Source organism: Allobosea sp., assembly GCF_035944895.1.
In the GTDB taxonomy this organism is placed as follows: domain Bacteria; phylum Pseudomonadota; class Alphaproteobacteria; order Rhizobiales; family Beijerinckiaceae; genus Allobosea.
Genome location: NZ_DASZAT010000010.1, coordinates 780,558 through 836,570 on the forward strand (window position 1 = coordinate 780,558; position 56,013 = coordinate 836,570).

The 56,013-nt window shown below is 67.5% G+C and carries 54 protein-coding genes (1 of these 54 cut by a window edge); 23 read left to right on the forward strand and 31 right to left on the reverse strand.

Features of this window, described 5'->3' with window-relative positions; all coding sequences use genetic code 11:
* Positions 1–317, reverse strand: the 5' portion of a protein-coding gene (locus VGV58_RS19370) for a cysteine dioxygenase (protein WP_326875660.1). It extends 205 nt beyond the left edge of the window; the window shows 317 of its 522 coding nt (coding positions 1–317); it begins with the start codon at positions 315–317; its stop codon lies beyond the left edge, outside the window.
* Between the two features lie 187 nt (positions 318–504).
* Between VGV58_RS19370 and VGV58_RS19375 the strand changes: the two genes are divergently transcribed.
* Positions 505–981 carry an Lrp/AsnC family transcriptional regulator gene (locus tag VGV58_RS19375; RefSeq protein ID WP_326875661.1) on the forward strand — a complete coding sequence of 159 codons (477 nt, stop codon included), beginning with the start codon at positions 505–507 and terminating at the stop codon, positions 979–981.
* Between the two features lie 9 nt (positions 982–990).
* Here VGV58_RS19375 and VGV58_RS19380 read toward each other — a convergent pair whose 3' ends face one another.
* Positions 991–3,051: a 3-hydroxyacyl-CoA dehydrogenase NAD-binding domain-containing protein gene (locus tag VGV58_RS19380; protein ID WP_326875662.1), complete on the reverse strand. Its 2,061-nt coding sequence runs from the start codon at positions 3,049–3,051 to the stop codon at positions 991–993.
* 175 nt (positions 3,052–3,226) lie between these two features.
* On the opposite strand from VGV58_RS19380, the gene VGV58_RS19385 reads away from it, so the two are divergent.
* Together VGV58_RS19385 and VGV58_RS19390 are read left to right on the forward strand one after the other, a co-directional pair.
* On the forward strand, positions 3,227–3,979 hold the full coding sequence (locus tag VGV58_RS19385) for an enoyl-CoA hydratase-related protein (RefSeq protein ID WP_326875663.1): 753 nt from the start codon (positions 3,227–3,229) through the stop codon (positions 3,977–3,979).
* Between the two features lie 106 nt (positions 3,980–4,085).
* The gene (locus tag VGV58_RS19390) at positions 4,086–4,892 is read left to right on the forward strand and encodes a transglutaminase-like domain-containing protein (RefSeq protein ID WP_326875664.1); all 807 of its coding nucleotides are present in this window, start codon (positions 4,086–4,088) and stop codon (positions 4,890–4,892) included.
* 33 nt (positions 4,893–4,925) lie between these two features.
* On the opposite strand, the gene VGV58_RS19395 is transcribed toward VGV58_RS19390, so the two are convergent.
* The 5 genes from VGV58_RS19395 to VGV58_RS19415 form a co-directional block, all read right to left on the reverse strand.
* Positions 4,926–5,180, reverse strand: a complete 255-nt coding sequence (locus VGV58_RS19395; RefSeq protein ID WP_326875665.1) for a hypothetical protein — start codon at positions 5,178–5,180, stop codon at positions 4,926–4,928.
* 118 nt (positions 5,181–5,298) lie between these two features.
* Entirely contained in the window at positions 5,299–6,147 is an 849-nt protein-coding gene (locus VGV58_RS19400; protein WP_326875666.1) for a metal ABC transporter permease, read from the reverse strand.
* A complete protein-coding gene (locus VGV58_RS19405; RefSeq protein WP_414644045.1) occupies positions 6,144–6,995 on the reverse strand; it encodes a metal ABC transporter permease in 852 nt (283 codons plus the stop codon). Before VGV58_RS19405 ends, VGV58_RS19400 begins: the two co-directional genes overlap by 4 nt.
* Positions 6,995–7,903: a manganese/iron ABC transporter ATP-binding protein gene (locus tag VGV58_RS19410; RefSeq protein WP_326875668.1), complete on the reverse strand. Its 909-nt coding sequence runs from the start codon at positions 7,901–7,903 to the stop codon at positions 6,995–6,997. The genes VGV58_RS19405 and VGV58_RS19410 overlap by 1 nt, the downstream gene beginning before the upstream one ends.
* The gene (locus VGV58_RS19415) at positions 7,900–8,820 is read right to left on the reverse strand and encodes a metal ABC transporter substrate-binding protein (RefSeq protein WP_326875669.1); all 921 of its coding nucleotides are present in this window, start codon (positions 8,818–8,820) and stop codon (positions 7,900–7,902) included. Before VGV58_RS19415 ends, VGV58_RS19410 begins: the two co-directional genes overlap by 4 nt.
* A gap of 131 nt (positions 8,821–8,951) precedes the next feature.
* Between VGV58_RS19415 and VGV58_RS19420 the strand changes: the two genes are divergently transcribed.
* Together VGV58_RS19420 and VGV58_RS19425 are read left to right on the forward strand one after the other, a co-directional pair.
* Positions 8,952–9,407, forward strand: a complete 456-nt coding sequence (locus tag VGV58_RS19420) for a Fur family transcriptional regulator (protein WP_326875670.1) — start codon at positions 8,952–8,954, stop codon at positions 9,405–9,407.
* A gap of 114 nt (positions 9,408–9,521) precedes the next feature.
* Positions 9,522–11,303, forward strand: a complete 1,782-nt coding sequence (locus tag VGV58_RS19425) for a GGDEF domain-containing protein (protein WP_326875671.1) — start codon at positions 9,522–9,524, stop codon at positions 11,301–11,303.
* 13 nt (positions 11,304–11,316) lie between these two features.
* Here the strand turns inward: VGV58_RS19425 and acs are convergent, their stop codons facing one another.
* The 5 genes from acs to tsaD all read right to left on the reverse strand — a co-directional run bounded on the left by acs (position 11,317) and on the right by tsaD (position 16,243).
* Positions 11,317–13,269: an acetate--CoA ligase gene (acs, locus tag VGV58_RS19430; RefSeq protein WP_326875672.1), complete on the reverse strand. Its 1,953-nt coding sequence runs from the start codon at positions 13,267–13,269 to the stop codon at positions 11,317–11,319.
* Positions 13,270–13,449: 180 nt separating this feature from the next.
* Positions 13,450–13,860, reverse strand: a complete 411-nt coding sequence (locus VGV58_RS19435; RefSeq protein WP_326875673.1) for an EVE domain-containing protein — start codon at positions 13,858–13,860, stop codon at positions 13,450–13,452.
* Positions 13,860–14,189, reverse strand: coding sequence for a hypothetical protein (locus tag VGV58_RS19440; RefSeq protein ID WP_326875674.1), 330 nt, complete (start codon positions 14,187–14,189; stop codon positions 13,860–13,862). Before VGV58_RS19440 ends, VGV58_RS19435 begins: the two co-directional genes overlap by 1 nt.
* Before the next feature lie 15 nt (positions 14,190–14,204).
* Positions 14,205–15,203 (reverse strand): NAD(P)H-dependent glycerol-3-phosphate dehydrogenase, encoded by a 999-nt coding sequence (locus tag VGV58_RS19445; protein ID WP_326875675.1) that lies wholly within the window; start codon positions 15,201–15,203, stop codon positions 14,205–14,207.
* On the reverse strand, positions 15,200–16,243 hold the full coding sequence (gene tsaD / locus VGV58_RS19450) for a tRNA (adenosine(37)-N6)-threonylcarbamoyltransferase complex transferase subunit TsaD (protein ID WP_326876173.1): 1,044 nt from the start codon (positions 16,241–16,243) through the stop codon (positions 15,200–15,202). Before tsaD ends, VGV58_RS19445 begins: the two co-directional genes overlap by 4 nt.
* A gap of 94 nt (positions 16,244–16,337) precedes the next feature.
* Between tsaD and VGV58_RS19455 the strand changes: the two genes are divergently transcribed.
* The 6 genes from VGV58_RS19455 (at position 16,338) to rpoH (ending at position 22,686) form a co-directional block, all read left to right on the forward strand.
* Positions 16,338–16,538, forward strand: a complete 201-nt coding sequence (locus VGV58_RS19455) for a hypothetical protein (protein ID WP_326875676.1) — start codon at positions 16,338–16,340, stop codon at positions 16,536–16,538.
* Positions 16,539–16,568: 30 nt separating this feature from the next.
* Positions 16,569–18,500 carry a uroporphyrinogen-III synthase gene (locus VGV58_RS19460; RefSeq protein ID WP_326875677.1) on the forward strand — a complete coding sequence of 644 codons (1,932 nt, stop codon included), beginning with the start codon at positions 16,569–16,571 and terminating at the stop codon, positions 18,498–18,500.
* A 14-nt stretch (positions 18,501–18,514) separates the two neighbouring features.
* Positions 18,515–20,170, forward strand: a complete 1,656-nt coding sequence (locus tag VGV58_RS19465) for a heme biosynthesis protein HemY (protein WP_326875678.1) — start codon at positions 18,515–18,517, stop codon at positions 20,168–20,170.
* 10 nt (positions 20,171–20,180) lie between these two features.
* Complete coding sequence (locus VGV58_RS19470; protein ID WP_326875679.1) at positions 20,181–20,381, forward strand: hypothetical protein; 201 nt, start codon at positions 20,181–20,183, stop codon at positions 20,379–20,381.
* A 164-nt stretch (positions 20,382–20,545) separates the two neighbouring features.
* Entirely contained in the window at positions 20,546–21,583 is a 1,038-nt protein-coding gene (locus VGV58_RS19475; protein ID WP_326875680.1) for an RluA family pseudouridine synthase, read from the forward strand.
* A gap of 206 nt (positions 21,584–21,789) precedes the next feature.
* A complete protein-coding gene (rpoH, locus tag VGV58_RS19480) occupies positions 21,790–22,686 on the forward strand; it encodes an RNA polymerase sigma factor RpoH (RefSeq protein ID WP_326875681.1) in 897 nt (298 codons plus the stop codon).
* Here the strand turns inward: rpoH and VGV58_RS19485 are convergent, their stop codons facing one another.
* Positions 22,687–23,745 carry a DUF2125 domain-containing protein gene (locus VGV58_RS19485; protein ID WP_326875682.1) on the reverse strand — a complete coding sequence of 353 codons (1,059 nt, stop codon included), beginning with the start codon at positions 23,743–23,745 and terminating at the stop codon, positions 22,687–22,689.
* A gap of 139 nt (positions 23,746–23,884) precedes the next feature.
* Between VGV58_RS19485 and VGV58_RS19490 the strand changes: the two genes are divergently transcribed.
* Positions 23,885–24,442 carry a gamma-glutamylcyclotransferase gene (locus tag VGV58_RS19490; RefSeq protein WP_326875683.1) on the forward strand — a complete coding sequence of 186 codons (558 nt, stop codon included), beginning with the start codon at positions 23,885–23,887 and terminating at the stop codon, positions 24,440–24,442.
* A 4-nt stretch (positions 24,443–24,446) separates the two neighbouring features.
* Here the strand turns inward: VGV58_RS19490 and VGV58_RS19495 are convergent, their stop codons facing one another.
* The 5 genes from VGV58_RS19495 to ftsE form a co-directional block, all read right to left on the reverse strand.
* Entirely contained in the window at positions 24,447–24,932 is a 486-nt protein-coding gene (locus VGV58_RS19495) for a hypothetical protein (RefSeq protein ID WP_326875684.1), read from the reverse strand.
* A 59-nt stretch (positions 24,933–24,991) separates the two neighbouring features.
* Complete coding sequence (locus VGV58_RS19500; protein WP_326875685.1) at positions 24,992–25,774, reverse strand: lysophospholipid acyltransferase family protein; 783 nt, start codon at positions 25,772–25,774, stop codon at positions 24,992–24,994.
* Between the two features lie 51 nt (positions 25,775–25,825).
* The gene (locus VGV58_RS19505; protein ID WP_326875686.1) at positions 25,826–26,560 is read right to left on the reverse strand and encodes a YdcF family protein; all 735 of its coding nucleotides are present in this window, start codon (positions 26,558–26,560) and stop codon (positions 25,826–25,828) included.
* 137 nt (positions 26,561–26,697) lie between these two features.
* Positions 26,698–27,675 (reverse strand): cell division protein FtsX, encoded by a 978-nt coding sequence (locus VGV58_RS19510; protein WP_326875687.1) that lies wholly within the window; start codon positions 27,673–27,675, stop codon positions 26,698–26,700.
* Complete coding sequence (gene ftsE, locus VGV58_RS19515; RefSeq protein WP_291678206.1) at positions 27,662–28,321, reverse strand: cell division ATP-binding protein FtsE; 660 nt, start codon at positions 28,319–28,321, stop codon at positions 27,662–27,664. The genes VGV58_RS19510 and ftsE overlap by 14 nt, the downstream gene beginning before the upstream one ends.
* Positions 28,322–28,592: 271 nt before the next feature.
* Between ftsE and VGV58_RS19520 the strand changes: the two genes are divergently transcribed.
* From VGV58_RS19520 to VGV58_RS19530, 3 genes are all read left to right on the forward strand, one after another.
* Positions 28,593–29,420 (forward strand): zinc finger domain-containing protein, encoded by an 828-nt coding sequence (locus VGV58_RS19520; protein WP_326875688.1) that lies wholly within the window; start codon positions 28,593–28,595, stop codon positions 29,418–29,420.
* Between the two features lie 141 nt (positions 29,421–29,561).
* Positions 29,562–30,122 (forward strand): hypoxanthine phosphoribosyltransferase, encoded by a 561-nt coding sequence (gene hpt / locus VGV58_RS19525; RefSeq protein WP_326875689.1) that lies wholly within the window; start codon positions 29,562–29,564, stop codon positions 30,120–30,122.
* 4 nt (positions 30,123–30,126) lie between these two features.
* Entirely contained in the window at positions 30,127–30,501 is a 375-nt protein-coding gene (locus VGV58_RS19530) for a response regulator (protein ID WP_326875690.1), read from the forward strand.
* A 12-nt stretch (positions 30,502–30,513) separates the two neighbouring features.
* Here VGV58_RS19530 and VGV58_RS19535 read toward each other — a convergent pair whose 3' ends face one another.
* Positions 30,514–30,984, reverse strand: a complete 471-nt coding sequence (locus tag VGV58_RS19535; protein ID WP_326875691.1) for a TspO/MBR family protein — start codon at positions 30,982–30,984, stop codon at positions 30,514–30,516.
* A 145-nt stretch (positions 30,985–31,129) separates the two neighbouring features.
* Here VGV58_RS19535 and VGV58_RS19540 point away from each other — a divergent pair, with 145 nt between their 5' ends.
* Positions 31,130–32,284: a trans-sulfuration enzyme family protein gene (locus VGV58_RS19540; protein ID WP_326875692.1), complete on the forward strand. Its 1,155-nt coding sequence runs from the start codon at positions 31,130–31,132 to the stop codon at positions 32,282–32,284.
* 127 nt (positions 32,285–32,411) lie between these two features.
* On the opposite strand, the gene VGV58_RS19545 is transcribed toward VGV58_RS19540, so the two are convergent.
* Entirely contained in the window at positions 32,412–33,629 is a 1,218-nt protein-coding gene (locus tag VGV58_RS19545) for a GGDEF domain-containing protein (RefSeq protein WP_326875693.1), read from the reverse strand.
* Positions 33,630–33,773: 144 nt separating this feature from the next.
* Positions 33,774–34,376, reverse strand: a complete 603-nt coding sequence (locus VGV58_RS19550) for a glycoside hydrolase family 19 protein (RefSeq protein WP_326875694.1) — start codon at positions 34,374–34,376, stop codon at positions 33,774–33,776.
* Between the two features lie 134 nt (positions 34,377–34,510).
* Between VGV58_RS19550 and VGV58_RS19555 the strand changes: the two genes are divergently transcribed.
* Positions 34,511–35,815, forward strand: a complete 1,305-nt coding sequence (locus VGV58_RS19555) for an aminotransferase class V-fold PLP-dependent enzyme (RefSeq protein ID WP_326875695.1) — start codon at positions 34,511–34,513, stop codon at positions 35,813–35,815.
* A gap of 131 nt (positions 35,816–35,946) precedes the next feature.
* On the opposite strand, the gene VGV58_RS19560 is transcribed toward VGV58_RS19555, so the two are convergent.
* From VGV58_RS19560 to argH, 4 genes are all read right to left on the reverse strand, one after another.
* A complete protein-coding gene (locus tag VGV58_RS19560; protein WP_326875696.1) occupies positions 35,947–38,640 on the reverse strand; it encodes a TIGR02302 family protein in 2,694 nt (897 codons plus the stop codon).
* Positions 38,641–38,774: 134 nt separating this feature from the next.
* A complete protein-coding gene (gene lysA / locus VGV58_RS19565; RefSeq protein ID WP_326875697.1) occupies positions 38,775–40,064 on the reverse strand; it encodes a diaminopimelate decarboxylase in 1,290 nt (429 codons plus the stop codon).
* 18 nt (positions 40,065–40,082) lie between these two features.
* Positions 40,083–40,343: an LPS translocon maturation chaperone LptM gene (gene lptM / locus VGV58_RS19570; RefSeq protein ID WP_326875698.1), complete on the reverse strand. Its 261-nt coding sequence runs from the start codon at positions 40,341–40,343 to the stop codon at positions 40,083–40,085.
* Between the two features lie 76 nt (positions 40,344–40,419).
* Positions 40,420–41,820 (reverse strand): argininosuccinate lyase, encoded by a 1,401-nt coding sequence (gene argH, locus VGV58_RS19575; protein ID WP_326875699.1) that lies wholly within the window; start codon positions 41,818–41,820, stop codon positions 40,420–40,422.
* A 31-nt stretch (positions 41,821–41,851) separates the two neighbouring features.
* On the opposite strand from argH, the gene tlpA reads away from it, so the two are divergent.
* The 4 genes from tlpA to VGV58_RS19595 all read left to right on the forward strand — a co-directional run bounded on the left by tlpA (position 41,852) and on the right by VGV58_RS19595 (position 45,965).
* Positions 41,852–42,481 carry a thiol:disulfide interchange protein TlpA gene (gene tlpA / locus VGV58_RS19580; RefSeq protein WP_326875700.1) on the forward strand — a complete coding sequence of 210 codons (630 nt, stop codon included), beginning with the start codon at positions 41,852–41,854 and terminating at the stop codon, positions 42,479–42,481.
* Positions 42,482–42,650: 169 nt separating this feature from the next.
* Positions 42,651–43,643, forward strand: coding sequence for a hypothetical protein (locus tag VGV58_RS19585; RefSeq protein WP_326875701.1), 993 nt, complete (start codon positions 42,651–42,653; stop codon positions 43,641–43,643).
* Between the two features lie 78 nt (positions 43,644–43,721).
* Complete coding sequence (locus tag VGV58_RS19590; protein WP_326876174.1) at positions 43,722–45,452, forward strand: carbamoyltransferase family protein; 1,731 nt, start codon at positions 43,722–43,724, stop codon at positions 45,450–45,452.
* A 39-nt stretch (positions 45,453–45,491) separates the two neighbouring features.
* Positions 45,492–45,965 carry a nucleoside deaminase gene (locus VGV58_RS19595; protein WP_326875702.1) on the forward strand — a complete coding sequence of 158 codons (474 nt, stop codon included), beginning with the start codon at positions 45,492–45,494 and terminating at the stop codon, positions 45,963–45,965.
* A gap of 142 nt (positions 45,966–46,107) precedes the next feature.
* Here VGV58_RS19595 and grxD read toward each other — a convergent pair whose 3' ends face one another.
* The 6 genes from grxD to VGV58_RS19625 form a co-directional block, all read right to left on the reverse strand.
* On the reverse strand, positions 46,108–46,443 hold the full coding sequence (gene grxD / locus VGV58_RS19600) for a Grx4 family monothiol glutaredoxin (RefSeq protein WP_091836387.1): 336 nt from the start codon (positions 46,441–46,443) through the stop codon (positions 46,108–46,110).
* A gap of 47 nt (positions 46,444–46,490) precedes the next feature.
* Complete coding sequence (locus tag VGV58_RS19605) at positions 46,491–46,727, reverse strand: BolA family transcriptional regulator (RefSeq protein ID WP_326875703.1); 237 nt, start codon at positions 46,725–46,727, stop codon at positions 46,491–46,493.
* An 11-nt stretch (positions 46,728–46,738) separates the two neighbouring features.
* The gene (gene purL / locus VGV58_RS19610; protein ID WP_326875704.1) at positions 46,739–48,949 is read right to left on the reverse strand and encodes a phosphoribosylformylglycinamidine synthase subunit PurL; all 2,211 of its coding nucleotides are present in this window, start codon (positions 48,947–48,949) and stop codon (positions 46,739–46,741) included.
* A 95-nt stretch (positions 48,950–49,044) separates the two neighbouring features.
* Positions 49,045–49,485: an acyl-CoA thioesterase gene (locus VGV58_RS19615; RefSeq protein WP_326875705.1), complete on the reverse strand. Its 441-nt coding sequence runs from the start codon at positions 49,483–49,485 to the stop codon at positions 49,045–49,047.
* Entirely contained in the window at positions 49,482–50,366 is an 885-nt protein-coding gene (locus tag VGV58_RS19620; RefSeq protein ID WP_326875706.1) for a methyltransferase domain-containing protein, read from the reverse strand. Before VGV58_RS19620 ends, VGV58_RS19615 begins: the two co-directional genes overlap by 4 nt.
* Positions 50,367–50,379: 13 nt before the next feature.
* Positions 50,380–52,221, reverse strand: coding sequence for a M3 family oligoendopeptidase (locus tag VGV58_RS19625; RefSeq protein ID WP_326875707.1), 1,842 nt, complete (start codon positions 52,219–52,221; stop codon positions 50,380–50,382).
* A gap of 202 nt (positions 52,222–52,423) precedes the next feature.
* Between VGV58_RS19625 and VGV58_RS19630 the strand changes: the two genes are divergently transcribed.
* On the forward strand, positions 52,424–53,914 hold the full coding sequence (locus VGV58_RS19630) for a sigma-54-dependent transcriptional regulator (protein ID WP_326875708.1): 1,491 nt from the start codon (positions 52,424–52,426) through the stop codon (positions 53,912–53,914).
* A gap of 149 nt (positions 53,915–54,063) precedes the next feature.
* Complete coding sequence (locus tag VGV58_RS19635; RefSeq protein WP_326875709.1) at positions 54,064–55,947, forward strand: L,D-transpeptidase family protein; 1,884 nt, start codon at positions 54,064–54,066, stop codon at positions 55,945–55,947.
* Positions 55,948–56,013: the final 66 nt, after the last annotated feature.

Sequence of the window (56,013 nt, forward strand, 5' to 3'; positions counted from 1 at the left end):
CGATACCAGGTTTCCGTCAGGGCGCCCGTGACCATGCCGAAGCAGCACGAGCAGTGATGATCATGGATGCAGGTCGTGGAACCTTCGCCCCAGACCATCGCCCAGACGCTGACGGCCTCGTTGCCGGCAAGCAGGTTGCGGGCATAGCTGCCTTGCTTGCGCAGCAGCGGGAGGGCCTGGATCAGGTCGGGAACAGCGACCAGCTCGTTGAGGACGGCGCGGGCCGCGGCGAGATAATCGCGCGAGCAGGTGCCCTCATGGGTCCGCAGGGCATTCAGCACCGTGCCGCTCCGCTCCTCGCCGAGAAAGCCCTGCATGTCCCTGATCTCCCGCCGCATCGAATGACAAGGGAATGATAGGCCGGGTCCGGTGGGAATGGTTTGCGATCCGTCGCTGCAAATGGCATAAAATTAGAAACTGATACCAATTTTTATCGATATATGAGAAATAGATTTCTATTCGCGTATAGCGAGTGATATTTCATTCCGAATGAGGCCCGCAGCCATGGCCAAGCTCGACGCCTTCGATCTGCGCATTCTCGCGCTGTTGCAGCAGGATGCCAGCAAGCCGCTGGCGGAGATCGCCGAGGCGGTCGGGCTGTCGCCGACGCCGTGCTGGCGGCGCATCCAGAAGCTGGAAGAGGCAGGCCATATCAGGCGGCGCGTCGCCTTGCTCGATCGCACCAAGCTGAAGGCCGGCGTCACCGTCTTCATCGCGGTCAAGACGGCGCATCATTCGATGGACTGGCTGGAGCGCTTCCACGCCGCCGTGCAGGACCTGCCCGAGATCGTCGACTTCTACCGGATGAGCGGCGAGATCGACTACCTACTCAAGGCCTATGTCTCCGACATCACCGCCTATGACGCGCTCTACAAGAAGCTGATCTCGCGCATCGAGCTCAACGACGTCACCTCCATGTTCGCCATGGAGGAGCTCAAATCGACCACGGCGATCCCGCTCGGCTTCGCCGCCGAAGGATAATGGCGCGGCTCAGCTGAAGCCTTTGCCCTCGGCCGCGAGCTTGCGCAGCAGCGGCGCCGGTTCCAGCGAGGCGTCGCCGCTCTCGGCCGCCTGCTGCTCCAGCCGCTTGACGATCATCCCCAGTCCGACGCTCTCGGCCCAGTGCATCGGCCCGCCGCGCCAGGCCGGCCAGTTGTAGCCGTTGAGCCAGACCGTATCGATATCGCTCGCGCGCGTGGCGATGCCCTCGTCGAGGATGCGTGCGCCCTCGTTGACCATCGGGTCGAGCAGACGCGCCAGGATCTCCTCAGCCGTGAAGCTGCGCCGCGTCACACCCTTGCTGGCGGAGACCTCGGCGATCAGCGCCTCGACCTCGGGATCGCGCTCACCGGCCCGGGCGCCTTCCGGATAGCGGTAATAGCCGCGCCCGGTCTTCTGGCCGAACCAGCCGCGCTCGCAGATCGCATCCGCCACTGCCGCGCTCTTGCCGCGCGCCTTGCGGCTGCGCCAGCTGATGTCGTTGCCGGCGAGATCAGACATGGCGAAGGGCCCCATCTTGAAGCCGAAGCCGGTCAGCGCCGCATCGACCTCATGCGGCAGCGCGCCGGCGACGAGCAGGCGTTCGGCGGCGCGGGTGCGCGCTTCCAGCAGGCGGTTGCCGACGAAGCCGAAGCAATTGCCGACCACGACCGGCACCTTGCCGAGTTTACGGCCAAGGCTGATCGCGGTGGCGATCACATCGTTCGCGACGCCGGCCGGCCGGACGATCTCCAGCAGCTTCATCACATTGGCCGGGCTGAAGAAGTGCATGCCGAGCACATCGGCCGGCCGGCTCGTCACGGCCGCGATCTCGGCGAGGTCGAGATAGGAGGTGTTGCTGGCGAGGATCGCGCCGGGCTTGGCGATTGTGTCGAGTGCTCCGAAGATCTCGCGCTTGACGCCCATCTCCTCGAAGGCGGCCTCGATCACGATGTCGGCCTCGGCGGCGGCGGCAAGCCCGACCGCCGGCGTGATCAGCGCCATGCGCTGCTCGCGCACCGCCTCGGTCATCGAGCCGCGCTTGACCGAGAAGCCATAGGTGTCGCGCACCCGGGCATGGCCCTTGTCGACCTGCTCCTGCGTGGTCTCGATCAACGTCACCGGGATGCCGGCATTGGCGAAGCACATCGCGATGCCACCGCCCATGGTGCCGGCGCCGATCACCGCGGCACGCGCGATCGGGCGCGGCTTCACGCTCTCGTCGATGCCGGGCACCTTCGCCGCCTCGCGCTCGGCGAAGAAGACATAGCGCAGCGCCTTGGAGCGCTCGTCGCCGAGGAGCTTCAGGAACAGCGTCCGCTCGGTCGCGAGCCCGTCCGCCAGCGGCAGCGTCAACGCCGCGCGCACCGCCTCGACCAGCGCCGCGACATTCGGCATCTCGCCGGATTTCGCCAGCGCATCCTTGGCCAGCGCCTCGAAGGCCTCACGCTCGGTGGCCGTCAGCTTGTCGCTGCGCGCGCTGGTCTTCACCGGTGCGCCCTTGCCCGCCAGTTCCTGCGCCAACGCAATCGCAGCCGCGGTGGCATCGCTGTCGACGAGCTTGTCGACCAGCCCGAGCGCCAGAGCCTTCTGGGCCGGGATCGGCTCGCCCGAGAGCATCATCGGGAAGGCGGCAGTGGCTCCGATCAGCCGCGGCAGGCGCTGCGTGCCACCGGCTCCCGGGATCAGGCCGAGCTTGATCTCCGGCAGGCCGAGCTTGGCCGCCGGGCTGGCCACGCGGCCGTGGCAGGCGAGCGCAACCTCGAGCCCGCCGCCCAGTGCGACACCCTCGATCGCCGCGACGACCGGTTTCGGCGCATTCTCGATCGCCGCCAGCAGGTCAGGCAGGATCGGCGGCGGCGGGGGCTTGCCGAACTCGCTGATATCGGCGCCGGCGATGAAGGCACGGCCCTTTGCGGCGATGACCAGCGCTGTCACGGCCGGATCGGCCATCGCCTTCGCCAGCGCATCATTGAGATCGGCCCGGAGCGCGGCCGAGAGCGCATTCACCGGCGGGTTGTCGAGCGTCGCGATGGCGATCTCGCCCTGGCGGGTCAATGTGACGGTAGGCATGCGATCTCCACCCTGTCCTGCCGGCGGCGCGATCGCGCCGCTCAATTAGTTGAAACTTAAAATAATGACGGAGACCCCGCAACGCCTGAGCCTAAGGGCTTCCTTGACCGGCGCAAGCGGCTCCCCCATCGTCTGCCGCCCGCTCCCGGCGGGAAGGACATTTGAGAAAGCTTGCATGACCGAGACCGTTCTGAGCGAGACCCCGGCCGAGGGCGTCAGGCAGATCACCATGAACCGGCCCGACCGGCGCAATGCGCTCGACCGCGCCACCTATCAGGGGCTGATCGACGCACTCGCCGCCGCTGATGCCGACGCCTCGGTCCGGGCCGTCGTGCTCACCGGTGCCGGTGGCTGCTTCACCAGCGGCAACGACATCAAGGACTTCGCCGCAGCGGCCGCGACCGGCGTCGGCGCCGAGATCGCCATCGACTTCCTGACCGCGATCTCGACGGCCAAGAAGCCGATCGTCGCGGCGGCGGAGGGCTTCGCGGTCGGCATCGGCACCACCATGCTGCTGCATTGCGACCTCGCCTTCGCCGGGCGTGGCGCCAGCTTCCGCATGCCCTTCGTCAGCCTCGGCCTCTGCCCGGAGGGTGGCTCGAGCTATCTCCTGCCGCTGATCGCCGGCAGCAAGCGCGCCGCCGAACTCTTGATGCTGGGCGAGGCCTTCGGCCCCGAGGTCGCTCAGGAAGCCGGGCTGATCAACGGCGTCACCGACGAAGGCGACGCACTCGCAGCTGCGCTGGAGAAGGCCAGGGCGCTGGCAGCCTTGCCGCCGCAATCGGTCGCACTGACCAAGTCGCTGCTCAAGCGCGGCAGCGCCGCTGCCGTGGCAGAGACGATCATGACCGAGGCGCGCCATTTCGGCGAGCGGCTGAAATCGGCCGAGGCGCAGGCCGCCTTCATGGCCTTCCTGACCAAGCGCTGACGGCGCGCGACGCCGGCGCCCGTCCGTCGCGCCGTTGTCGCGGGAATCGCGGAACGTCCTGCTCCTCGTCGCGTTGACGCACGTCAGCGATCGCAAGGAGCAGGATGTGAAGCTGAAGGTCGTCGCCACTCTGGTCTATCGCTTCGACCACGAAACCCCGGTGATCGTCGCGATCGAGCCGGCGCGATCCTCGGACCAGACGATCATCTCGGATCGCCTCCTGGTCGACCAGGGTGCCAAACTGATCCGTGACCTCGACGCCGAAACCGGCGCACGCCGTTTCCGGGCCGTGCTCTCGGGTCAGGTCTCGATCCAGTATCAGGGTACGGTCGACAATGGCACGCGCCACATCCTGCATGCCGATGCACGCCAGCATGCCTGGGCCGAACTGCCGGCCGAGGTGCTGCCCTACCTGCTGCCGAGCCGCTTCTGCCCCTCCGACAATCTGATGCGCTTCGCCCAACGCGAATTCAGCGACATCGAGGCGGGCGGCGCCAAGGTGCTCGCCGTCGTCGACTGGCTGCAGGAGCATGTCGATTACGTGCACGGCGTCAGCAATGCGCAGACCACGGCCGAGCAGACCTTCATCGACCGTGCCGGCGTCTGCCGCGACTTCAGCCATCTCGCCATTGCGCTCTGCCGGGCGCTCAACCTGCCGGCTCGCGCCGTCAGCGTCTATGCAGCCGAGCTCGACCCGCCGGATTTCCACGCCGTCTTCGAGGTCTATCTCGACGGACAGTGGTGGCTGGTCGATCCGACGCGGCTGGCCCCGGTCGAAGGCATGGTCCGCATCGCGGCAGGACGCGACGCGGCCGACATAGCCTTCCTGACCAGCGGGAATTTCTGCCAGTGCCTGAACCAGTGGGTCGAAGTCACCGAGATCGGCGATAGCGAGCCTGCGCGGGCGGCCTGACCCGGCGCGGGGCGAACTGCTCAGCCGCGGCAATCAATCATCGTCGTCATCGTCACGACGGCGCCTGCGTCGCCGCCAGCGATAGTAATCGTCATCGCGCCAGCGCCGCCGGTAGCCATCGTCGTCATAGCGGCGGCGATACCAGCGACGGCGCCGGCGATCGTCATCGTCGTCATCATCATCGGCCCGCACCGCTGTCGCGGTCAGCGCCGAACCCGCGATTGCCATGGGCAGCGCAAACAGCGCCAGCCGCAGCAGAGTTCGTCGTCCTTGGTCGGTCTCGCTCATTATCATCTCCCTCGTACCGGCCCTGCTCCATCGCAGCGGGGCAACTTGGCGGATTTGGGAAAAACGAGTGGCGAGCGGCCTTATTCCCGAGGGAGCACGATTTTTTTCGCAAGGGAGCTCAGGCGGGACGCGCCGTGACCAGCCTCCGCGCCCTGAGAAGGCTGCGCGCCAGCGCGGCCAGGAACAGCACCGCCTGCACCACGACGATGCAGGGTCCTGTCGCGACGTCCAGATGGAAGCTCAGGATCGTGCCTGCGACGCTCGACGTCACCGCCGCCGCGACTGCGACCAGCAGCATCAGGTCGAAACGGCGCGTCGTCAGGAAGCCAATCGCGCCGGGCGCGATCAGCATGGCGACGACCAGGATGATGCCGACCGCCTTGAGCGCCGCGACGATGGTCAGCGCCAGCATGGCGAGCAGGCCGAAATGCAGTGCCCTGACCGGCAGTCCGATCGCGCGCGCATGCGCCGGGTCGAAGGCGTGCAGCAGGAAGTCACGCCGCTTCGCCAACATGATGCCGGCGACCGGCAGGGCGATCAGCGCCGTCTCGGCGATATCGCCCCAGGTCACGCCGAGCATGTTGCCGAACAGGATATGCAGCAGGTGCTGGTCGCTATCGACCTTGACGAAGAGCACGAGGCCGAGCGCGAACATGCCGGAAAAGACGATGCCCATCACCGTGTCCTCCTTCACCCGGCTGTTCTCCTTGAGATAGCCGATGCCGAAGGCGCAGGTCAGGCCCGCTGCGAAGGCGCCGATGGCGAGCGGCAGGCTGGCGATATGGGCCAGCACGATGCCGGGCAGCACCGCATGCGAGACCGCATCGCCCATCAGCGACCAGCCCTTGAGCACGAGGAAGCAGGACAGCACGGCACAGACGAGTCCGACCATCACCGCGACGGCAAGGCCGCGCAGCATGAACTCGTGGGCGAAGGGCGCGAGCAGCCAGTCCTGGATCAGGCTCATGCCGCTACTCCCGTGCTAGCCGCCCGGCGCGCGCCGAGGCGGCCATGCTTTGGCGCGAACAGGAAGGCCGCGAGGAACAGCAGCGTCTGGAACACGACGATCAGCCCGCCGGTCGAGCCGTCGAGGAAATAGCTGGCATAGGCGCCGACCGCCGAGGTGACGACACCCATCGTCACCGCGATCGCAATCAGCCGGCCGAAGCGGTCTGTCAGCAGATAGGCGGTCGCGCCGGGGGTCACCACCATGGCGATGACGAGGCAGGCGCCAACCGTCTGCAGCGCCGCGACCGTGCAGGCCGAGAGCAGCACGAAGAACAGGATCTTCAATCGCGTCGGCGAGAGGCCGACGGCGCGCGCCTGGTTCTCGTCGAAGAAGACCAGCATCAGATCCTTCCAGCGCAGCAGCAGGATGGCGAGCGAGACGAAAGCGATGATCGCGACCTGCACGACGTCCTCGTCGGAGATGCCGAGGATATTGCCGAGCACGATCGACTGGACGTTGACCGAGGTCGGGTTGATCGAGACGATCATCAGGCCGACCGCGAAGAAGCTGGTGAAGACGATGCCGATGACGGCATCCTCGCGCAGTTGCGTGCGCACCCTGACCAGCGCCATGGCGAGCGCCGCCAGCAGGCCGGAGAAGAAGGCGCCGGCGGCATAGGGAACCTTCAGGAGATAGGCGAGCGCGACGCCGGGCACGATCGCATGCGCCAGTGCATCGCCCATCAGCGACCAGCCCTTCAGCATTAGGTAGCAGGACAGGAAGGCGCAGACGCCGCCGACCAGGGCCGAGACCCAGATCGCCTTGACCATGTACTGGTAGCCGAAGGGTTCGAGCAGGAGCTCCATCACGGCTGCCCATCCTTCCTGCCGGCGGCAGGCTTCTCATGGTCGCGATCGCCATAGAAGACGAGCGGACGCTCATCATCGGTGATCACGGTGACGCGCCGGTCGTCGGCATCGGCATGCAGGCTCGCCCCTTCCAGGCGGAAATGCCGGAGCGCGCCGCCGAAGGCCCGCTGCAGATTATCCTGGGTGAAGGTCGTCTCGGTCGGCCCCGCGGCGAGCACGGTCTTGTTGACGATCACGACCTGATCGCAGAAATCCGGGATCGAGCCGAGATTATGGGTCGAGACCAGCATCAGCCGTCCCTCGGCCCGCAGCTCCCGCATCAGCTGGACGATCTGGTCCTCGGTCTTGACGTCGACACCGGTGAAAGGCTCGTCGAGCAGGATCACCTGCCCGCCCTGCGCCAGCGCGCGCGCCAGGAAGACGCGCTTGCGCTGCCCGCCGGAGAGCTCGCCGATCTGGCGGCGGCGGAACTCCAGCATGTTGACCCGATCGAGCGCCTGCTCGGCCGCCTCGCGATCTGCCTTTCGTGGCAGGCGCATGAAGCCCATATGGCCGTAGCGCCCCATCATCACGACGTCGTCGACCAGCACCGGGAAGGTCCAATCGACCTCCTCGGCCTGCGGCACATAGGCAACGAGGCCGCGCTTCAGCGCCGCGCGCACCTCCATGCCGGCGATGCTGACCAGCCCTTGCGCCGGCTTCAGGAAGCCCATCAGCGTCTTGAAGATCGTCGACTTGCCCGAGCCGTTGATGCCGACCAGCGCGCAGATCGTGCCGGGGCCGAGCGCAAAGGAAGCATCGTTCACGGCAGTGACGCCATTGGCGTAACGGACGGTGACGCCGCTGACCACGATCGACGGCGTGGGCCCCTGCCCCGGCCGGATCTCGGCGCTCTGCAGGTTCACTGGCCGAACCCCTTCGCGATCGTGTCGACGGTGACCTCGAGCAGCTTGAGATAGGTCGGCACTGCGCCGCGCGCGTCGGAGAGCGAATCGACATAGAGCACGCCGCCATATTTGGCGCCGGTCTCGCGCGCGACCTGCCTGGCGGCGCGGTCCGAGATCGTGCTCTCGCTGAACACGGCCGGGAGCTTGTTCTTGCGGACGAGGTCGATCAGCCGGCGCACCTGCTGCGGCGTGCCCTGCTCGTCGGCGTTGATCGGCCAGAGATAGGCTTCGCGCCAGCCATAGTCGCGGGTGAGATAGCTGAAGGCGCCCTCGCTGGAGACGAGCCAGCGCTTCTCGGCCGGCACCTTGTCGAGGCGGGCGCGCAGAGGCGCATCCATCGCCTTGATCTGCGCGGAGTAGTCGGCGGCGTTCTTGGCATAGATCGCGGCATTGGCCGAATCGGCCTCCGACAGCGCCTTGCGGATGTTCTCGACATAGATCAGCGCGCTCGTCGTCGACATCCAGGCATGCGGATTGGGCTTACCCTCATAAGGTCCATCCTTGATGCCCATCGGCTCGATGCCGGCGGTTACCACCGCGCTCCGGACGTTCTTCACATTGTCGAAGAACTTCTCGAACCAGCGCTCGAGATTCATGCCGTTCCAGAGCACGAGATCGGCCGATTGCGCCTTCACCACGTCGAGCGGGGTCGGCTGGTAATCGTGGATCTCGGCGCCCGGCTTGGTGATGGATTCGACGATCGCGGCCGTGCCGGCGACGTTCTGGGCGATGTCCTGGATCACCGTGAAGGTGGTGACGACACGCAGCGGCTTGCCCGGCGCGGCCTGCGCCAGGGCGCTCCCGGCAGAAGCGGCAAGGCCAAGCGCCAGCGTCGTGGCGGCAGCGAGGCCAAGGAAACAGCGGCGCGCGAACATGGTCTCTCCAATAGCGAAACGGGGGATGAGGTAACGCTATTGCAAACCACTTGCATCTGTCAACGCTTCTGCAAACGATTTGCGATAATCAGGCTTTTGCAAATGCCTCTCAGGGTTGCTACCTCTCGCGCATGAAGGGAATCGACCAGCGCGTGACGGAGTTCGAGCTCCAGCTCCGCAAGGCGGGACTGCGCATGACGCAGCAGCGCCGGCTGATCCTGCGGGTCCTGGCCGAGGCCGACGACCATCCCGACGCGAAGGGCATCTTCACCCGCGCCTTCGTGCACGACCCGACGCTGTCGCTCTCGACCGTCTACCGGACGATGAAGCTCTTGGAGACGCAGGGCGCGATCGAGCGCCACGCCTTCGAGGACGGCGTCTCGCGCTATGAGCACGCCGACCAGCAGCACCATGACCATCTGATCGATGTCGAGACCGGCCAGGTCGTGGAGTTCTCCTCGCCCGAGATCGAGGCGCTCCAGGCCAAGATCGCAGCCGAACTCGGCTACGAGATCGTTCGCCACAAGCTCGAACTCTATGGCAGGAAGCTCGGCCGGAAAGGCCGTCGCAAACCCGGCGAAGGCTGAAGCCGGCTTTTGGCGGCAATGAGTTTACTGAATCTCAATCGCCAGCTTCGATAGCTCACGCAACGGCAACTTGCCTTTCGGAAGCGTGCGTCGGCTTTGAGTGATCGTTTCGAAGTGCCAGCCGCCATTCGCGCGCGGCCAGGCGCCAGCCTCGATACCAAGCTCGTTCTGGGCTGCATGGTCCTGCTCGCGCTCTCGCTTGCACTGGCACTCGGCCTGATCACCATCCTCGGCAATGACTATGCCCGCGCCAGCCGCAATCTCGAGGCTCTCACGGTCTACCGGAAAGTTCTGACCGCAGCGAACCGCCTCTCGGCCGAACGCGGCCCGATGAACAGCGTGCTCGGCGAGGAACCTGCAGCGGACAGCCCTGCCGCGCGCAAGCTCGCCGAATTCCGCGCATTGAGCGATCAGGCCCTGGCCGAGATCACACCCGATGACGGCAGTGAGATCACCCGGCATCTCGTCGCCCGCGACAAGCTGGGCAACGTCCACGCCAGCCTCGTCACGGCAAGACGCGCGGCGGATCGGCTGAGCGCATTGCCGCTGGCCCAGCGGGACACGATCGAGATCCGCAGCGTCATCGCCGGCATGTTCGGGGTCGTCGAGACGATGCGACCGGTGGTGGTCGCTGCGATGGCCGAGCTGACGGAGCACGACAGCTCGCTGGCAGGGCACGCCCTGACCGGGCTGATGCTTGGCGACCTGCGCGAATATGCGGGGCGGCTCGGATCCTTCCTCGCCCCGTCGATCGCTGCGCGCGAACCGCTCTCCGCAATGGCTTACGACGAGCTCATCCTGACCCATGGGCGTGTCCTGCAGATCTGGCAATCGCTGGAACAGCAGCTTGCCCTGCACGCCGACGCGCCCGAACTGGTCGCCGCCGTCGACGAGGCGAGAACCCGCTACTTCCGCGACGGGCTCGACCTCATCGCGCGGCTGAGTGCCGAGGGAAAGACGGGCTACTATTCGGTCACCACCGAACAGATGACCTTGCAGTACGTTCCGACGATGGCGCCGCTGGAACGCCTGCGCGAGAGCTTCCTCGACGACATGCTGGCGCACGCGCAGGCAACCCGCGCGAGCAGCATTCATTGGCTTCAGCTCGTCGCTGCCTTCACCATCCTGATCGTCCTCACCAATCTGCTCCTGCTCGAGCTGGCGCGCCGGCGCATCTTCCGCCCGCTGCTGCAGGCCCGCAATCACATCGTGGCACTCGCCGAGGAACGCAATCTCGACCGGCCGACGCGCGTCAGCAGGCATGGCGGCGAGATTCACGAGCTGTTCGCGGCACTCGAATCCCTGCGCCTCAAGCTACGCGAGCGCCTGCGTCTCACCGAACGCCTGAAGGTACAGGCCGAGACCGACGCGCTGACCGGCCTGCTGAACCGCCATACCTTCGATCGCCTCGGTCAGGACGATTCCGGCTTCGCCGACCTGCCCATCGAAACCGGCCTGATCCTGATGGACATCGATCGCTTCAAGCTGATCAACGACACCCATGGCCATATCGCCGGGGATCACGTCCTGCGGGCCACGGCGGGGCTGGTGGCGGAAATGGTTCGCAAGAACGACCTCGTCATGCGCTATGGCGGCGAGGAGTTCGCCATCGTCCTGCCGAGCACCTCCCTGCGCACGCTGACGCGGATCGCGGAAACGCTGCGCACGGCGATCGCCGAGCAGGCGATCATGCTCGACGACGGGACCGAGTTGCTCGTCACCGCCAGCTTCGGCGTGGCGACCGGCCGACGCGATGGCCTCGGCTGGAAAATGTTGATCGAAGCAGCCGACCAGGCGCTCTACACGGCCAAGGCCGAGGGCCGGAACCGGGTCGGTATCGCCGGCGAGCGCATGCTCGCCGGTAAGGTTGCAGCCGATCGGATCAGGGCGGCCTGAGGCCGCCCCAGCCTCAGCCCGCCTTGCGCTTGTTCTGGCGGTTGGCGATCAGGTCGTCGACGACGGCCGGATCGGCCAGGGTCGAGGTGTCGCCGAGCGCGCCGTACTCGTCCTCGGCGATCTTGCGCAGGATACGGCGCATGATCTTGCCGGAACGGGTCTTGGGCAGGCCGGGCGCGAACTGGATCAGGTCCGGCGAGGCGATCGGGCCGATCTCGTTGCGGACATAGGACACCAGTTCCTTCTTCAGGTCGGCTGAGGGCTTCTCGCCCGCCATCAGCGTGACATAGGCGTAGATTCCCTGCCCCTTGATGTCGTGCGGATAGCCGACGACCGCCGCCTCCGACACCTGCGGATGCGCGACCAGCGCCGACTCGACCTCGGCCGTGCCCATGCGGTGGCCGGAGACGTTGATCACGTCGTCGACGCGGCCGGTGATCCAGTAATAGCCGTCGGCATCGCGCCGGCAGCCGTCGCCGGTGAAATACTTGTTCGGATAGGTCGCGAAATAGGTCTCCTCGAAGCGCTTATGGTCGCCATAGACCGTGCGCATCTGGCCGGGCCAGCTCTCGGCGATGACGAGATTGCCCTCGGCCGCGCCCTCCAGCACCTTGCCCTCGGCATCGACCAGCTCCGGCTTGATGCCGAAGAAGGGGCGCGTCGCCGAGCCGGGCTTCAGCTTGGTCGCGCCCGGCAGCGGCGAGATCAGGATGCCGCCGGTCTCGGTCTGCCACCAGGTGTCGACGATCGGGCAGCGGCGCTCGCCGACGACGCGGTGATACCACTCCCAGGCCTCGGGATTGATCGGCTCGCCGACCGAGCCGAGCAGGCGCAGCGACTTGCGCTTGGTCTTCTTCACCGGCTCCTCGCCGGCGCCCATCAGCGAGCGGATCGCAGTCGGGGCGGTGTAGAAGATGTTGACCTTGTGCTTGTCGATGACCTCCCAGAAGCGGGAGATCGTCGGATAGGTCGGGATACCCTCGAACATCAGCGTCGTCGCGCCGTTGGCGAGCGGGCCGTAGAGGATGTAGCTGTGGCCGGTGACCCAGCCGACATCGGCCGTGCACCAGTAGATGTCGCCGTCATGGTAGTCGAAGACGTATTGATGCGTCATCGCGGTGTAGACGAGATAGCCGGCGGTCGTGTGCAGCACGCCCTTCGGCTTGCCGGTCGAGCCCGAGGTATAGAGCAGGAACAGCGGATCCTCGGCCTTGACCTCGACGGGCGGGCAATGGCCGGAAACCTTGGCGATCTCGTCATGATACCAGACGTCGCGGCCGTCCTTCATGGTGACGTTGCCGCCGGTGCGCTTGACCACGATCACCGTCGCGATGCCGCCCTTCACCTTGTCGTCGGCTGCATCGACATTCTTCTTCAGCGGCACGGAACGACCACCGCGCAGGCCTTCATCGGCGGTGATCACGACCTTTGAATCGGAATCCTCGATCCGGCTCGCGAGCGAATCCGGCGAGAAACCGCCGAACACCACCGAATGCATCGCGCCGATGCGGGCGCAGGCCAGCATCGCATAGGCGGCTTCCGGAATCATCGGCAGGTAGATCGTGACCCGGTCGCCCTTCTTGACGCCCTTGGCCTTGAGCACGTTCGCGAACTTGCAGACCTCGGTATAGAGCTGGCCGTAGCTGATCTTCTTCGACTCGCTGGGGTCGTCCCCTTCCCAGATGATCGCGGTCTGCTTGGCGCGCGTCGCCAGATGCCGGTCGATGCAGTTATAGGCGACGTTGGTGGTGCCGTCCTCGAACCATTTGATCGAGACCTTGCCCGGCTTGTAGCTGGTGTTTCGGACCTTAGTGTAGGGCTTGAACCAATCGATCCGCTTGCCCTGCTCGGCCCAGAACTTGTCGGGGTCCTTGATCGAGGCCGCATACATCTTCTTGTACTTGGCGTCGTTCAGATAGGCCTTCTTGGCCCAGGAAGCCGGCACATCATAGATCATCTCGGTCATAACAGGCGTCTCCCCAGACTTGGGCCGTCATCAGGACCGGCGTGCAGCTCGCGACGGCGATGCCACCGCGATCCGACCGGCCTTTTTCGAGTTGGTCGCATCATAGGGCGCGACGTCACGCCGACAAGCGCCGCGGGCTCGCACTTTCGTTGCTGCGACTTTCGGCGGAAACTGTGGCCGTCAGAGCCCGCCCATCTTGCAGACGAGAGCCCATTCGTCGTCCGTCACCGGCTGCACCGAGAGGCGGAAGGAGGTGACGAGCGACATCTTGGTGAGCTTGGGCTCGGCCTTGACCGCAGCGAGCGAGACCGGCTTCGGCATCGGCTTCAGCGCCTTGAAGTCGACCAGCACCCAGGGCGGACCGGCCTCGACCCAAGGGTAATGCTCCTTGATGACCTCGGCGATGCCGACGACCTCGAGGCCCTCATTCGAGTGATAGAAGAAGACCTGATCGCCCTGCTTCATCGCCATCAGGTTGAGCTTGGCGGTGTGGTTCTTCACCCCGTCCCAATGCGTGCCCTTGGCGCCGGCCTTGATGAGGTCGTCCCAGGAGTAGACCGATGGTTCCGATTTGATCAGCCAGTGCGCCATCAGCCTTCGTCCTCTTCCTTCAGGGGTACAGGCGGCCGCGATGCCGCCTCGCCCTGCTCGTTCCAGAATCGCACCATCTCGCGCGTCAGCCCGGCATAATCCTGCGGGCTGAGCTCGACGCGGACCTCGGCTTCGCCGAAGGGCAGGATCAGCACGAAGCGATGCGTGTCCTCGGCGCGCCGACGGCGCAGCTCGATCACCCGCTGGGCGATGCGCCCGGCGAGCGGCACCGGCTGGCTCTCGGCCACCAGCTCGGCGCCCGTGGTCTTGCGCACCTCGGCGATGCCACGCGCCACGCGCTTCGTCAGATCGGACCAGTCATTCGCCATGCGCGCCCTCTCCGCTCAGTTTTCCGCCCGCACCGGCCGCGCCAGCAGCTCCGCGACAGCTTCACGCACGCCGACCGTTCCGGCGATGACCGCAGCGACCGCTTCCGCGATCGGCATGTCGATCCTCTCCGCCCGCGCCATCTCGACCAGCACCGAGGCGGTAAAAGCGCCTTCGGCCAGCTTGCCGCCGGATGCTTCCATCGGCGGCTTGCCCTGCCCCAGTGCCTGGCCATAGGCGAAATTGCGCGACTGCGCCGTGGCGCAGGAGAGCACGACGTCGCCCAGCCCCGAAAGCCCCATCAGTGTCTCGGCCTGGGCGCCGTGCGCCTCGCCGAAACGGCGCAGCTCGGCGAAGCCGCGCGCCACCAGCGCGGCCCGGGCGCTCTCGCCGAGTCCAAGACCGATCGCGATGCCGGCGGCAATGGCGAGCACGTTCTTCGCGGCTCCACCGATCTCGACGCCGCGTGGGTCATTGCTGTGATAGATGCGCAGTGCGGACGAGTTCAGTGCCTCGGCCAGCGCCTTCGCCAGCCCTGCGTCGGCAGAGGCCAACGTCAGGGCCGTCGGCAGGCCGCGTGCGATGTCGGCGGCGAAGCTCGGGCCGGACAACACCGCCGGAACCGCCTGCGGCAGCGCCTCAGCGATGATCTGCGTGGTGAAGCGCCCGCTGCCCTGCTCGATGCCCTTGGCGGCAGAAATCACCGGCAGCCCGGCCGGCAGCACTGGAGCGAGCAGGGTCGCGGCCGAACGCAAGGCCTGCGTCGGCACCGCCAGAATCAGCGCCTCGGCCTGGCCCAGCGCCGCGATATCTGAAATCGGCTCGATCGCCTCCGGCAGCCTCGCACCCGGCAATCGCGGCGCCTCACGTTGCTTGCGCAAGCTCGCCACCGTCTCCTCGTCGCGAGCCCAGAGCAGAACGCGCCGCCCGGCCCGCGCCGCCGCGAGCGCGAGCGCCGTGCCGAAAGCGCCGGCGCCGGCGACGCCCACCGTCCGGTAGCGACCTTTTGCGCTCACGCCTTCGCCTTGAGTTCGTCGAGCGGCCAGCGCGGGCGCGCCACCGCGCTCATGTCGTCGACGAGGCCGAGGCGCAGGCGCTCCAGCCCGGCCCAGGCGATCATCGCGCCATTGTCGCCGCAGAGCGCCACTGGCGGCGCGACCATCGGCAGGCCAGCCTCGGTCGCCAGCCGCACCAGCCCGTTGCGGATCTGCTGGTTGGCGGCGACGCCACCGGCGACGACCAGCGAAGACGGCTTGATCCCGGCCTCGCGGCAGGCGCGCAGACCGGCCCGCGTGCGGTCGACCAGCACATCGACCACCGCCGCCTGGAAGGAGGCGCAGAGATCGGCGACGTCACGGTCGGACAAGGGCGCGATCCGCTCGGCCACCAGCCGCACCGCCGTCTTCAGGCCTGACAGCGAGAAATCCGGATTGGGCCGCCCGCTCATCGGGCGCGGAAACTCGAAACGCTCGGGATCGCCCGTCAATGCCTCGCGCTCGACGGATGGGCCGCCGGGATAGGGCAGGCCGAGCATCTTGGCGATCTTGTCGAAGGCCTCGCCGACCGCATCGTCGATGGTGGTGCCGAGGCGGAGATAATCGCCGACGCCGCGCACGGCGAGCAATTGCGTATGCCCGCCCGAGACCAGCAGCAGCAGATAGGGAAAGGCGAGATCGTCGGTCAGCCGCGCCGTCAGCGCATGGCCTTCGAGATGGTTGATCGCGATGAACGGCCGGCCCGTCACCAGCGCGATCGCCTTGGCCGTGGTGAGGCCGACCATGACGCCGCCGACCAGCCCCGGCCCGGCCGCTGCAGCAATGCCGTCGACCTCGGAGGGCTTCATGCCGGCGCTCTCGAAGGCGCGGGCCACGATCCGGTCGATCGCCTCGACATGGGCGCGCGCCGCGATCTCGGGCACGACACCGCCATAGGCGGCATGGGCCGCGATCTGGCTGAGAACCTCGTTCGACAGAATCTTGGCCTCGCCGGAGCGTTCGACGCCGACGATCGCGGCGGCCGTCTCGTCGCAGGTCGTCTCTATGCCCAGAACTCGCATGCTCGTCATGGTGTTGGGCGGGCATCGGCACTGGTCGCCGGGCTGCCGCCGAGGTGCGCGGTTTCGCGCGGGGATTTCCTCCGTATAGTGCTGCATGAAGGAGAAGGCCAATGCCCAGCGCTGGCCCATCTACACAGAACCGGAGACCTCGCAGCACATGACGGACATGCCGATCGCCGGTTACGCCATCCATGTCGGCGAATGCCTTGGTTCCGTCACGGAGGCCGCGCAGGGAGCGAGGATCGGGCGCGGATCTCGTATCCGTATCCAGCCCGGCAGCTTCGATCCGGCCTGAGCCGTCCGAGGAGACGATATGCGCGTTTTGGTGTTCAGACCGCTTGAGGATGCCGAGCGCAGTGCTCAGACCTTGCGCGAGCGTGGCAAGGCCCCGGTCGTCGCGCCGCTGTTCCAGGTCCTGCCAACCGGCGAGAAGCCGCCCAAGGGGCCGTTCGACGCGCTGGTGCTAACCAGCGCCAATGCCGTGCCGGCGCTGGAGAGCCTGCCGAAGAGCTGGCGCGGCGCCCTGCCCGCCTTCTGTGTCGGCACGCGCACGGCGGAAGCTGCCGGCAAGCTCGGCTTCACCGCCCACAGCGCCAGGGGTGGACGCGCCGAGCTGCTGGCGCTGATTCTGGAACAGTTGCCGAAGGGCCAGAAGCTGCTCCTCGTCGCCGGTCGCGACCGGTACGAGGACCTGCCGCAGCAATTGCGCGATGCCGGCCACGAGGTGACGATCTGGACCGCCTATGAGGCCAAGGCGGTCGAGGCTCTGCCCGCTGCCGCCGCGGATGTGTTGCGCGACGGCTCGGCCGATGCCGCCCTGCATTATTCGCCGCGCAGTGCCGAGATCTTTTTCGACCTCGCCGCCAAGGCCGGGCTGGCCGAGCAGGCGCAGGCCTTGCCGCAGCTGGCACTCTCGGCCGCGATCGCCGCGCCGCTGATCTCGGCCGGGTCCGACACCGTGCTCGTCGCCGAACATCCCGAGGAAGCCGCGCTCTTCGCCGCGCTCGACCAGCTTCCCGCTCGCACTTTGCTGAGCGGCGATGCTAAGGAGCCGGCAGCGGCGGACGACAGGGCGGACAAGGACGAGATGACGGCGGAACCGAGCAGCGACCAAGGCCAGACCGGCAAGCGCCGCAATCGCTCCGGCCGGACGCCGCCGACCATCGAGCTCGCTGCCACCCAGGCCGTGGAGACGCCGCCCGCGGAGGCTACCGCCTCGGCGACGAGCGCAGCCGAAGCCGAACGCATCGAGACCGCCGCCGAGGCCGTCTTGCCGACCGAGGCGCTTCCCGAGGAATTCACGCCGCCGCCGGTACCCGAGCAGCAGCGCCGCTACAGCCTGCCGACCGTCGCGCTCGCCGGCCTCGCCGGTGGGGTGATCGGCGCCGGCCTGGTGCTGCTGGCTCTGCGCCTCTTCGGCCCCGATGAGGGCGCGCGGTTGGCCGAGCTCACGAAACGCGTCGAGACCTTGCAGACGCAGAGCGCCGCGATCAGCGCCGTCGACCGCAAGGCCGCAGCCGCGGTCGAAAGCGCCGCCAAGGCCAGCAGCGAAGCGCAGGCGAATGCCGCCCGGCTAGCCGAGCTGGCCAAGACGCCTCCTGCCGGGGCAACCATCCCCGCCGGGCTGAACGAGAAGCTCGACCGCGCCGATAGCACAGCCGCCGCCGCTCGCGATGCGGCCGCGACGCTCGGCCAGCGCCTGGCCGGCGTCGAGGCCGCGGCGAAGAACGCCGCCCAGCCGAGCAGGCAGGCGCTCGCCGCGGCGCGCGTCGTCCTGGCCGAGCGCATCCGCGACGCGATCGGCTCCGGCCGGCCCTTCCAGGCCGATCTGACCGCGCTCGGCGACATCCCGGCCGATCAGAAGACAGCGCTCGCCGCCGTCGCCGGCTCCGGGGCTCCGACGCGCGACAAGCTGCTGGCGCAGTTCAAGGGCCACCACGCTTTGTTCGTGCGCGAGACCACGCCGGCCGCGAACAGCTGGGAAGACAAGCTGCTCGGCCTTGCCAGCCGCATCGTCACCATCCGCCCAGTGGGTGATTCCGGTTCCAGTGACCCCGCGACCCTGCCGATCCGGCTGGAAGGCGCGCTCGTCCAGAACGACGTCGTCAAGGCAGCCGATCTCTGGACCCAATTGCCCGAGCCGGCGCGGCGCGGCAGCGAAGCCTTCGGCGCGGCGCTGAAGCAGCGCGCGAGCGCGGAGACGACGATCAACCGCATCGCGCAGGATGCGGTCGCGGCGCTGGGCACGGCAGGCTGAGAGGATAGATCCCGATGGTTCGCGTACTGGTCTATCTCCTCGTCATCGCCGCCCTCGCCGCCGGCGCCGTCTGGCTCGCCGACCGGCCGGGTGAGGTCTCGATCCTCTGGCAGGGCTACCGCATCGAAACCAGCGTCGCGATCGCGGCGATCGGGGTCGTCGTGCTCGCCTTCCTCGCTTTGGTCGCCTGGGCGATCATGCGCTTCGTCTTCGGCCTGCCCTCCGCCTTCGGCTTCGCCTCGCGGGCACGGCGCCGGGCCCGCGGCTTCGAGGCGATCTCGCGCGGCATGGTCGCGATCGGCGCTGGCGACCCCGTCGCCGCCGGGCGCTATGCGGTCGATGCCCGCAAACTCGTCGCCAATGAGCCGCTGACCTTGCTGCTCGAAGCGCAATCGGCGCAGCTCTCGGGCGATCGTGGCCAGGCCGAGGCCGCCTTCAAGGCGATGCTCGACAAGCCGGAGACGCGCGTGCTCGGCCTGCGCGGCCTCTTCGTCGAGGCACGCCGGCGCGGCGACATGGCTGCCGCCCGCGCCTTTGCCGACGACGCAGTGCGCCGCTCGCCCTCGCTCGCCTGGGCCAATGACGCCCTGCTCGACTTTCACACTGCCGCCGGCGACTGGCAGGCGGCCCGCACCGCGGTCGAGCGCCGCGCCGCGCTGCGCCTTGCCGACAAGGGCGAGGCCAAACGCCAGCGCGCCGTCCTGCTCGCAGCCGAGGCGCTCGAGGCCAAGGACCGCGAGCCCGAAAAAGCGCTTGCCGCCGCGCTCGAAGCCGTCAAGCTCGCACCGGGCCTCACCCCCGCCGCAGCTCTCGCCGGCCGGATGCTCTCCGAGCGTGGCGATATCAAGAAAGCGGCACGCCTGCTGGAGGCAGCCTGGAAGCAGGTCTCGCATCCCGACATCGCCGGCGCCTATCTCGACGTCCGTCCCGGCGACAGCGCCCGCGACCGCCTCGCCCGCGCCGAGATGCTGACCAAGCTCAGGCCCGCCGATCCCGAGGGCGTGCTGGCGCTCGCGGGCGCCGCCATCCATGCCCAGGACTTCGCTCGCGCCCGGACCACGCTGAAGCCGCTGCTCGCCGGCGGCGCCTCGGTTCGCGCCTGCCTGCTGATGGCCGAGCTGGAGGAGGCCGAGCACGGCGCCACCGGCCGCGTCCGCGAATGGCTGTCCCGCGCTACCCGCGCCCCGCGCGACGCCGCCTGGGTCGCCGACGGCCTGGTCTCCGACCAATGGCTGCCGGTCTCGCCGATTTCGGGCCGGCTCGACGCCTTCGTCTGGACGGTGCCGCCGGCGACGCTTGGCAGCCAGGGCGCCCATCTCGACGACGATGTCCTCGCGGACATCGATGAGCCTTCTGCGCCACTGATCGAGGGCAAGGCCGAGGTCGCGGAGGCGGTGACGGTTCCGCCAGCAGCCGGGCTCGCTCCGCCTGCCGCGCCCGAACCGCCAAAGCCGGAAGCCAAGGTCGAGGCCAGGCCTGAGCCAGTCGCTGCAGCCGCCCCTCCCCCGGCCGAGCCGGTCGTCGAGATCGCTCCGGCAACGACGAAGCCGGCGCCGCAGCAGGCCAAGCCCGCCCCGGTCGTCTTCCCGGTCGCGCATGCGCCCGACGATCCCGGCCCGGAGCAGCAGGCGCCCGGTGAGACCAAGGGCCGCTTTCGGATTTTTAGCTGACGGTGCCACCATGGTCGAGAAACTCGGCACAGGAGAGGATCCCGCACTCCGCGCTATTGCAGCTCGGCCTCCTCTCGCCGAACTGACATTGTCGGACCTGCAGCGCATCGTCACTGAAGCTCGTGCAGGCGGCCTCTCCGAGCAAAGCGTCGCCGGGCTTCTGGCCGACGCGAAGGTCGCTGCTGAAACGAAGCGCAGGGCCAAAAAATAAGAGCCGTCATTCCGGCCGCAGCGGAGCGGAGCGCCGGAATCCATCGTAGAGTTCAGCGCCCCTCGATGGATTCCGGAACTGCGCGGCTGACGCCGCTTGTCCGGAATGACGATGGCAAGGGTGAAACCTAGCGGGCAGCCCTCAAGGTCTTCTATAGACAGCAGATGACTCCCTCCGAAGCTTCCACCCCGTCCCCCACCGCCACCGAACTCGTCATCGCGCCCGAGCAGGCTGGGCTGCGCCTCGACAAGGCGCTCACTCTGCTCGGCGGCGAGGTTTCGCGCGCCCGCCTGCAGCAGGTGATCAAGGAAGGCGGCGTCAGCATCGACGGGACGGTGGTCGCCGATGCCAGCCGCAAGGTCGCAGCCGGCCAGCGCCTATCCCTGGTCATGCCCGAGGCCAAGCCCGCCGCGCCGATCGGCCAGGACATCCCGCTCACCGTCGTCTTCGAGGACGAGCACCTGATCGTCATCGACAAGCCGGCTGGGCTCGTCGTCCACCCCGCCGGCGGCCATGAAGACGGCACGCTGGTCAACGCACTGATCGCCCATTGCGGGATGAGCCTCTCCGGCATCGGCGGCGTGCGCCGGCCCGGCATCGTCCACCGGCTCGACAAGGACACCAGCGGCCTGCTCGTCGTCGCCAAGAACGACAAGGCCCATCGCGGCCTCGCCAAGCAGTTCGCCGACCATGGCCGCACCGGGCCGCTGGAGCGGGCCTATCTCGCCCTCGTCTGGGGTTCACCGCGCCGGCAGACCGGCACGATCGACGCCCCGATCGAGCGCTCGAATCGCAATCGCGAGAAGATGATGGTGGTCGGCGAGGGCCGCGGCCGTGAGGCGATCACCCATATCGAGCTGATCGAACGCTATCCGCCCCTGCTGCGCGGCCATGAGGAGGTCGAAGCGCTGGCGAGCCTGGTCGAATGCCAGCTCGAAACCGGCCGCACCCATCAGATCCGCGTCCATATGAGCTATATCGGCCACCCGCTGCTCGGCGACCAGCTCTATGGCTCCGGCTTCATGACCAAGGCGAGCCGTCTGCCCGAGAAAGCCCAGGCCGCGCTCGCCGATCTCGGCCGTCAGGCCCTGCATGCGCGCCTGCTCGGCTTCGAGCATCCGGTCACCGGGGAGGAATTGCGCTTCGAGTCGGAACCGCCAGCCGACTTTGCACGTTTGCAAGCAGAACTCTCGATCCTGTGACCGATTTTTGCTGAGCTGCCCACTTTCCGCCACCCTCGCATCGTCTATACTGCGTTGCGAAAGCGGATGGCTAAAGGGGCGCCGCTGGGCATGAAGCAGGCGACTGGACGGAAGTCGTCGCCGAGGCTGCATGCCGGACGATCCTGCCCGATGGAACATCGGGTGGTTGGCTCGCCGTCAAGCGGGAGCCGGAAAGGAGTACGAGCATGGCGACTGCGTCGTTGCCCGTCATGTCCGCGGAGGGCGGACTTTCACGTTATCTGGATGAGATCCGTCGGTTCCCGATGCTGGAGCCGAATGAGGAATTCATGCTGGCCAAGAGCTGGCGCGAGCATGGCGACCGCAACGCGGCGCACAGGCTCGTGACTTCGCATTTGCGCCTCGTCGCCAAGATCGCCATGGGCTATCGCGGCTACGGACTGCCGATGGGCGAAGTCGTGTCGGAAGGCAATGTCGGCCTGATGCAGGCGGTCAAGCGCTTCGAGCCCGACAAGGGCTTCAGGCTCGCGACCTATGCGATGTGGTGGATCAAGGCCTCGATCCAGGAATACATCCTGCGTTCCTGGTCGCTGGTGAAGATGGGCACCACCGCCAACCAGAAGAAGCTGTTCTTCAACCTGCGCAAGGCCAAGAGCAAGATTTCTGCACTGGGCGAGGGTGATCTCAAGCCCGATCAGGTCAAGACCATCGCGACCAAGCTCGGCGTCAACGAGCAGGACGTGATCGACATGAATCGCCGCCTCGGCGGCGATGCTTCGCTGAACACGCCGCTGCGCGAGGATGGCGAGGGCGAGTGGCAGGACTGGCTCGTCGACGACAGCGAAAGCCAGGAGCGCCGCCTCGCCGATTCCGAAGAGAGCGACAACCGCCATCTGGCGCTGCGCGAGGCGCTGGGCGTCCTGAACGACCGCGAGCGCCGCATCTTCGAGGCGCGCCGCCTCGCCGAGGATCCGATCACCCTGGAGGAGCTCTCCGAGGAGTTCGGCGTCTCGCGCGAGCGCGTCCGCCAGATCGAGGTCCGCGCCTTCGAGAAGGTGCAGGACGCGGTCAAGAAGGCACTGGTGAAGATCGAGGCGCCGCGGGCCGCACTGCCCGCGGCCTGATCAGTATAGAGGTTGCAAGGGCTGCAGAGGCAGCCTGAGCGGGCCGAGAAAGACCCTGCCTTCGCGCAGGACCAGCGGCGGCAGCGGCGAAAGCCCTGCCGCCGTATTGCTTTGCCCGCCATCGCCGGTACGCCCGCCGAGCAGGGCACCGAGCCCGGCCGTCAACCCGCCGACCTTGATGCCGGCGATACGATCGACGCCGGCCACCGCCGCCACGACCTTGCCGGCCGGCCGGTGCGCCTCGTCGAGCGTCAACTGGCCGCTCGCCTCCAGCCGCGTCGGCCCCTTGGTCAGAACGAGCTTGGTCACATCCAGGATACCGCCGGCCGTGCGCCAGGCTTCGAGCGCATCGGGGTTGAAGCCGCGCCGGAAGGACAAGGCACGCGACAGGCTGGCCTGCAGATCGAGATCGGCGAGCTGGCCATTGCCGATCAGAGCCTCCAGCGCCGGCAGCACGCCGCCCTTGGCATTGAGCGCGAGATCGACCGTGCCGTCACTGGCAAAGCGCTGCGGATTGGGCCGCAGATGCGCTTCGGCTGCACTCGCACGCCAGGTCTCGGCGGCACCCTGCCCCGGCTCGGTGACGGTCAGCACCGGCTCGCCCAGCACCAGCGAGAAGCGCTCGAAGGCCAGCCCACTGAGATGCAGGCTCGCGGCCAGCCCCTTCCAGTCGAGCGCGGCCTTGCGGCCTTGCGGCAGGCTGGCCAGCATCGGCCCGGTCATCTGCAGGATGATGTGACCGGGCGTCCAGACCTGCGCGACCGCCACCGCCGGGCCGGCATCGAGCTTGACCTCGTCACCCCAGCGCGAGGAGGTCAGCGTCAGGCTGGCGCAGCGCACCTCGATGCGAAAGGGATAGCCGCCGACGCTGCGGTCCCGGCAGGTCCAGTTGCGGCCCGCCCGCGCCTCGCGTGCGATGCCGGCATCGAGCTCCTGGTCGACCTTGCTGCGCGCAAAGCCCCAGATGCCGGACCAGCCGGCGGCAAGGAGCGCCAGCAGCACGAAGGGCGCATAGAGCCAGAAGCGGCCATGCCGGCGCACGGGCGAGGGATCGGACATGCGCGGGCGCTCCATTGCGAAAATCTCGGCAGGTTGATAGCGACCGGGGCCGCGGCACGCCAGCGCTGACGCAGATTATCCGCCAACCGGTCGCGACGCCTCTCTGGCGAGGCAAACGGGCTAAATTGTGAGGGAACGGATGACGGCGCCGCTTCCGCCGGAAGATCTCTGGGTGTTCGGCTACGGTTCGCTGATCTGGCGGCCCGGCTTCGCCTTTGTCGAGCGCTCCGGCGCCCGCCTGCACGGCTATCACCGCGCGCTCTGCATCTATTCGCATGTCCATCGCGGCACACCCGAGGTGCCGGGACTGGTGCTGGGCCTCGATCGCGGCGGCATCTGCCGCGGCGTCGCCTTCCGCGTCCCTGCCGAGCAGGCGAAGGAGACGATCGACTACCTGCGCGCCCGTGAGCAGGCGACCGCAGTCTATCTCGAGCGGCGTCTGACGCTGCGGCTCGACGATGGCCGGCGCCTCAATGCGCTCGCCTACATCGCCGACCGCAACCATGAGCAATATGCCGGCCGGCTACCCGAGGAGGCGGTGCTCGCCCTCGTGCGCCAGGGCAAGGGCGTCTCGGGCGAGAACCCGGACTATGTCCGGCGCACTCATGAGCATCTGCACGAAATGGGCATCCACGACCCGTTGCTGGCGCATCTCGTGGCGGAGCTGGACAGAGCGAGCCTGCCAGGGGCGTCCTGAGCGCTCACGCCTCCGGCATCAGGTCGCAGAGCGCGGCGCGGCGCCCGGCGCTGTCTTCCGCCAGGAGATGGACATGGATCTCGCTGGCGCCGGCCATGGCGACGGCGTCGCGCCAGCGCGTCAGCGCTGCATCGATACCGAACGGGCCGCTGTCGCGCGCCGCGACGATCCTGCGATCCGGCGACACCGCCAGCAGCACGGCATCGGTGAACCCCAGCGCATGCCCATCTTGGATGGCGAAGACCGAGGCGACATAACGCCGCCCCGAGCGACCGCGCCAGGCGGTGAAGCGGCGTTCTGCGAGCTGCGCGGTGGCGCGCAGCGGCATCTCGCGCACCTGCCCCGGCAAGGCTGAAGCATCGTCGAACAGCGGAGCCGCGCGCTCCGCCTTGGCGGGCTGCAGCGCCTCCAGCAGGTTGAGCTGGCGCGGCATCTTGTCGAGCGACCGGTTGCGGTCGAATGGGAAACGGGCTCGGGCCAAAGCAGCCATGTCGTTCCTCCTTTGTTCTAGAACAAAATCGGAACAGAACGATCCAATGTCAAGGCCGATCAGGCGCCGGCCTGCGGCTCCTGCCGTATGCTGACAGGAGCGGGCACTCCGAGCCGCTCGAGCTCGCCCAGCCCGTCCGCGAGGAGGCGGTTGCTCGCAGTCTCGATCTGCTCCTGCAACAGCGCGTGGAACGCCGCCTTGTCCATGCCCGGCTCAATCGCCGGCATGATCTCGACCTTGATCGTACCCGGCCGCTTGATCAGGCTGCGCCGCGGCCAGAACAGCCCGGCATTGAGCGCCACCGGCACGCAAGGCACGCCCAGCTCGGTGTAGAGATGGGTGACGCCGTATTTATAGGCCGGCTCGGCCCCGGCCGGCCGGCGCGTGCCCTCCGGAAAGATCATCAATTGGCGCCCGTTCTGGCCGAGTTCGACCTTGGCGCGTCGGGTCACGGCCTGCAGAGCCCGGCTGCGGGCACCGCGATCGACCGGAATCATCCTGAGCTTGAGCAGGCACCAGCCGAAGAAGGGCAGCCAGGTCAATTCGCGCTTGAGGATGTAGACCGGATTGCGGAACACCGTGATCAGCGCGAAGGTCTCCCAGGTCGACTGGTGCTTGGCCGCCATGATGATGCCGCCGGGCGGGATGTTCTCGACGCCCTTGATCTCGTAGCGCGTCCCCACGATCGCTCGCATCAGCCAGAGCGAAGTCTCGGCCCAGCGAAGCGCGATCATCAGCAGGAAACGTGGCGGCAGCACCATCGTCACCATGGCTGCGAGCACCCAGAATGCGAGATTCAGGTAAAAGGCGATGTTGAACAGGATCGAGCGGATCAGCAGCATGGTCCGCAAGAACCCCGGCAGCCGAGGCGCGTCAAGAGCCCGCCGGAAAGATCAGGCGCCGCGCGCCGGTGCCGGCGCCCGCGAGCGCTTGTCGTAGTCGGGGCCGATCAGCTCGCCCGGCTTGGGCGAGATCGGCTTGCGGCCGCCGATGATGACGGAGAGCCGCGAGGTCTCGGGGTCGGTCTCGAGCTTGCTGCGCAGCGCGGCGACCAGGTATTTGAGGTATTCCGGCACCAGCAGGCGGATCGCGTGCCAGTCGCGCCACCAGCCGGCGACATCGACCTGATCGGTCACCACCGGGTGCGGCACGAAGCGCACGCCGGGCATGGCATGGCGAAGCTCGAGCAGCGTGCGCGGCATGTGGTAGTTCGACGTCACCACCAACAGCGAGCGGAAATCGTGGCGGCGGACCCAGCGGCGCGTCTCGATGGCGTTGCCGATGGTGTTTCGGGCGCGATAATCGAGATCGACACAGCAGGTGAGCGCCTCGCGTGCGCTCGGGTTGAGCTTGGCCAGCTCCTCGCGGCCGGTCCGCTCGTTGACGCCGCTGATCAGCAGGCGCCGTCCGCGATCGGCATTGAGCAGGCTGACGGCGTCACCGATGCGCTGCGCTCCCCCGGTGACGACGACAATCGCATCGGTGCGCGGCGGCGAGCCGGCTTCGGTCAGCGACAGGCCGGTAGCGAACCGGACATAGCCGGCAGCCACGACGAAAGAGCCGAGAAGGAATGTCCAGAGCAGGAAACGGCGAAACCAGCGGCGCCGCGGGGGAGCAGGCGTCGTCATCGGTCGCAAGGCAGCCGGGCTGTCCTCAACGCAGGGAAAATGACCTTGCCGGGTTCCAAGCAGCACCATGAGATCGAAATACTAACGGCCCAATCGGGCACAATGACGGCATTCCCACAACCCCGCCGCGCGGCGAGTCAGCCCATTGCCCTGAGATAATGGCGCACCGTCAACCGCGAGACGAGTCCCGCGATCGTCGCGACCACGGCCGCGACCAGGATGACGACCGCATAGCCGGACCAGCCGATCTCGAAGGCGCCGAACAGCGCCTGCAACTGGTCGGCCTCGGGCGTCGCGCTCCAGGCCGAGGACAGGAATCCGAGCAGCGCGATCGCGATGATCGCCGCCAGTCCCCCGGCCGCACCGCCGCGCAGGCCGAGCGCGACGAAGCGCGTCTGGAATTCGCGGGCGATGAACTCGTCGGTCGCCCCCACGAAATGCAGCACCTCGACCGAGTCGCGGCTGCCGGCCATGGCGCCGCGCGTCGCGAAGGCGACGGCGAGTCCGGCCGCCACCAGCACCAGCAGCACCACCGCGACGCCCGCGAGGATGATCGTGCTGGCCATGGTCGAGAGCCGGCGAACCCAGAGCCTGTGGTCGTCGAGCGTCGCGCTCGGCACCTCGCGCCGCAATGTCTGGCCGAAGGCGACGAGTTCACTGGCGGAGGTCGAGGACAGCCGCAGCACGATCAAACGCGGGATCGGCAGCTCGACGAGGTCGAGTCCGGCGCCGAGCCAGGGCTCGAGCAGCTTGTCCGATTCGGCCTTCGCCATCGGCCTGGCCTCGGCGACACTCGGCACGGCGCGCGCCAGCTCGACTGCGCGGGCGATGTCCTGCTCGATGTTGCGGCGCGGATCGGGCCTGACCTGGATCGTCATCTCGTTGGCGACCGCGCCGCGCCATTGCTCGGAGGCACGGGCGGCGAGCAGCGCCGCGCCGGCACTCAGCGCCGCGAGGAAGGTCAGGATGGCGATGACGACGACAAGCGCACGCCCGGCAACCGAATCCACCGGCACCAGCGGCTGGTCACGGCGCAGGCTCGCCGGCAGGCGCTGGCCGCTGCGCGGCCGCTCATCCTCGGCCTCGTCCATGTCGAGGGGCTCAGGCATCGACATGCAGATGCCCATCCGCCAGCACCAGGCGCGGCGCGTCGTAGAGTTCCATCAGCGCGATGTCGTGGGTCGCGATCACCACCGCCGTTCCCAGCGACTGCAATTCCATGAACAGCCTGAGCAGACGCCGGCCAAGGCCGGGATCGACATTGCCGGTCGGCTCGTCGGCGAGCAGCAATTGCGGCCGGCTGATCAGGGCGCGCGCGATCGCCGCGCGCTGCTTCTCGCCGCCGGAGAGCACCGCCGGCACGGCATGCATGCGCTCGCCGAGCCCGACCCAGCGCAGCAGCTCGACCACCTCGGCGCGATAGCCCGCCTCCTCCTTGCCGAGAACGCGCAGCGGCAGCGCGACGTTCTCGTAGACGGTCAGGTGATCGAGCAGACGGAAATCCTGGAAGACGACGCCCATGCGCCGGCGAAAATCGGTCAACGTGGCGGCTTCGAGGCGCGAGACGTCCTGGCCGAAGAGATTGACCAGGCCGCGCGTCGGTTTGAGCGCCATCAGGACCAGGCGGATCAACGTAGTCTTGCCCGCGCCCGACGGCCCGGTCAGGTACTGGAAGGAGCGCGGCGCGATGCTGAAGTTGATGTCCTTCAGCACCTCCGGCCCCATCCCGTACCGCAAGCCGACATTCTCGAACCGAACCAACGCACTTCCTCTCGCTGATCTTTTCCGAATCGTGCCGGACGGACGCCGAGCCGACACGACCTTACACCGAGACCTCGCCCCGGCGGAAAGCGCCGGCAGGTTTTCCTCAGCCCTGCACGGCGCAGGGTTTACGCGACGTTAACCATAAATCGACCCTATGGGAGGCGGAGTGGCTGGCCGCACCCGCTTGCGCTTGCGCGCAGCGGCGAGAGGATCAGGCTCCGGACCGACATCCTCTGGGATGCAGCGCGGAGCGAGCATTTTTAAGGCCATGCAGATCGTCTGCCCCAACTGCGCCAGCCGGTATGAGATCGCCGAGGCCAAGATCGGGACCGGCGGTCGCAAGGTGCGCTGCGCCAGCTGCCAGACGACTTGGCAGATCGAGGCACCGCAGGCGCTCGAAGCGCAGCCGGCGCAGGAAGTCCTGCAATCCGACCTGGATGCGGCGATCCCGGAGCTTCCCAGTCCGCCCAGCGCCGAGCAGACCGCCGCCGAGCTGGAGGAGGAGCTGCGCCGCGCCGCCGAGATCGACGCCGATATCTCGGCGATCACGTCGGAGCAGGCTGAGCCTCCGCAGCCGGATGCGGCACGATCACAACCTACCAAGCGCAAGCGCGGCTGGGCGGCTCCCCGCAATCCGGCAGCGCACCTGTCATCTGCAGCAGCCGGCATCTTCGTCGCCGTCGGCCTCGCTGCTCTCGGCCTCGGCCTCTGGCAGCGCGAGCGCGTCGTCCGGATGGTGCCGCAATTCGCCGGGCTCTATGCAACGATCGGCTTGCCGGTGAACGTGCGCGGGCTCGCCTTCAGCGCCGTTGAGAGCGAACTGGTCCAGGATCCGCAGGGGCGCTTCCTCGTGGTCTCCGGCGACGTCACCAACATCGCCAAGGGCACGACCAAGGTGCCGCCGATCACGGTGATGGTGCAAAGCGAGGACGGTAAGGTGCTCTATAGCTGGACGACGGAACCACCGCGCCCGTCACTGGAGCCGGCGGAGTTGATGCATTTCCGCGCCCGCCTCGCCTCGCCGCCCAATGACGGGCGCTCGGTGCAATTGCGCTTCGGCACCGGCAGCCCGGACGGCATCGCCAGCCTCCATTGATCCCTCGGCTGGTTTCCACATCGCAGGGGTCCGGCCGCTTCAATTGTCCGTGCATGGACGCTATGACTGGTACCTGAAGAGTTTAGCCCGCGATCAAGGGGCTGCGCGGGCATGGGCTCGCGCCGAAAGGAACGGTCGTCGATGTCCCAGCCCAAGCGTATCCGCGTTCTCTACGACGAGGCGGCAATCGCCGCGCGTAATGCCGAAATGGCCGCCGAGATCGCCGCCAAAGCCGGCGAGGACCTGCTCGTCGTCGCGGTGCTGAAGGGCAGCTTCATGTTCGTCGCCGACCTGATCCGCGCCATGCATCGCGCCGGCATGAGCCCGCAGGTCGAGTTCGTCCATCTCTCGAGCTATCGCGCCGCCACGGTCTCCTCCGGCCAGGTCGAGATACTCAGGGATGTGCAGAGCGACGTCCGCGGCCGCCATGTCCTGCTCGTCGACGACATTCTCGAATCCGGCCGCACCCTCGCCTTCGCCAAGGACCTGCTCGCGGCGCGCGGCGCCGCCCGCGTCTCGACCGCCGTGCTGCTGGAGAAGCCGGCCAAGCGTGCCGTCAACATCGAAGCGGATTATGTCGGCTTCGAATGCCCCGATTATTTCGTCGTCGGCTACGGCATGGACGTCGCCCATTCCTATCGCCAATTGCCCTATGTCGGCGTGGTCGAGACCGCCGACCAGGCCGGCCTGCCGGGGATCTGAAGCGATGTCGCGCATTCTCGTGGTCGATGACGAGGAGAGCCTGCGTTCGCTGGTCGCGCGCGGCCTCGCCATGGACGGGCACGACTGCCTGACCGCCGGCGACGGCGCCGAGGCGCTTGACATCCTGCTGGCCGAGCAGGGCCATTTCGACCTGCTGCTCACCGATATCCGGATGCCACTGATGGACGGCATCGCGCTGGCGCTCGCCGCCAAGCAGCACTTCCCCGACCTCACCATCATGCTGATGACCGGCTATGCCGAGCAGCGCGAGCGGGCCAAGAGCCTAGAGACCATCGTCTCCGAGGTGATGACCAAGCCCTTCACCATCGCCGAACTGCGCGAAACGGTGCTGCGCGTGATCGAGCGCTCGATCGGGTGAGTAGTCGCGAGGCTAGCGATTCAGCCACCAGATCGAGGCGTTGAGCAGGCTCGCGAACGCGACCCAGGCGAGATAGGGCACGAACAGGGCCATGGACAGTCGGTCGCTCAGCGCTGCGAAACAGCGCATCGTCCAGATCATCGCCGCCAGCAGCAACGTGATCACGACAAGCCCGCCTGCCGGGCTGTTCAGGCCGAAGAACACGCAGGACCAGAGCATGTTGAGCGCAAGCTGGACATGATAGGCGAGCAGCGTCTGCGCCTTGCCCGGCGTATCGACCGGCCGGCGAAGCGTGCGGAAGGCCGCCAGCGCCATCAGTGCGAACAGCGTCGTCCACACCGGCGCGAACAGCCAGTTCGGTGGGTTGAAGGGCGGCTTGGCGAGGCCTGCGTACCAGCTCGGAATCTGCGGCACCGTCACGGCGCTGCCGATCACGGAGGCCGCGACGACCGGCAGGATGGCGAAGAGTGCGGCAAGCCACACATTCAGCTGACGATCGGTGTTGCCTGACGATATGCTCATGCGGCGAGAATGGGGTGCGTCTGCGCGCCGCACAAGACGAGCCTCTTGCACTGCAGCAATTCAGATGAGATGAATCGTCTCACATAGTGGAAATCGGATCGCCCTCATGACCAAGCGCCCGCTGCACCCCCGTTCGCTCGCCGCCCAGGCCATGGGCAAGATCGACCCGCTGACCAAGGCCGTGGTGCCGCCGATCCACGTCTCCACCACCTATATCCGCGACGAGGACAACGCCTACTCCTCCGGCTTCATCTATGGCCGGCCGGACAATGAGACCGTGCATGAGGCGCAGGCCGTGCTCGCCATGCTGGAGGAGGCCAAGGCCGGCGCCCTGCTGTTCGGCTCGGGAATGGCCGCGGCGACCGCCGTCTTCCAGGCGCTCTCGCCGGGCGATCATGTCGTCGCCTCCAAGGTGATGTACTGGGCTCTGCGCGCCTGGCTGCTGACCGAGGCGACGCGCTGGGGGCTGAAGATCGACTTCGTCGAAACCGACGATCTCGCCAGACTCAAGGAAGCCGTGAAGCCCGGCGTCACCAAGCTGATCTGGGCCGAGACCCCGTCCAATCCGCTCTGGACCATCACCGACATCACTGCAGTCGCCGAGATCGCCCATGCCGCCGGCGCGAAGCTCGCGGTCGATTCGACCTGCGCCTCGCCGGTTCATACCCGGCCGCTGACGCTCGGCGCCGACATCGTCATGCATGCCGCGACCAAGGTGCTGAACGGCCATTCCGACGTCGTCGCCGGCGCGCTCTGCGCCAATGCCGATGACGAATTCTGGGCCCGGATCAAGACCGTGCGCAAGGGCCAGGGCGGCATCCTCGGGCCGTTCGAGGCCTATCTCCTGATGCGCGGCATGCGCACGCTCCATGTCCGGCAGGAGCGTCAGTCCGCCTCGGCCCTGGCGCTGGCGCAGAAGCTTTCAGCGCACCCGCTGGTCTCGCGCGTGCTCTATCCTGGCCTGCCGCAGCATCCCGGCCACGACATCGCTGCCCGCCAGATGGAAGGCGGCTTCGGCTTCATGCTCTCGGTCCAGGTGATTGGCGGCGAGGCGGCGGCAGTCAGGTCGGCCGCCCATGTCGAGCTCTACAAGCGCGCGACCTCGCTGGGCGGCGTCGAGAGCCTGATCGAGCACCGCGCCTCGATCGAGGGCGCCGGCTCGCCCTGCCCGCCCGATCTGCTGCGCCTCTCGACCGGCATCGAGGATGTCGAAGACCTCTATGCCGATCTCGACCAGGCGCTGAAGGCCGGGCACGCTTGAACGGCTCGGCTTTCGCGCGGCGGCTCTAGAGCATTTTCGAGCGAAGTGGACACCGGTTCGCGTGAAGAAAATGCGATAAAACAAAGGCCTGGAGCAATTTCGCGATTCGGAGAATTGCGGAATTACTCTAGCCAGCCTTGAGTCGAACGAGGTCGGCAGCATCGCGCCGCCGATCCGACGACGGCCAGCTATGGGCCAGGAATTCCGTGTCGTCCGCGCTGACCGCAACCTGGTCGCGGCCGCCCCGCTTGGCTGCATACAGCGCCTTGTCCGCGTCGAGCAGAAGCGTGTCGAAATCGATGACGACGTCCTCGGAATAGGCGACGCCGGCGCTGGTCGTGCTTGTGAACGCGCCGCCTTCCCCGCTGAAATGGCGCTTGGCTAGGCGCCTGCGCACGCCATCGGCCAGTTTCGCAGCCGTGATGAGCGAGGCTCCCGGCAACAGCAACGCGAATTCCTCGCCGCCAAGCCGCGCGGCAAGCCCCCGCGATCGGCAAGACAGCGCCAGGATCTTCCCGAAGCTTCGCAGCACGTCGTCGCCTGCCGGATGACCATGGACATCGTTGGTCGCCTTGAAGTGGTCCATGTCGAAAACGACGAGCGCGGCGGGACCTTTGATGTCGCCCGCAATACGGCGGAGCAGCGCCCGCCGGTTGAGCAGGCCGGTCAGCGGATCGGTCTCGGCATCGCGCTTGTGGCTGCGTGCCAACCGCGCCTGGTTGAGCGCCAGGGAAAGCGCGCCGATGCCGGAAAGGGTCGCCAGGCAGACAACGATATTGAGATCTTCGGCCCAGTTCGACGGAGCCTGCGACAGGAGCCATTCACCATCCTGCAGCAGCAGGATGGCGCAGGGAACGAAGGAGAGCCCCGTCACGACATAAAGAGCCGTCAGCAGCGGGATGGCCAACCGGGCTTCGGCCCGCCCGAGCCAGTAGTCCCAGGCCGTGACGAGAAGGATGATCGTCGCGGCCACATTGAGCATGACGATGGCAGCGCCGTTATAGCCGGCCAGCATCGGCACGGCCATGACGAGCGACGATGCGGTCGCCATGATGGCCATGCTGCGCCAGGGCAGAATGCCGGTGCGGAACTCCCGGCCGGCCCCGAACACGAAGGCGAGGCCAGCCAGCAGGATCGTGTATCCGGCGGCGCCGACAGCCGGCGACATGGTCTGGGCGTACCAGCTGTAGATCAGCACGCCGAGCGCCATGAACGCCACGCCGAATGTCCAGGCTATCAGGAAACGCTCCGTCCTGGAGGCAAGCCAGCTGACGAAAAAGGTGATCGCCAACCCGCAGCCGGAAAGAGCAAAGGCCGTCAGCAGCGAATGGTAGTCCAGCGGCAAGGCATACTCTGGAGTAGTTGGCGGGAGGCGCGCAGGTTATGGAGCGGCTGCCGTTGCGAAAAGTTTAAACCGACTGCGTGGATTCCGAGCTATCGCGGCAGAGAATGATCCGGATCCGCGTCGGGCCAAGCCTCCTGCCTCGCATCAGAACCAGATGCCCTTCGCCGTCGTCAGCAATTGCCGGCGCTCGGCGAGGCCGTTCAGGCCACCATTGATCAACTGGGTGACGCGAGCCGCATCGTCGCGGTCGGCGGCGGCGTTGATCTTGCGATCGCGCCAATAGGCGAAGGCGATCTGCACCGAGATGCGTGGATCGAGCGCCAGCTCCGGCCGCCCCTCCAGATCGACGTTCAGCATCCGGCCGATACGCTTGTAGTTGGCGCGGCCGGTGAGCTGGAAGATGCCGCGCCCATGATAGCGGGCGCCGTCGCCGGGCTCGGTGTTGCCGAGATCCTCGCGGCCTTCGTATTTGGCGAACTGCTTCTTCCCGCCCTTCTCCTCGAGCGTGCGGAAACGATCGCTCTCGAAAGCCGCCTGCGCCAGGAAATGGCAGACGCGCAGCGGCGTCGTTATGTCGGCCTCGGCCGCAAGCCGCGCGAAATGCAGGCTGATATTGCCCATGATATCGGCCTTGCCGATCGGCGCGAGGCGCGAGAGCCGCTCGAAGGTGACGGCAAGATCCGGCTGCCGCGGAACCTGCGGCTCCTCGACCGGTAGGTTTTCGGCTGGCGATCCCTGCATTGACATGGCGGCACTCCTGTTGCGCGTTTGCGCAAGTATGCACCGGTTTCGCGGCACGGGGATAAGTTCGCCGATCGGACCGTCATGGCCCTGAAACAGCCGGCGTCTAGCGAGAGCGCCCGCCCCAAGGAACGCCCGCCATGACCGACGACACCGCTCTCAATCGCCGCGCATTGCTCGCCGGCTTCGGCACTGCCGTTCTCGCTGCCGCCGCGGCAGCGCCCGCCCTCGCCCGCTCGCTGCCCTCCCTGCCGACCAGCAACCTTGCCACCGACACCGGCTATTGGGATGCGATCCGGCGCCTCTACAGCGTCACGCCCGACATGGTGAACCTCGAGAACGGCTATTGGGGCATCATGGCCGAGCCGGTGAAGGCCGAATACAAGCGCCTGACCGACTTCGTGAATTTCGAGAACACCGTCTACGCCCGCAGCAAGATCGGCCAGGACCTCGACGATGTCCGCACGCCGGTCGCCGCCTTCCTCGGCGTCGCCCGCGAGGAGATCGCGCTGACCCGCGGTGCCACCGAGGCGCTGCAGACACTGATCGCCGGCTACAACAAGCTGAAGCCCGGCGACGGCGTGCTCTATGCCGATCTCGACTATGATTCGATGCAGTACGCGATGAACTGGCTGAAGAACCGACGCGGGGTCGAGGTCGCCAGGTTCGACATCCCCGAGCCGGCGACCAAGGCCAATGTGCTTGCCGCCTATGAGGCCGCGCTCAACGCCAATCCGAAGACCAGGCTGCTGCTGCTCACCCATATCAGCCACCGCACCGGGCTGATGATGCCGGTCAGGGAGCTCGCCGCCATGGCCAAGGCCCGCGGCATCGACGTGATCCTCGACGCGGCCCATAGCTGGGGCCAGGTCGACTTCAAGGCCAGGGACCTCGGCGTCGACTTCATCGGCTTCAACCTGCACAAATGGATCGGTGCGCCGCTCGGCGTCGGCCTGATCTACATCGCCCGCGAGCGCCTGGCCGATATCGACACTCATTACGGCGACGAGGACTTCAAGGCGGACGATGTCCGCTCGCGCATCCACACCGGCACGGCGAATTTCGCCGCCCAGCTCACCATCCCGGCCGCACTCGCCTTGCACCAGGAAGTCGGGCCGCAGGCCAAGGAAGCCCGCTATCGTCATCTGCGCAACTACTGGGTCAGCAGGGCGCGCGAACTCAAGGGCGTCGAGATCCAGACGCCTGACGATCCCGAGATGGTCGCCGGCATCACCTCCTTCGCGCTGACCGGCAAGCGCTCGGCCGCCGACTGCAACGCCGTCGTCGCGGCGCTGCGCGACCAGCACAAGGTGATGACGGTTCGCCGCGGCGGCGTCGCCAAGGGCAACACCATCCGCATCTCGCCGGCGCCCTATCTGACAGAAGCCGATCTCGACCGCTTCATCGCGGCGCTCGCGATCGTCTCGGGCAACCGGGCGGGGTGAGCAAGTAGGCCGTCATTCTCGGGCGGAGCGAAGCACAGACCCGAGAAGCCCATGACGAGAAGGCGCTGTCTCGCGCCTCCTCTTGCCTGAGATGCTCGGGCCAAGCCCGAGCATGACGCGGGGCCGTCAGATCAATTCCGCCTCAGCAGGCGCTCGAGATAATCGAGCTCCTCGGTCGGGCGCAGCGGATCGCCAAGGCGGCGCCGCAGCTCCTCGAGGATGCGCCGCGCCCGCTGCGTCGCGCTCTCGTCGGCGCCCGGCACCCGCACGCGGCCATCGGCCCAGTCGCGCTGGCGCTGCGGCCGCCCCAGCGGGTCGTTGTTGTCGCGTTGCTGCGCCGAAGGCCGGCCCGCGGGGCGCCCATCCGGATCGCCATAGGCGTTGTCGTTGCCCTCGCCCTCGCCGGGCTCGCCCTGCATCTGCTGGGCGAGATTCTGGCCGCCCTTGCGCAGCGCATCGAGCGCCCGCCCCTGCGAGTCGACCGCCTCCCCCTCCTGGCCCTGGCCGAGCTGGCCTTCCGCCTCGCGCATCGCGTCCTCGGCCTCGCCTAGCTCGCCGGGGTCGGCGCCCATGCCGCGCATGCGCCGCTGCAGCTCCTGCAGCCGCTCGCGCAGGGCCTGCTGGCGCTGCGACAAGCCTTGCTGCCCTTGGCCCTGCCCGCCTTCGGCGTTCTGGCCGTCCTCCCCCTCGCCGTCCTCGCCCGGCTGCTGCCCGGGTTGCTGGCCACGCTGCCCGCGCTGGCCCTGCTGCCCTTGCTGGCGCTGGCCCTGCTGGCCGGGGCGCGCCTGCTGCTGGCCAGGACGGCGGCCCTGCTGGGTACGGTTCTGGTTCTGCTGGTCTTGCTGGTAGGTCTCGTCGCGCAATTGCTGCTGCTCGCGCGTCATCCGGTCGAGATCGCCCAGCGCCTGGTTCATCTCGCGCTGACGCGGGTCCTGCTGGCCGGGGCGCGCCGTCTTGAGGTTGTTGAGGAGATTGTTCAGCTCCTCCATCAGGCGCTGCGCCTCGGCCATGTCGCCGCGCTTGGTCAGCTCCTCGATGCGGTTGAGCATGTTCTGCAGGTCGCGCGGCGTCACCGTGCGGAAATTCTCAGGCAATTGCGCCTGGTTCTGCTCGCCATTCTGCTGCTGGCGCTGCCATTGCTGCGCAAGCTCGCGCATGTACTGGTCCATCGCGCGGCGCAGCTCTTCGGTGAGCTTCTTCATCTCCTCTTCCGAGGCGCCGCGCTCCAACGCCTGCGCCAGGTTCTCCTGCGCAGCCCTGAGCGCCTTTTCGGCATCGGAGAGATCGCCATCCTCGAGCTGCAGCGCGAGCGCCCACATCATCTCGGCGGCGTCGCGCAGCTGATCATCGCTGGCGGCGCGGCGCAGCCGCTCGCCGATCATGCGCATGCCCAGATAGACGCCGGTCTCCTTCATGAAGCGATCCGGCTCGATCATCAGCGCGTCGAGCGCAAGCTGGACCTTCCTGCGATTGTCGACGTCCATGACGAGCTTGCGCCGCTGCTCGACCAGCGCCTTGGCCAGCGGCTTGGTGAAGGTCCGCTGCGGCAGCACGACCTCGACGGTCTCGCTGCGGCCTTCCTGCCCGGTCTCGTCGCGCGCCAGGAGGCTCATATTGACCTTGGCGCCGGCCCAGGGATGGGCCGAGAAATCGACCGTGCTCTTCATCTCGTCGTCACCGGAGCCTGACGGCGGTACCGGCAGCATTTGCTTGGGCGCCTCGACCAGCGAGCGGCCGCCCGTGATCGGGCCGACGCGCGAGACCAGCACCTCGGCCGAGGCGATGCCGTAATCGTCCTTGGCGCGATAGCTGAGGCCGAGCCCACCCTGTACGCCGCTGACGGCCTTGGGCGACTCGGCGAAGGCGATCTCCGGCTTCTGATCGATGATCGCGTGCAGGCTCAAGGTCTGCGCCGGAGCACCCGAGCCGGTGATGCGCAAGGTGCCGTCGCCAGCGACCAGATAGCGCTTCTCGGTCACCGCAATCGTGTTCGTCGGCGCGGCCTTCGTCTCGACCGGTTTGGCTTCCCCAGGCTTGCCCTCGACGGGCACGGCGTCGAGCCGGCCTGTGGTCGCGACGTCCATGCCGCTCTTGCCGGCGATGCGCACCACCACCGTCGACTTCTCGGGCACGTTGAAATTCGGGCTGGCGAGCTTGGCGAAGTCGATCAGGATCGGCGGCATGCGCGTATAGGCGGGCGGGTCGATCCAGGCGTCGATCCGGACGGCCGCGGCGGCCAGCGCCGGCCCACGCCAGTCGAAGGCGGCGGCGAGCCGCGGCAGGGCCTCATGTCCGGCGACGAAGAAGCCGGCGACGGCTGCAACCAGCGGCGCGGCGCGCAGCGCCCGCCTGTCGCGCCCTGCCATGTGCGGCTGCGGCGGCGCGACCTTCAGCGCCGCGACATGGGCGCTCTGGCGCTGCAGATGCAGCGTCCACAGCGCCTGCGAGACCGGATCCTTGCCGCCGACCGCGAGCGTATCCTCAAGCGAGGTCGCGGGACGGTGAGCCCCATCCATCGAATGATCGAGCCGGGCGAGCGCCTCGCGACGGCTGGGCCAGCGGCCGGTGACAGCCGGCCAGAAGCTTCCCAGCAGGAGCAGAGCAAAAATGGCGGAGCCGGCAGCCCGGCCCCACCAGGGCAGGTGCAGCCAGAGCCCGAACCAGGAAACGGCGAGGAAGGCGAGGACGACGCAGAGCGGTGCCCACAGCTTCGGCCAGAGGCGCTCCCAGGCGAGAGACAGCCGCGAGGCCGCAGTGAGCCGCTCCAGCCGCTTGCGGATCGTACCAACCGAATCTGGCGCCGTGCGGCGCGGTGCTTCGCTCATCCGATGCTCCGAGCCGCCCCCCGCGGCGCCTCTCTTGGCTTCATCGATCGAGCGGAGAGGCTAGCACGTGATTGTGGCGTGACCAGCACCCAGGCACGATGCCCCACAGGCGCTCCGCTTATTGTGAAGCAGGTTCAGGGCAGCCAGGGCGGTGCACGATCCGTGCCGATCAGCTCTTCATAGGTCTGGCGCGGCCGCGTCACCGCGAATTTGTCGCCCTTCACCAGCACCTCGGCGACCAGCGGGCGCTGGTTGTAGGTCGACGACATGCTGGCGCCATAGGCACCGGCGGTCATGAATGCGATGAGGTCGCCCGGTTTCAACGCGGCAAGTTCACGCCCGGTGGTGAAGGTGTCGCCTGATTCGCAGATCGGCCCGACCACGTCATAGGCGACCGTCTTCGCGCTTTCCGCCGGCTCCGCCACCGGCCAGATCTCGTGATAGGCCTCGTACATCGCCGGCCGCATCAGATCGTTCATCGCCGCATCGACGACGAGGAATTCCTTGGTCGGGCGCGGATTGAGATGGAGCACCTTCGTCAGCAGGATGCCGGCATTGCCGACGATCAGGCGTCCCGGCTCGAAGCCGAGCTCGGCGTCGAGCCCTTGCATCAGCTTGGCGACCATTTCGGCATAGGCTTCGATCAGCCCCGGCCCATGGTCGAAATCCCTGGGAACCTCGTAGGGGATGCCGAGCCCGCCGCCGAGGTCGAGCCGGTCGACGCGGTGCCCTTCGGCCCGCAGTGCCAGCACGAGGTCGCGCATCTTGGCATAGGCCGCCTCGAATGCTTCCGTCTCGCGGATCTGGCTGCCGATATGCACGGCGAGCCCCATGATGCGGACGCCCGCCATATTGGCGGCGCGGGCATAGAGCCGGTGCACCTCCTCGAAGGAGACGCCGAACTTGTTGGCCGAGGAGCCCGTGGTGATCTTGGCGTGGCCGCCGGCGCCGATGTCGGGATTGACCCGGAACACCGCCTCCTGGCGCTTGCCCAGCCGCTGCGCCACCTTCGACAACAGGTCGAGCTCGCCCTCGGTCTCGATATTGACCTGGTAGATGCCGGCCTCGACGGCGAAGGCGAGCTCGCTCTCAGCTTTGCCGACGCCGGAGAAGACGATCTTGCTGGCCGGGAAGCCGGCAGCCAGCGCCTTGCGGATCTCGCCCTCGGAGACCGTGTCGGCGCCGGCCCCGAGCGCGGCGAGCGTCTTCAGCACGCCGAGATTGCTGTTCGCCTTCATGGCGTAGAAGACATGGGCCGGCTTGCCCGGTGCGGTCGACGCCATGGCCGCCTCATAGAGGCGATAATGCCGCTCGATCGTCGCCGAGGAATAGACATAGACCGGCGTTCCGACCTGATCCACGATCTCGCGCAGGTCGACATCCTCGGCGAAAAGCGCGCCGTCGCGATAGGCGAAATGATGCATCGAAGGTCCGGAAGGCTGTCAGAGCAACGGGTCGAGCACGAAGGGCTTCTCGGGAACCTCGATCGCCTTGTTTCGCTTCGGCGGCTTGCCGAGCGGCGAAGCCTCCGAAGCGTTGAAGCTGTTCTCGACGGCGCCCGTCTGCTGATCCGGCAGGTCGATCGCATTCTTGGCGTTCGGCGGAGGCTCCAGCGGCCCGCGGCGGCCGCAAGCCGCGAGCGCGAGGCCGAGCAGGCCGACCACCAGCACGGTGCGGCCGAATTTCAGGCGGGATTGCGGCACGAACGATGATCCTTAGGCGAAGCTTCGGAACGAGTGTAGCGAATGGCGCGCAAGCTTGCGAGCTTTTGCGCCGGGATCATGGCTGCGGCTTCGCGTCCTTGGCGAGCTGCTTCAGCCAGCGCTTGGCCTGCCGCTTCACATTGGCGGGAGCGGTGCCGCCATAGCTGGTGCGGCTCTTCACCGAGCGTTCGACGCCGAGCACGGCGAAGATCTCGTCGGAAATCTTCGGCTCGACCTCCTGCATCTCGGCGAGCGAGAGCTTCTCCAGCCCGACGCCCTTGGCGGAAGCGATGCCGACGAGCCGGCCGGTGACGTGGTGGGCGTCGCGGAACGGCATCTTCAGCACGCGCACCAGCCAGTCGGCGAGATCGGTGGCAGTGGCGTAGCCGAGGCCGGCCGCCTTCTTCATCGTCCTCAGGTCCGGCTGCATGTCGCGGACCATGCCGGCGCTCGCGGCGAGGCAGAGCGACAGGGTCTGCACCGCATCGAAAGTGCCTTCCTTGTCCTCCTGCATGTCCTTCGAATAGGTCAGCGGCAGGCCCTTCATCATCGTCAGCAGGCCCTGCAGCGCACCGAAGACGCGGCCTGCCTTGCCGCGCACCAGCTCGGCCGCGTCGGGATTGCGCTTCTGCGGCATGATCGAGGAGCCGGTCGAGAACTTGTCGGAGAGCTTGACGAAGCCGAATTGCGGCGTCGCCCACAGCACGATCTCCTCGGCCAGGCGCGACAAATGCATGGCGCAGATCGAGGCGGCCGACAGCGTCTCCAGCACGAAATCGCGATCCGAGACCGAATCCAGCGAGTTAGCCGTCGGGCGGGAAAAGCCGAGCGCCTTGGCGGTCATGTGCCGGTCGATCGGGAAGGAGGTGCCGGCGAGCGCAGCGGCGCCGAGCGGGCATTCGTTCATGCGCTCGCGGGCATCACGAAGACGGCCGCGATCGCGCGCCAGCATCTCGACATAGGCGAGCAAATGATGGCCGAAGGTGACTGGCTGCGCCGACTGCAGATGGGTGAAGCCCGGCATCACTGCCCCCGCATAGGTATCTGCCTTCTCGGCGAGCGCGAGCTGGAGGTCGGCGACCTGCTCGTCGAGCTGGTCGAGCGCATCACGCACCCACAAGCGCATGTCGGTCGCGACCTGGTCATTGCGCGAGCGGGCGGTGTGCAAGCGCCCGGCGGCGAGCCCGATCCGGTCCTTGAGATTGCTCTCGATATTCATGTGGATGTCTTCGAGCGCGCGCGAGAACGTGAAGCGCCCGGCCTCGATCTCGGCCTCGATGCCCTTGAGTCCGGCGGAGATCACGTCCACGTCGTCCTTCGTCAGGATGCCGGTCTCAGCCAGCATGGCGGCGTGCGCCAGCGAGCCGCGGATATCCTGGCGCCACAGGCGCTGGTCGAAATCGATGGAGGCATTGATCTCCTCCATGATGGCGTCGGGACCTGTGGCGAAACGCCCACCCCACATGCGGTTGCTCACGGCGGTCTTTCCTGCTCTTCAAGGACGCGCGATGACGTCTCGGTCGAAAATAGTGGCGGCTTGCGGGGCCCTGGCGCTGCTGGTGCTCGGCGGCGCAGGGGCCTTCTACTCCGTCCGGGGTGGAGCCGGCAATTCCGTCTGCAGCGCCGCCGCGACGAAGGTCGAGACGCTGCGCCCCCTCGCGAAAGGCGAGGTCGCGGGCGTCGAAGTCGCCAAGCAGCCGGCGCTCCTGCCCGACCTCGCCTTCAACGGCCCGGACGGCAAGCCGATGAGCCTCGCCGCTTTCCGCGGCAAGACGGTGCTGGTCAACCTGTGGGCGACCTGGTGCCTGCCTTGCCTCACCGAGATGCCGGCGCTCGATGAGCTCCAGGGCGCGCTCGGCGGCCCCGATTTCGAGGTCGTGACGATCAACATCGACACGCGCCATCCCGACAAGCCGAAGAAGTGGCTGGCCGACAAGGCCATCACCCGCCTCGCCTATTATGCCGACCCGCAGGCCAAGGTCTTCCAGGACATCCGCTCCGTGAAGAAGGTCGAGGGCATGCCGATCAGCCTGCTGGTCGACCCGGCCGGCTGCGAGCTCGCTCTGCTGCAAGGGCCGGCCGAATGGGCCGGCGCCGACGCCAAGGCGCTGATCACGGCAGCGATCGGCCGGCGTTGAGCGGCGCGCGTCGTCGATCACGGCACTGACATCCACAAGGGCGACAAGCGGCTTCAGGCCTCATCCTTCGATCATGAGATCGCGGGATGCGAACCTGTATCCGCTCAGCCAGTTGCAACATGACCCGCGTCGGCGACGCGGACACCACCGATCGTACAGGAGCGATGCGATGATCCGATTCGACTTGGGCACAATGCGCCATGCCGCCCGAACGGCCCTTCGGCTGGCCATGGGTGGCTTGCTCGCCGCCGGATTGGCCGTGACTGCACAGGCGCAGGATCGCACCGCGATCTCGGGCACCACGGTCTCGCTGGCGCCGCTGAAGGGCTTCGTGCCGTCCAGCAAGTTCGCCGGCCTCGAGCATGCCGAGGCCAAGGCCTCGGTCCTGGTGGTGGAGATGCCGCCCGAGGCGCATGCGCAATTGCAGGCGCTGTTCGGCAACGCCGACACCGCAAAGGCGAACTTCGCCAAGCAGAACATCGTGATCGACGACGCCGAGGACATCGAGACGGCTGGCGGCAAGGGCCGCATCCTGACGGGCCAGCAGAATGTCGCCGGCACCACCTTCGACAAGTGGATCGTGCTGCTCAAGGGCGCCAAGACCGTGATGATCACGGTGCAGGCGCCGGAGGATTCCGATCTCGACGGCGACGATGTCGTCACCATGCTGAAGAGCGTCTCGCTCGGCGCCGAGCCGACGCTCGACCAGAAGCTCGCCGCTTTGCCTTTCCGCATCCGCGCCGCCGAGCCCTTCCGCGTCGTCGACACCTTCGGCGGCCTTGGCGTGCTGATGACCTCCGGCCCGCTGAACGTCGACCCCAAGGGCGCGCAGCCCATGCTGATCGTCAGCTACCAGACTGGCGGCCAGGTCCCGGCCGGCCAGTTGGCCGCCGTCGGCGAGAAGCTGCTGCAGACGACGCGCGGCTTCGAGAAGGCCGAGATCACCAAGCGCGAGACCGTCGCCTTCGCCGGCAGCAAGGACGGCGTGCTGCTCTCGGGCAAGACTGCAGAGGGCAGCACCGGCAAGCGCTTTGCCCAGTATATCGGCCTCGGCGCCGATGGGCGCTTCGTGCGCATGATCGTCAGCGCCGACGAAGCGACCTATCCCTCGCTGGAACCGGCGATCAAGGCGATCGCCGACAGCATCGCCTTCGCCCAGTGATCGCGTGACGCCACGACCCGGCGTCACCGATCTGCAACATTTGCCATGGCCGGCCGGCTGCTCCATACGCTGCCGGCCATGAGCTACACCATCGGCCTCGCCACCACGTTCCACGACCCCGCCATCGCCATCATCGATCCCGATGGCGAGGTCCTCTTCGCCGAGGCCACCGAGCGTTATCTGCAATACAAGCGCGCGCCGAACTGCGAACCGGATACGGCTGTGCGGATGGAAGGCCTGCTCAAGCGCTACATCCCGAAGGGCGCGCAGATCAGGCTCGCGACCAGCTGGGGCGAGGAGTTCACCGGCTTCCTCGACCAGATGAGCCGCGCCGGCTCCTTCAGCCTCGACGCGCTGCTGAAGCTCTCGCCCGCCTTCAACCGCTCGCTCGTGCCCGAGCGCAGCGAACGCGCCTTGATCGCCAACCTGCACCACCAGCAGCAGCGCGCCGGCCTCGGCACCGTGCTCGGCCTCGACCGCGCCTTCGGCGAGGCGAAGGTCGCCGGGATGAAGCGCTATGGCCACCATCTCAGCCATGCAGCTTACGCCTCCTGGTCCTCGCCCTTCCGCGATGCCGCCTGCCTCGTCGTCGACGGCATGGGCGAGACCGGCGCTTCCGCGGTCTTCGCGCTCCGGGACGGCCGCCTCACCGAGCTGAAGCGCCATCGCGGCCGCGAATCGATCGGCTTCTATTTCGGCTTCGTCACCGACCTTGCCGGCTTCGACCAGGCCAAGGGCGAGGAATGGAAGATCATGGGCCTCGCGCCCTATGGCAAAAGCGATCCCGAGCTGCTCGCTCTGCTTCGCAGGCTCTATCGCGTCGAAGGCACCAAGCTCATCTTCTCCGATGCCGCCACGGTCCAGCAGGTCGCCGACGAGATCCTGGCTCGCCGCCCGGCCGATGCGCTCGACAAGGGCTGGGCCGACCTCTCGCGCTGCGGCCAGGACGTCTTCGCCGAGATGATGGAGGCGCTGCTCGCCGAGACGGCAGCGCTCTGCCCCTCGGAGAATCTCGTGCTCGCCGGCGGCTGCGCGCTCAACTCCTCCTTCAACGGCAAGATCGTCGGCCGCCACGGCTTCAAGCGCGTGCACGTCCCCTCCGCCCCGGCCGATGACGGCAATGCGATCGGTGCCGCCTGGCTGGCCCATGCCGAGGCCAATCCGGACTGGCAGGCGCCCAAGGGGCCGATGAGCCCCTATCTCGGCTCCAGCCTTTCCACCGAGCCGTTCGAGCGCATGGCGACCTGGGAGCCGCGCCTGAAGAAGCTCTCGCCCGATGAGATCATCACCGCGACGGCCAAGCTCCTGGCGGAAGGCAAGCTGATCGGCTGGGCGCAGGGGCGTGCCGAGTTCGGGCCGCGCGCCCTCGGCAACCGCTCGATCCTGGCCGATCCGCGCCCGGCCGACGCCAAGGACATCCTCAACGCCAAGGTGAAGTATCGCGAGGCCTTCCGGCCCTTCGCCCCCTCGATCCTGGCCGAGCATGGCCCCGATTGGTTCGAGAACTACCAGGACGCGCCCTATATGGAGCGCACCCTGACCTGGAAGGAGACGGTACGCGATCGCGTGCCAGCAGTGGTCCACGAGGATGCGACCGGGCGCCTGCAGAGCGTCACTGCCGAGCGCAATCCGCGCTACCACGCGCTGATCTCGGCCTTCCACAAGCTCACCGACGTGCCGGTGATCCTCAACACCTCGTTCAACATCATGGGCAAGCCGATCCTGCACACCAGCGAGGATGCGATCCTGATGTTCTACACCTCAGGGCTCGATGCGCTGGTGGTCGAGGACTGGCTGCTGGTGAAGTGAGCGCCCACTTCGGCTGATCAGACACGGGAGGAGCGCGCCATGAGCGACCACAGCCGCTTTCTCTGCGAAGCCATCGAACTCGCGCAGGACAATATGAGGGATGGCGGCCGCCCGTTCGGCGCCGTCATCGTCAGGAACGGCGAGGTCATCGCCAGCGGCGTCAACGAGATCCTCAGGGCCAATGACCCGACCGCCCATGCCGAGCTGACGGCCATCCGCGCGGCGAGCAAGACGCTGGGATCGCCCAACCTCGCCGGATGCGCAGTCTATGCGAGCGGCCATCCCTGCCCGATGTGCATGGCGGCGATGCGGCTCGCCGGCATCGGAGAGGTCTACTACGCCTATTCAAACGACGATGGCGCACCCTTCGGGCTTTCGACGGCTGCGATCTATGCCGATCTGGCCAAGCCGTTCGCCGAGCAGTCGATGGCGATCCGCTACCTCCCGGTTCGCCTGAAGGCAGGTCCCGACCTCTATGTCGAATGGGCCGAACGGCAGGGCAAGTCGGCCTAGGTCTCGGCGAGAAACGAGCCGCCCCGCCCGGCACCATCACAGGACAGCCGGGTCACATCTCTGATCGCTCAGCAAAAAATCGATCCGCCGAAACTGCGGGCGGCGCGTCGGACGCGACCACCCCGCAATCCCGTATCGGCGTTCAGCTCGCCTGCTTGACGGCGATGCCCTTCTCTTCGAGCAGCGCCTGCAATTCGCCAGCCTGGAACATCTCGCGGGTGATGTCGCAACCGCCGACGAACTCACCCTTGACGTAGAGCTGCGGGATGGTCGGCCAGTTCGAATAGGCCTTGATGCCCTCGCGGATCTCCTGATCCTCCAGCACGTTGACGCCCTTGAACGGCACGCCGACGTAAGAGAGGATCTGCACGACCTGGCCGGAGAAGCCGCACATCGGGAATTGCGGCGTGCCCTTCATGAAGAGCACCACGTCGCTGGACTTCACTTCGGCATCGATGCGGGCGTTGACGTCGCTCATGGCTTTATCTCCAAATGCGGGTTCAAGGCCCGCCGGATGTACTCGTTCTAATTCTGGGGAACCGCAGTCGTCAGCGCAAGGGCATGCAGCACGCCGCCCATGTTTCCTTGCAGGGCGGCATAGACCATCTGGTGCTGCTGAACACGCGACTTGCCGGTGAAGGCAGCCGAGGTCACCGTCGCGGCATAGTGGTCGCCGTCCCCGGCGAGATCCTTGATCTCGACGATGGCGTCGGGGAACGCCGCCTTGATCATGCGCTCGATCTCGCTCGCTTCCATCGCCATGATGCGTCTCCTCAGTTGGCCTTGCCGGCCATGTAGTCGGGCAGCCAGCTCTCATGGGTCTTGCTGAGGGCTGCGATCGAGACAGCGGCCTCGCCCGGCAGGGCAAGCGCGCTGCCGCCGGTCTTGCCGATGATCTCAGCCGGCACGCCTGCCGCTTTCGCCTCAGCAACAACCGCTTCAGCGGCGCCCGCCGGCAGCGACAGCAGGTAGCGGCCCTGATCCTCGCCGAACAGCACGGCATGAGCCGGGCCGGCCGGCAGCGCCGTGATGCTGGCGCCGATGCCCTTGGCCATCGCCATCTCGGCGAGCGCGACAGCAAGGCCGCCATCCGAGAGGTCATGGCAGGCGGTGAGGCGGCCCGCGGTGATCAGCGCTCGCACGAACTCGCCATTGCGTCGCTCGACCGCAAGATCGACCGGCGGCGGCGCGCCCTCCTCGCGACCACAGACCGTCGCGAGATAGGCGCTCTGGCCGAGCCAACCCTTGGTCTCGCCGATCAGGACGATCGCCTCGCCCTCGGCCTTGAAGCCGACGGTCGCATGCTTCGTCACATCGGCGAGCACGCCGACGCCGCCGATGGTCGGGGTCGGCAGGATCGAGACACCGTTGGTCTCGTTGTAGAGCGAGACATTGCCGGAGACGACCGGGAAGTCGAGCGCCCTGCAGGCCTCGCCGATGCCGCGGATGCAGCCGACGAGCTGGCCCATCACCTCGGGCCGCTCCGGATTGCCGAAGTTGAGATTGTCGGTGATGGCGAGCGGCAAGGCGCCGACCGCGGTCAGGTTGCGCCAGGCTTCGGCCACGGCCTGCTTGCCGCCCTCGAACGGATCGGCCTCGCAATAGCGCGGCGTCACGTCGGCGGTCATGGCGAGGCCCTTCGGCCCCTCCTCGATGCGGACGATGCCGGCATCGCCGCCCGGCGTCACCGCCGAATTGCCGAGGATCAGCGTGTCGTATTGCTCGTAGATCCAGCGCTTCGATGACAGGTCGGGCGAACCGACCAGCGCCAGCAGCGCCTCGGCGTTCGACATCGGCGGCTTCACGCTGGCGGCCTCGACCACCGGCCGCTTCGGCGTCTCGACCCAGGGCCGGTCATATTCGGGAGCCTCGTCGCCGAGCTCCTTGATCGGCAGGTCGGCCATGGTCTCGCCGTCATGCTTGACGACGAACCGCAGCGTGTCGGTGGTCTTGCCGACCACGGCGAAGTCCAGGCCCCATTTGCGGAAGATCGCCTCGGCCGGCTCCTCATGGCCCGGCTTGATCACCATGAGCATGCGCTCCTGGCTTTCCGACAGCATCATCTCATAGGCGCTCATCTGCGCTTCGCGGCACGGCACCGCGTTGAGGTCGAGCTCGACGCCGAGATCGCCCTTGGCGCCCATCTCGACCGCCGAGCAGGTCAGGCCGGCCGCGCCCATGTCCTGGATCGCGTCGACATGGCCAGCGGCCATGATCTCGAGGCAGGCTTCGAGCAGCAGCTTCTCGGCGAAGGGGTCGCCGACCTGCACGGTCGGACGCTTCTCCTCGGCGCCCTCGTCGAAGGCCGCCGAGGCCATGGTCGCGCCATGGATGCCGTCGCGGCCGGTCTTGGAGCCGAGATAGACGATCGCCTTACCAACGCCCGAGGCCTTGGCGTAGAAGATCTCGTCGGAGCGCGCGAGGCCGACCGCCATGGCGTTGACGAGGTTGTTGCCGTCATAGCGGCGGTGGAAGCCGGTGGCGCCGCCGACATTGGGCACGCCGAAGGAATTGCCGTAGCCGCCGATGCCGGCAACGACGCCGGACACGAGATGGCGGGTCTTCGGATGGCTCGGATCGCCGAAGCGCAGTGCGTCGAGTACCGCGATCGGGCGCGCGCCCATGGTGAAGACGTCGCGCAGGATGCCACCGACGCCCGTCGTCGCGCCCTGATAGGGCTCGATGAAGGACGGGTGGTTGTGGCTCTCCATCTTGAAGACCACGGCGAGCCCGTCGCCGATGTCGATGACGCCGGCATTCTCGCCCGGGCCCTGGATCACCCAGGGCGCCTTGGTCGGCAGCGTCTTCAGATGGATCTTCGACGACTTGTACGAGCAGTGCTCGTTCCACATCGCCGAGACGATGCCGAGCTCGGTGATCGTCGGCTCACGCCCGATCAGGTGCAGGAAGCGCTGATATTCGTCCGGCTTGAGGCCGTGCTCGGCGACCAGCTGCGGGGTGATCTTGATGTCGTTGGGAATCACGCGGCCTGTTCCTGACGGAGGGGGCGAGCCAGAGGCTCGATCTCAAGCGGGGGCAATAGCCTGAAAACGGCCACCGATACAATCGCAGGCGACGCCTACCCGACCCCGATCTCCACCATGGCCGCCCGTAAGCTGGCCGGGATCGGCACCGGCGTCTGCGGACCACGCTCGACATAGACGTGGGTGAAGAGGCCCTGCGCCGCCGTGAGCGCGCCGCCCTGCCGAAAGATGCCGATCCGATAGGTCACCGAGGAACGACCGAGCTTCTCGACCGCGAGCGCGCCTTCGACGATCTCGGGAAAGGCGACACTCTCGAAATAATCGCAGCGCGTGCCGACCACGAGGCCGACGACCTTGCTCTCCTTCGCATCGAGGAAGCCCTGCTCGATCAGCCAGGCGTTCACCACCGTGTCGAACCAGTTGTAATAGATCACGTTGTTGACGTGGCCGAAGACGTCGTTGTCGGCCCAGCGCGTCGGGATGGTGCGGAACAGGCGGAAATCGGCCCGCCCCAGCCTGACCGGCTTCTCGCTCATGGCTTCTCCCCACCCGCCTTGTCGCCGGTGCCGATCTCGGGAACGCCGAGCGCATCCGCCAGCCGGGCCTTGGCCGAGCCGGGCCGCAACGGCTTCTGCTGGCTCTCATGCGGCGCCCAACCGGAGAGCCAGACGATCTCAAACGTCGCGCGCAGGCGCCCATCCGGATCGGAGAACCGCTCGGTATAAATCTCGGCCGCCCGCAGCAGCACGCTGCGCCGCAGCGGCTTGCGGCTGCGCTCGGTCAGCGCATTGGCCCAGCCCATGGCGCGCAGGTCCCGCAGCAGCCCGAACATGTCGCCATAGCGGACGGTGACGCTCTCGCTGTCGATCACGGGGAGCGCGAAACCTGCCCGCTGCAGCAAGCCGCCGAGATCGCGCAGATCGGCAAAGGGCGCGACACGCGGGCTCGCCCCGCCGGTCAATTCGACCTCGGCCGCCAGCAGCGACTGGCGCAATTCGGTCAGGCTCTGGCCGGCGAGCAGGCAGGCGATGAAGAGGCCGTCCGGCCTGAGCGCCCGCTTGATCTGAATCAGCGCGCCGGGCAGGTCGTTGACCGCGTGCAGCGCCAGCAGTGACGCCGCGAGATCGAGCGATTCCGCGGCGAAGGGCAAGGCTTCGAGATCGCCGACGAGCGTGGTGCTCGGCTCAGCGACCTCGGCCATGCGCAGCAATCCGCCCGCCCTCGCCTGCAGCACCGGCTCGGCCAATGGCAGCGGCGTGCCGAGATCGGCCGCCCGTTCGAAGCGGCGCAGCACCGCCGAGAGCCGCTCGTCGAGATCGCCGACGCAACGCGCCAGCAGGAAGTCGGGATAGCCGGCCGTAAGCGCAGCCGACAGGCGGCGGCGATAGAGCGCGCGGTCGAAGACGACGGAGCTCACCGCGCGCCCCGCCTCACTCCATCCCCTCCAGCTCGGCGATCAGCCCCTCGATCATCTTGAGCCCGATCTGCCAGAAGGCCGGATCGCGCGCGTCCAGGCCGAAGGGCTTCAACAGTTCGGAATGATGCTTGGTGCCGCCGGCCGAGAGCAGCGCGAAATAGCGTTCCTGAAAGCCCGAGGCCGAGTTCTGGTAGACGCCGTAGAGCGAGTTCACCAGGCAATCGCCGAAAGCATAGGCATAGACATAGAACGGCGAGTGGATGAAGTGCGGGATATAGGCCCAGAAGGTCTCATATCCCGGCCCGAGCCGGATCGCGGGGCCGAGGCTCTCCGACTGCACGCTGAGCCAGAGATCGCAGAGATTCTCCGCCGTCAGCTCGCCCTGCCGGCGCGCCTCGTGGACCTTGCGCTCGAAGGAGTAGAAGGCGATCTGGCGCACGACCGTATTGATCATGTCCTCGACCTTGGCCGCCAGCATCGCCTTGCGCTGCTTCTGGTCGCGGGTCTCGTCGAGCAGCTTGCGGAAGGTCAGCATCTCCCCGAACACGCTCGCCGTCTCGGCCAGCGTCAGCGGCGTCGGCGCCATCAGCGCCCCGTTCGGCCCGGCCAGCACCTGGTGCACGCCATGGCCGAGCTCATGCGCCAGCGTCATCACGTCGCGCGGCTTGCCCTGGTAGTTGAGCAGCACATACGGATGTGCGGATGGCACCGTAGGATGAGCAAATGCGCCCGGCGCCTTGCCCGGACGGGCCGGCGCATCGATCCAGCGTTCGTCGAAGAAGCGCTGAGCGATCCCCGCCATGTCGGCTGAGAAGTCGCCATAGGCCGAGAGCACCGTATCGCGTGCCTCCGTCCAGGGAATCGTGCGCTGCTCGACCTTGGGCAGCGGCGCATTGCGGTCCCAGTAGTCGAGCGCCTCCTGGCCAAACCACCGCGCCTTCAGCCTGTAGTAGCGATGCGACAGGCGCGGATAGGCCTCGCGCACCGCCGCGACCAAGGCATCAACGACCTCGCGCTCGACCCGGTTGGCCAGATGCCGGGAATCGGCGACGTCCTCGAACTTGCGCCAGCGGTCGGAGATCTCCTTGTCCTTGGCCAGCGTGTTGGTGATCAGGCCGAAGGTCCGCAGGTGCTGGCGGAAGACGGTTCCCAACACCTCCGCTGCCTCCTTACGCACGGCGCCATCGGCGTCCTGCAGCCGGTTCAGCGTCAGTTCGAGCGTGAGGTCGTCGCCGCCGACCTTGAAGCGCAGCGAGGCGATGGTCTCGTCGAAGAGCCGATTCCAGGCGCCGTGCCCGGTGACCGACTTCTCGTGGAAGAGTTCCTCGATCCGGTCTTCGAGCTGGTGCGGCTTATCCTTGGCGAGGTCTTCGAGCCAGGGCCTCCAGTGGCTGAGCGGCGCCTGCGCGGCAGCCTTGGCCAGCAGCGCCTCCTCGATCCGGTTGAGCTCGAGCCCGAAGAACAGCAGCTCGGTCGAGATCGCGGTGACCTTGTCCTGCGTGTCGCCATAGAACTTGGCGCGCTGCGGGTCGGTGGTGTCGCCGGAATAGACCAGGCCCGCATAGGACATGATCTTGCCGACCAGGTCCTCCAGCCCCTCATAGGCCTTGACCGCCTCGGCCAGCGCCGCGCTGGCGTCCTCGCGCCCGGCGAGCGCCGCGAGCTTGCCGCGATAGAGCTCGGCGAAGCGCCGCGCCTCGGTCGCGGCGCGCTCGACGTCGGCAGCGAAGGCCGGCGAATCCATCGCTGGGTAAAGATGCGTCAGATCCCATTCCGGCAGGGTGCCGAGCGCCTCGGCCGCGCCTCCGGCATGGGCGGCGCGTGCGATTGCGGGACGGTCGAAGGGGCGGGTCATGTCGTCTCTGCCTCGGCCTGTCGGGGTCGGTTGTGGCCCTCTCATATGCGCGGCCAACGCCTCGCGATCAACGGCAACGCTGTCACAGTCGCCCGATTTCCCGCAGGCTTCGCCGGCTTAAGCGGGGCTTAACCCTTCTCCCCGACAGTGACCCGAAACGGAACAGCCGATTCCGGCTAACCGCCTGGCCTGCCGAGGTTTCATGTCCGCTACGATCCTGGTCGTCGACGACGATCCCGTCCAGCGCCGGCTGCTCGATGCGATGCTGAAGCGCTTCGGCTACGAGGTTGCCCTGGCGGAAGGCGGCGAGCAGGCTCTGGCGGTCCTCGTCGACGAATCGCGGCGCATCGACTGCCTGATCCTCGACCTCGTCATGCCTGGCCTCGACGGCATGGGCGTGCTCGCGACGCTGCGCGAGCGCGGCAGCGAGGTCCCGGTGATCGTGCAGACCGCCAACGGCTCGATCGAGACCGTGGTCGCGGCGATGCGCGCCGGCGCCTCCGATTTCGTGGTCAAGCCGGCCGGGGCCGAGCGCCTGCAGGTCTCGCTCAAGAACGCACTCAAGCTCGGCGCTCTCGAGCACGAGATCCGCTACATGAAGCGGCGCGCCTCCGGGCAGCTCGGCTTCCGTGATCTCGCCAGCAAGAGCCAGGACATGGGCCGTGTCGTCCAGCTTGCCGAGCGCGCCGCCCGCTCCAACATCCCGATCCTCATCGAAGGCGAATCCGGCGTCGGCAAGGAGGTGCTCGCCCGCGCCATCCAGGGCTCCAGTGACCGCAAGGGCAAACCCTTCGTCACCGTCAATTGCGGGGCGATCCCGCACAACCTGGTCGAATCCATCCTGTTCGGCCATGAGAAGGGCGCCTTCACCGGCGCGACCGAGCGCCATATCGGCAAGTTCGTCGAAGCCAATGGCGGCACGCTCTTCCTCGACGAGGTCGGCGAATTGCCGCTCGATGCGCAGGTCAAGCTGCTGCGTGCGATCCAGGAGAGCGAGGTCGATCCGGTCGGCGGCAAGAAGTCGGTGCGCGTCGACATCCGCATCATCTCGGCGACCAACAAGAGCCTGCTGGAGCAGGTCAAGCGCGGCGAGTTCCGCGAGGACCTGTATTATCGCCTCAACGTCTTCCCGATCACGCTGCCGCCCTTGCGCCGGCGCCGCGAGGACGTCGCCGATCTCGCCCGCGGCTTCCTCGCCCGCTTCGCCGCCGAAGAAGGCCGCAAGCTGCGCGGCATCAGCGCCGAAGCCCTGACCCTCCTCGCCGACTATGACTGGCCCGGCAATGTCCGCCAGCTCGAGAACGCGATGTTCCGCGCCGTCGTGCTCTCCGATGGCGACGAGCTCACCATCGCCGAATTCCCACAGATCGCAGCGCAGATGGACGGGTTCGACGTGCGCATCCCGCCGGCGCCGGCCTCCATCGCCAGCGAGCCGCGTGGCGAAGCGCCGCCGCGCATCATCCAGGTGCCGGTGCGCGATCCCAATGCGCTCGACCTCGTCGCCGGCTCCGACATGCGCACGCTCGACGAGCTGGAGCGCGAGATCATCAAGTTCGCACTGGCCCATTACCGCGGCCATATGTCCGAGATCTCGCGCAAGCTCGGCATCGGCCGCTCGACGCTCTACCGCAAGCTCAAGGATTACGGGCTGATCGAAGGCGAGGACACCGCCGAAGGCGTCGACGCCGCCTGATCGAACCGAATCGAAACACCGTCTGCAGCTCACAGGGGGCGGGTTGCGGAGGGCGAATATCGGCCGCTGTTGCAAGGCGGCATCTTGTCGAAACAGGCCGAGTCACGCAGTTATCGGCGTAGATCGGCCAAGGACCGGGGAAGTTATCGATGCGCCTTCGCCGCCTGGCGGAAACCGTCTCAGCCACTACGCTTGGCCTCTCCCTGCTTCTCGCCTCCGCGACGGCCCAGGAGGCCGCTGGCGACATTGGCGTGCCGCTGCCCGAGCAGCCGGCTCTGGTCATCCTGAACAGCGATACCGGGCCGCAGAAGCTCGACATTCCCGCCCCGGCGGAAGTGACGCTAGACTTGCGCCCGTCGGCCGATTCGCAATCGGCGGACGCAGCCGAGACCAAGGAGATGGTCACCGGCGCGCTCTCGACGAGGCCGGACCGCACCCCGGCAGAGCTCGAGCTCGACCTGCCCGAGCCGGAGATGCCGCCGGTCGATCCGGCGCTGGTGAAGCCGGCCGAGCCCGCGCCGCAGCCGCAATTGGCCCAGCCCGCGCAGATCGACCTGCCGCCTCTTCCCGAGGTTGCAGTCACGATGCCGCCGGGGCTGGAACTTTCCGGCCGGATCGCAGCCCAGGCCGAGATCGCCGCCGCCCTGCCCCGCCTCTCCGCTCGCGAGCGGGCCGACATCGTTGCGGCCTATGCCGCCAACGAGAACCGGCCGTTCTGGATCGACGGCAAGGACCTAGGCACTTCCGGCAAGCAGATCGTCGCGCAGCTCGGCCACGCCAGCGATGACGGCCTGCGCGCCGGCGACTATCTGCTCCCGGTCTTCGAAAGCAGCGACAAGGACAGCCTCGCCGCGGCCGATATCCGGCTCTCGGCGCTGGCCGTGCTCTATGCCCGCGACGCCCGCGGCGGTCGTCTCGACCCGCGCCGTCTGTCGAAGCTGATCACGCCAAAGCTCGAACTGCCCTCGGCGACCGAGGTATTGTCCGAGCTCGCCGGTGCGGCCGATGCCGGCGCGGTGCTCGCCGCCTATAATCCCCGGCATGCCGGCTATCAGCACCTGAAGGCCAAGCTCGCCGAATTGCGCGCCCACAAACCGGAGACGCCGGTCGCCCGTATCCCTGCCGGCCCCATCCTCAAGGTCGGGATGCGCGATGCCCGCGTCCCGCTGATTCGCGCCCGGCTCGGCCTCGGCAGCAGCGAGGAGCCGGTTTATGACCGCTCGACCGCGCTGGCCCTGGCCGACTTCCAGAAGCAGGCGGGCCTACGCGCCGACGGCGTGCTCAGCGACCAGACCGTCGCCGCCCTCGCCATGCCGCGCTCGACCCGGCTGGAGAGCGACATCATCGCCCAGATGGAGCGCTGGCGCTGGCTGCCGAGCGATATCGGCGAGAACCGCATCGTCGTGAACATCCCGGAATACCGGATGCGCGTGATGCATGGCGACAAGCTCGCCTATGAATCGCGCGTGATCGTCGGCAAGCCGGAATCGGCGACGCCGGTGTTCTCGCACCGGATGGAGCACGTGGTCGTCAACCCGTCCTGGTTCGTACCGCCCTCGATCCTGAAGAAGGAGTTCCTGCCAGGACTTGCCAACGATCCGAACTATGCCGCCAGGCGCGGCTACGTCGTGACGCGGGGCAAGAACGGCAGCATCTCGGTGCGCCAGCCGCCGGGCGAGCGCAACGCGCTCGGCTGGATCAAGTTCATGTTCCCGAACGACCATGCCGTCTACCTGCACGACACGCCGAATCGCGGCCTGTTCGGTGCCGGCAAGCGCGCCTTCAGCCATGGCTGCGTGCGCGTCGAGAACCCGTTCGCCCTCGCCGACCAGGTGCTCGGGCCGGAGTGGACGAGCGAACGCCTGAAGCGGCTGATCGGTTCGGGCGAGCGCACCATCAAGCTGCCGCAGCCCCTGCAGATCCATCTCGTTTATGAGACGATCGTCGTAGATGCGGCCGGCGCCGTCACCACCTTCGACGATATCTACGGTTTCCACAGGCTGGTCAGGAACGCCCTCGAGCAGCGTTCCTGACCGTTCCGGCCTGGGAAAAGTCCCATTCGGCACGGTTTCGCCACGATCTGGCGGTAGCGAGCAATC

What these genes read in the sequence shown, in the direction of transcription:
- VGV58_RS19490 (WP_326875683.1), top strand. Translation starts at nt 23,885, where the DNA reads ATGACGGCGCCGCTTCCGCCGGAAGATCTCTGGGTGTTCGGCTACGGT.
- VGV58_RS19550 (WP_326875694.1), bottom strand. Translation starts at nt 34,376, where the DNA reads ATGTCAATGCAGGGATCGCCAGCCGAAAACCTACCGGTCGAGGAGCCG.
- VGV58_RS19605 (WP_326875703.1), bottom strand. Translation starts at nt 46,727, where the DNA reads ATGGCGATGGAAGCGAGCGAGATCGAGCGCATGATCAAGGCGGCGTTC.
- VGV58_RS19470 (WP_326875679.1), top strand. Translation starts at nt 20,181, where the DNA reads ATGGTCGAGAAACTCGGCACAGGAGAGGATCCCGCACTCCGCGCTATT.
- VGV58_RS19585 (WP_326875701.1), top strand. Translation starts at nt 42,651, where the DNA reads ATGATCCGATTCGACTTGGGCACAATGCGCCATGCCGCCCGAACGGCC.
- VGV58_RS19560 (WP_326875696.1), bottom strand. Translation starts at nt 38,640, where the DNA reads ATGAGCGAAGCACCGCGCCGCACGGCGCCAGATTCGGTTGGTACGATC.
- VGV58_RS19530 (WP_326875690.1), top strand. Translation starts at nt 30,127, where the DNA reads ATGTCGCGCATTCTCGTGGTCGATGACGAGGAGAGCCTGCGTTCGCTG.
- hpt (WP_326875689.1), top strand. Translation starts at nt 29,562, where the DNA reads ATGTCCCAGCCCAAGCGTATCCGCGTTCTCTACGACGAGGCGGCAATC.
- VGV58_RS19380 (WP_326875662.1), bottom strand. Translation starts at nt 3,051, where the DNA reads ATGCCTACCGTCACATTGACCCGCCAGGGCGAGATCGCCATCGCGACG.
- VGV58_RS19555 (WP_326875695.1), top strand. Translation starts at nt 34,511, where the DNA reads ATGACCGACGACACCGCTCTCAATCGCCGCGCATTGCTCGCCGGCTTC.
- tsaD (WP_326876173.1), bottom strand. Translation starts at nt 16,243, where the DNA reads ATGCGAGTTCTGGGCATAGAGACGACCTGCGACGAGACGGCCGCCGCG.
- VGV58_RS19495 (WP_326875684.1), bottom strand. Translation starts at nt 24,932, where the DNA reads ATGGCTGCTTTGGCCCGAGCCCGTTTCCCATTCGACCGCAACCGGTCG.
- VGV58_RS19400 (WP_326875666.1), bottom strand. Translation starts at nt 6,147, where the DNA reads ATGAGCCTGATCCAGGACTGGCTGCTCGCGCCCTTCGCCCACGAGTTC.
- VGV58_RS19395 (WP_326875665.1), bottom strand. Translation starts at nt 5,180, where the DNA reads ATGAGCGAGACCGACCAAGGACGACGAACTCTGCTGCGGCTGGCGCTG.
- VGV58_RS19590 (WP_326876174.1), top strand. Translation starts at nt 43,722, where the DNA reads ATGAGCTACACCATCGGCCTCGCCACCACGTTCCACGACCCCGCCATC.
- VGV58_RS19455 (WP_326875676.1), top strand. Translation starts at nt 16,338, where the DNA reads ATGAAGGAGAAGGCCAATGCCCAGCGCTGGCCCATCTACACAGAACCG.
- VGV58_RS19415 (WP_326875669.1), bottom strand. Translation starts at nt 8,820, where the DNA reads ATGTTCGCGCGCCGCTGTTTCCTTGGCCTCGCTGCCGCCACGACGCTG.
- lysA (WP_326875697.1), bottom strand. Translation starts at nt 40,064, where the DNA reads ATGCATCATTTCGCCTATCGCGACGGCGCGCTTTTCGCCGAGGATGTC.
- acs (WP_326875672.1), bottom strand. Translation starts at nt 13,269, where the DNA reads ATGACCGAGATGATCTATGATGTGCCGGCTTCCTGGGCCAAGAAGGCC.
- VGV58_RS19630 (WP_326875708.1), top strand. Translation starts at nt 52,424, where the DNA reads ATGTCCGCTACGATCCTGGTCGTCGACGACGATCCCGTCCAGCGCCGG.
- VGV58_RS19500 (WP_326875685.1), bottom strand. Translation starts at nt 25,774, where the DNA reads ATGCTGCTGATCCGCTCGATCCTGTTCAACATCGCCTTTTACCTGAAT.
- VGV58_RS19485 (WP_326875682.1), bottom strand. Translation starts at nt 23,745, where the DNA reads ATGTCCGATCCCTCGCCCGTGCGCCGGCATGGCCGCTTCTGGCTCTAT.
- VGV58_RS19420 (WP_326875670.1), top strand. Translation starts at nt 8,952, where the DNA reads ATGAAGGGAATCGACCAGCGCGTGACGGAGTTCGAGCTCCAGCTCCGC.
- VGV58_RS19440 (WP_326875674.1), bottom strand. Translation starts at nt 14,189, where the DNA reads ATGGCGAATGACTGGTCCGATCTGACGAAGCGCGTGGCGCGTGGCATC.
- rpoH (WP_326875681.1), top strand. Translation starts at nt 21,790, where the DNA reads ATGGCGACTGCGTCGTTGCCCGTCATGTCCGCGGAGGGCGGACTTTCA.
- VGV58_RS19635 (WP_326875709.1), top strand. Translation starts at nt 54,064, where the DNA reads ATGCGCCTTCGCCGCCTGGCGGAAACCGTCTCAGCCACTACGCTTGGC.
- VGV58_RS19510 (WP_326875687.1), bottom strand. Translation starts at nt 27,675, where the DNA reads ATGTCGATGCCTGAGCCCCTCGACATGGACGAGGCCGAGGATGAGCGG.
- tlpA (WP_326875700.1), top strand. Translation starts at nt 41,852, where the DNA reads ATGACGTCTCGGTCGAAAATAGTGGCGGCTTGCGGGGCCCTGGCGCTG.
- VGV58_RS19615 (WP_326875705.1), bottom strand. Translation starts at nt 49,485, where the DNA reads ATGAGCGAGAAGCCGGTCAGGCTGGGGCGGGCCGATTTCCGCCTGTTC.
- VGV58_RS19540 (WP_326875692.1), top strand. Translation starts at nt 31,130, where the DNA reads ATGACCAAGCGCCCGCTGCACCCCCGTTCGCTCGCCGCCCAGGCCATG.
- VGV58_RS19595 (WP_326875702.1), top strand. Translation starts at nt 45,492, where the DNA reads ATGAGCGACCACAGCCGCTTTCTCTGCGAAGCCATCGAACTCGCGCAG.
- VGV58_RS19435 (WP_326875673.1), bottom strand. Translation starts at nt 13,860, where the DNA reads ATGGCGCACTGGCTGATCAAATCGGAACCATCGGTCTACTCCTGGGAC.
- VGV58_RS19625 (WP_326875707.1), bottom strand. Translation starts at nt 52,221, where the DNA reads ATGACCCGCCCCTTCGACCGTCCCGCAATCGCACGCGCCGCCCATGCC.
- VGV58_RS19375 (WP_326875661.1), top strand. Translation starts at nt 505, where the DNA reads ATGGCCAAGCTCGACGCCTTCGATCTGCGCATTCTCGCGCTGTTGCAG.
- VGV58_RS19385 (WP_326875663.1), top strand. Translation starts at nt 3,227, where the DNA reads ATGACCGAGACCGTTCTGAGCGAGACCCCGGCCGAGGGCGTCAGGCAG.
- VGV58_RS19465 (WP_326875678.1), top strand. Translation starts at nt 18,515, where the DNA reads ATGGTTCGCGTACTGGTCTATCTCCTCGTCATCGCCGCCCTCGCCGCC.
- grxD (WP_091836387.1), bottom strand. Translation starts at nt 46,443, where the DNA reads ATGAGCGACGTCAACGCCCGCATCGATGCCGAAGTGAAGTCCAGCGAC.
- VGV58_RS19520 (WP_326875688.1), top strand. Translation starts at nt 28,593, where the DNA reads ATGCAGATCGTCTGCCCCAACTGCGCCAGCCGGTATGAGATCGCCGAG.
- VGV58_RS19475 (WP_326875680.1), top strand. Translation starts at nt 20,546, where the DNA reads ATGACTCCCTCCGAAGCTTCCACCCCGTCCCCCACCGCCACCGAACTC.
- VGV58_RS19405 (WP_414644045.1), bottom strand. Translation starts at nt 6,995, where the DNA reads ATGGAGCTCCTGCTCGAACCCTTCGGCTACCAGTACATGGTCAAGGCG.
- VGV58_RS19505 (WP_326875686.1), bottom strand. Translation starts at nt 26,560, where the DNA reads ATGACGACGCCTGCTCCCCCGCGGCGCCGCTGGTTTCGCCGTTTCCTG.